At 30.3% G+C, this 57,671-nt stretch carries 45 protein-coding genes and 1 other RNA gene (2 of these 46 cut by a window edge); 21 read left to right on the top strand and 25 right to left on the bottom strand.

Annotated elements, in window-relative coordinates:
- From CW731_RS14635 to CW731_RS14625, 4 genes are all read left to right on the top strand, one after another.
- On the top strand, positions 1-2,235 hold the 3' portion of the coding sequence (locus tag CW731_RS14635; RefSeq protein ID WP_100947425.1) for a T9SS type A sorting domain-containing protein. 573 nt of this gene lie to the left of the window's left edge; only the last 2,235 of its 2,808 coding nucleotides appear in the window; its start codon lies off the left edge, out of view; the stop codon is at positions 2,233-2,235.
- 26 nt (positions 2,236-2,261) lie between these two features.
- Entirely contained in the window at positions 2,262-2,429 is a 168-nt protein-coding gene (locus CW731_RS15705) for a hypothetical protein (RefSeq protein ID WP_198519830.1), read from the top strand.
- Between the two features lie 87 nt (positions 2,430-2,516).
- On the top strand, positions 2,517-3,656 hold the full coding sequence (locus CW731_RS14630; RefSeq protein WP_100947424.1) for a hypothetical protein: 1,140 nt from the start codon (positions 2,517-2,519) through the stop codon (positions 3,654-3,656).
- On the top strand, positions 3,646-4,752 hold the full coding sequence (locus CW731_RS14625) for a nucleotidyltransferase family protein (protein ID WP_100947423.1): 1,107 nt from the start codon (positions 3,646-3,648) through the stop codon (positions 4,750-4,752). The genes CW731_RS14630 and CW731_RS14625 overlap by 11 nt, the downstream gene beginning before the upstream one ends.
- Here CW731_RS14625 and CW731_RS14620 read toward each other — a convergent pair.
- Positions 4,742-6,094: a UDP-N-acetylmuramate--L-alanine ligase gene (locus CW731_RS14620; RefSeq protein ID WP_100947422.1), complete on the bottom strand. Its 1,353-nt coding sequence runs from the start codon at positions 6,092-6,094 to the stop codon at positions 4,742-4,744. The genes CW731_RS14625 and CW731_RS14620 overlap by 11 nt on opposite strands.
- A gap of 171 nt (positions 6,095-6,265) precedes the next feature.
- Between CW731_RS14620 and CW731_RS14615 the strand changes: the two genes are divergently transcribed.
- A complete protein-coding gene (locus CW731_RS14615; RefSeq protein ID WP_100947421.1) occupies positions 6,266-12,382 on the top strand; it encodes an alpha-2-macroglobulin in 6,117 nt (2,038 codons plus the stop codon).
- Positions 12,383-12,489: 107 nt separating this feature from the next.
- The gene (locus tag CW731_RS14610; RefSeq protein ID WP_100947420.1) at positions 12,490-12,969 is read left to right on the top strand and encodes a hypothetical protein; all 480 of its coding nucleotides are present in this window, start codon (positions 12,490-12,492) and stop codon (positions 12,967-12,969) included.
- Between the two features lie 62 nt (positions 12,970-13,031).
- Here CW731_RS14610 and CW731_RS14605 read toward each other — a convergent pair whose 3' ends face one another.
- Positions 13,032-13,538, bottom strand: a complete 507-nt coding sequence (locus CW731_RS14605) for a DUF4136 domain-containing protein (RefSeq protein WP_100947419.1) — start codon at positions 13,536-13,538, stop codon at positions 13,032-13,034.
- Between the two features lie 5 nt (positions 13,539-13,543).
- A complete protein-coding gene (locus tag CW731_RS14600; RefSeq protein ID WP_100947418.1) occupies positions 13,544-14,551 on the bottom strand; it encodes a M20/M25/M40 family metallo-hydrolase in 1,008 nt (335 codons plus the stop codon).
- A gap of 68 nt (positions 14,552-14,619) precedes the next feature.
- On the opposite strand from CW731_RS14600, the gene kdsA reads away from it, so the two are divergent.
- Positions 14,620-15,438: a 3-deoxy-8-phosphooctulonate synthase gene (kdsA, locus tag CW731_RS14595; protein ID WP_100947417.1), complete on the top strand. Its 819-nt coding sequence runs from the start codon at positions 14,620-14,622 to the stop codon at positions 15,436-15,438.
- A 241-nt stretch (positions 15,439-15,679) separates the two neighbouring features.
- Here kdsA and CW731_RS14590 read toward each other — a convergent pair whose 3' ends face one another.
- Positions 15,680-16,051, bottom strand: coding sequence for a DUF1801 domain-containing protein (locus tag CW731_RS14590; RefSeq protein ID WP_100947416.1), 372 nt, complete (start codon positions 16,049-16,051; stop codon positions 15,680-15,682).
- A gap of 56 nt (positions 16,052-16,107) precedes the next feature.
- Between CW731_RS14590 and CW731_RS14585 the strand changes: the two genes are divergently transcribed.
- Positions 16,108-16,680 (top strand): hypothetical protein, encoded by a 573-nt coding sequence (locus CW731_RS14585; protein ID WP_100947415.1) that lies wholly within the window; start codon positions 16,108-16,110, stop codon positions 16,678-16,680.
- Positions 16,681-16,755: 75 nt separating this feature from the next.
- On the opposite strand, the gene CW731_RS15625 is transcribed toward CW731_RS14585, so the two are convergent.
- From CW731_RS15625 to CW731_RS14570, 4 genes are all read right to left on the bottom strand, one after another.
- Positions 16,756-16,962 (bottom strand): hypothetical protein, encoded by a 207-nt coding sequence (locus CW731_RS15625; RefSeq protein ID WP_157812238.1) that lies wholly within the window; start codon positions 16,960-16,962, stop codon positions 16,756-16,758.
- A 220-nt stretch (positions 16,963-17,182) separates the two neighbouring features.
- Positions 17,183-18,058, bottom strand: coding sequence for a mechanosensitive ion channel family protein (locus CW731_RS14580; protein ID WP_100947414.1), 876 nt, complete (start codon positions 18,056-18,058; stop codon positions 17,183-17,185).
- A gap of 77 nt (positions 18,059-18,135) precedes the next feature.
- A complete protein-coding gene (locus CW731_RS14575; RefSeq protein WP_100947413.1) occupies positions 18,136-18,360 on the bottom strand; it encodes a DUF3820 family protein in 225 nt (74 codons plus the stop codon).
- Positions 18,360-19,565, bottom strand: a complete 1,206-nt coding sequence (locus tag CW731_RS14570) for an NAD(P)-dependent oxidoreductase (protein ID WP_100947412.1) — start codon at positions 19,563-19,565, stop codon at positions 18,360-18,362. Before CW731_RS14570 ends, CW731_RS14575 begins: the two co-directional genes overlap by 1 nt.
- Before the next feature lie 152 nt (positions 19,566-19,717).
- Here CW731_RS14570 and ssrA point away from each other — a divergent pair.
- Positions 19,718-20,111, top strand: a transfer-messenger RNA (tmRNA) gene (gene ssrA / locus CW731_RS14565).
- 454 nt (positions 20,112-20,565) lie between these two features.
- Positions 20,566-21,651 carry a glycosyltransferase gene (locus tag CW731_RS14560; protein ID WP_100947411.1) on the top strand — a complete coding sequence of 362 codons (1,086 nt, stop codon included), beginning with the start codon at positions 20,566-20,568 and terminating at the stop codon, positions 21,649-21,651.
- Here the strand turns inward: CW731_RS14560 and CW731_RS14555 are convergent, their stop codons facing one another.
- From CW731_RS14555 to CW731_RS14545, 3 genes are read right to left on the bottom strand one after another with little or no spacing between them, the layout of a single operon-like run.
- Positions 21,652-22,470 carry a 2OG-Fe(II) oxygenase gene (locus CW731_RS14555; protein WP_100947410.1) on the bottom strand — a complete coding sequence of 273 codons (819 nt, stop codon included), beginning with the start codon at positions 22,468-22,470 and terminating at the stop codon, positions 21,652-21,654. It lies immediately after the preceding gene.
- A complete protein-coding gene (locus CW731_RS14550) occupies positions 22,457-23,347 on the bottom strand; it encodes a glycosyltransferase (RefSeq protein ID WP_100947409.1) in 891 nt (296 codons plus the stop codon). Before CW731_RS14550 ends, CW731_RS14555 begins: the two co-directional genes overlap by 14 nt.
- Positions 23,347-24,033, bottom strand: coding sequence for a cell division ATP-binding protein FtsE (locus CW731_RS14545; protein WP_100947408.1), 687 nt, complete (start codon positions 24,031-24,033; stop codon positions 23,347-23,349). The genes CW731_RS14550 and CW731_RS14545 overlap by 1 nt, the downstream gene beginning before the upstream one ends.
- A 160-nt stretch (positions 24,034-24,193) precedes the next feature.
- On the opposite strand from CW731_RS14545, the gene CW731_RS14540 reads away from it, so the two are divergent.
- The 6 genes from CW731_RS14540 to CW731_RS14515 all read left to right on the top strand — a co-directional run bounded on the left by CW731_RS14540 (position 24,194) and on the right by CW731_RS14515 (position 32,467).
- Positions 24,194-27,232, top strand: coding sequence for a tetratricopeptide repeat protein (locus CW731_RS14540; RefSeq protein WP_198519829.1), 3,039 nt, complete (start codon positions 24,194-24,196; stop codon positions 27,230-27,232).
- Positions 27,232-28,995, top strand: coding sequence for a TonB-dependent receptor (locus CW731_RS14535; protein ID WP_198519828.1), 1,764 nt, complete (start codon positions 27,232-27,234; stop codon positions 28,993-28,995). The genes CW731_RS14540 and CW731_RS14535 overlap by 1 nt, the downstream gene beginning before the upstream one ends.
- A 77-nt stretch (positions 28,996-29,072) precedes the next feature.
- Positions 29,073-29,792: a hypothetical protein gene (locus CW731_RS14530; protein ID WP_157812237.1), complete on the top strand. Its 720-nt coding sequence runs from the start codon at positions 29,073-29,075 to the stop codon at positions 29,790-29,792.
- A gap of 190 nt (positions 29,793-29,982) precedes the next feature.
- Positions 29,983-30,345 carry a MauE/DoxX family redox-associated membrane protein gene (locus tag CW731_RS14525; protein ID WP_100947406.1) on the top strand — a complete coding sequence of 121 codons (363 nt, stop codon included), beginning with the start codon at positions 29,983-29,985 and terminating at the stop codon, positions 30,343-30,345.
- A gap of 19 nt (positions 30,346-30,364) precedes the next feature.
- A complete protein-coding gene (locus CW731_RS14520) occupies positions 30,365-31,975 on the top strand; it encodes an amidohydrolase (RefSeq protein ID WP_100947405.1) in 1,611 nt (536 codons plus the stop codon).
- A gap of 42 nt (positions 31,976-32,017) precedes the next feature.
- Positions 32,018-32,467, top strand: a complete 450-nt coding sequence (locus tag CW731_RS14515; RefSeq protein WP_100947404.1) for an FKBP-type peptidyl-prolyl cis-trans isomerase — start codon at positions 32,018-32,020, stop codon at positions 32,465-32,467.
- 53 nt (positions 32,468-32,520) lie between these two features.
- Here the strand turns inward: CW731_RS14515 and trpA are convergent, their stop codons facing one another.
- The 9 genes from trpA to CW731_RS14475 all read right to left on the bottom strand — a co-directional run bounded on the left by trpA (position 32,521) and on the right by CW731_RS14475 (position 40,267).
- Entirely contained in the window at positions 32,521-33,288 is a 768-nt protein-coding gene (trpA, locus tag CW731_RS14510; RefSeq protein WP_100947403.1) for a tryptophan synthase subunit alpha, read from the bottom strand.
- A gap of 10 nt (positions 33,289-33,298) precedes the next feature.
- Complete coding sequence (locus tag CW731_RS14505; protein WP_100947402.1) at positions 33,299-34,075, bottom strand: DUF3050 domain-containing protein; 777 nt, start codon at positions 34,073-34,075, stop codon at positions 33,299-33,301.
- Positions 34,075-35,259 carry a tryptophan synthase subunit beta gene (trpB, locus tag CW731_RS14500; protein WP_100947401.1) on the bottom strand — a complete coding sequence of 395 codons (1,185 nt, stop codon included), beginning with the start codon at positions 35,257-35,259 and terminating at the stop codon, positions 34,075-34,077. The genes CW731_RS14505 and trpB overlap by 1 nt, the downstream gene beginning before the upstream one ends.
- Positions 35,260-35,315: 56 nt before the next feature.
- Positions 35,316-36,023, bottom strand: coding sequence for a phosphoribosylanthranilate isomerase (locus tag CW731_RS14495; protein WP_100947400.1), 708 nt, complete (start codon positions 36,021-36,023; stop codon positions 35,316-35,318).
- A 2-nt stretch (positions 36,024-36,025) separates the two neighbouring features.
- Positions 36,026-36,814, bottom strand: a complete 789-nt coding sequence (gene trpC / locus CW731_RS14490) for an indole-3-glycerol phosphate synthase TrpC (protein ID WP_100947399.1) — start codon at positions 36,812-36,814, stop codon at positions 36,026-36,028.
- A gap of 93 nt (positions 36,815-36,907) precedes the next feature.
- Positions 36,908-37,081, bottom strand: coding sequence for a hypothetical protein (locus CW731_RS15700; protein ID WP_198519827.1), 174 nt, complete (start codon positions 37,079-37,081; stop codon positions 36,908-36,910).
- A 1-nt stretch (position 37,082) separates the two neighbouring features.
- Positions 37,083-38,072, bottom strand: coding sequence for an anthranilate phosphoribosyltransferase (gene trpD, locus CW731_RS14485; RefSeq protein ID WP_100947398.1), 990 nt, complete (start codon positions 38,070-38,072; stop codon positions 37,083-37,085).
- Positions 38,073-38,111: 39 nt separating this feature from the next.
- Positions 38,112-38,687 carry an aminodeoxychorismate/anthranilate synthase component II gene (locus tag CW731_RS14480; RefSeq protein WP_100947397.1) on the bottom strand — a complete coding sequence of 192 codons (576 nt, stop codon included), beginning with the start codon at positions 38,685-38,687 and terminating at the stop codon, positions 38,112-38,114.
- A gap of 188 nt (positions 38,688-38,875) precedes the next feature.
- Complete coding sequence (locus tag CW731_RS14475) at positions 38,876-40,267, bottom strand: anthranilate synthase component I family protein (protein WP_100947396.1); 1,392 nt, start codon at positions 40,265-40,267, stop codon at positions 38,876-38,878.
- A gap of 455 nt (positions 40,268-40,722) precedes the next feature.
- Here CW731_RS14475 and CW731_RS14470 point away from each other — a divergent pair, with 455 nt between their 5' ends.
- On the top strand, positions 40,723-41,439 hold the full coding sequence (locus CW731_RS14470) for a hypothetical protein (RefSeq protein ID WP_100947395.1): 717 nt from the start codon (positions 40,723-40,725) through the stop codon (positions 41,437-41,439).
- Between the two features lie 333 nt (positions 41,440-41,772).
- Here the strand turns inward: CW731_RS14470 and gatB/aspS are convergent, their stop codons facing one another.
- From gatB/aspS to CW731_RS14445, 5 genes are all read right to left on the bottom strand, one after another.
- Positions 41,773-45,108 carry a bifunctional amidotransferase subunit GatB/aspartate--tRNA ligase AspS gene (gene gatB/aspS, locus CW731_RS14465; protein ID WP_100947394.1) on the bottom strand — a complete coding sequence of 1,112 codons (3,336 nt, stop codon included), beginning with the start codon at positions 45,106-45,108 and terminating at the stop codon, positions 41,773-41,775.
- Positions 45,108-46,499 carry an amidase family protein gene (locus tag CW731_RS14460; RefSeq protein WP_100947393.1) on the bottom strand — a complete coding sequence of 464 codons (1,392 nt, stop codon included), beginning with the start codon at positions 46,497-46,499 and terminating at the stop codon, positions 45,108-45,110. The genes gatB/aspS and CW731_RS14460 overlap by 1 nt, the downstream gene beginning before the upstream one ends.
- 1 nt (position 46,500) lies before the next feature.
- Positions 46,501-46,767, bottom strand: coding sequence for a hypothetical protein (locus tag CW731_RS14455; RefSeq protein WP_198519826.1), 267 nt, complete (start codon positions 46,765-46,767; stop codon positions 46,501-46,503).
- 346 nt (positions 46,768-47,113) lie between these two features.
- On the bottom strand, positions 47,114-48,877 hold the full coding sequence (locus CW731_RS15860) for a glycerophosphodiester phosphodiesterase family protein (protein ID WP_232734684.1): 1,764 nt from the start codon (positions 48,875-48,877) through the stop codon (positions 47,114-47,116).
- A gap of 63 nt (positions 48,878-48,940) precedes the next feature.
- The gene (locus CW731_RS14445; protein WP_232734683.1) at positions 48,941-51,451 is read right to left on the bottom strand and encodes a TonB-dependent receptor; all 2,511 of its coding nucleotides are present in this window, start codon (positions 51,449-51,451) and stop codon (positions 48,941-48,943) included.
- Between the two features lie 561 nt (positions 51,452-52,012).
- Here CW731_RS14445 and gyrB point away from each other — a divergent pair.
- The 4 genes from gyrB to recQ all read left to right on the top strand — a co-directional run.
- The gene (gene gyrB / locus CW731_RS14440; RefSeq protein ID WP_100947391.1) at positions 52,013-53,953 is read left to right on the top strand and encodes a DNA topoisomerase (ATP-hydrolyzing) subunit B; all 1,941 of its coding nucleotides are present in this window, start codon (positions 52,013-52,015) and stop codon (positions 53,951-53,953) included.
- A 177-nt stretch (positions 53,954-54,130) separates the two neighbouring features.
- Positions 54,131-55,138, top strand: coding sequence for a DUF6588 family protein (locus CW731_RS14435; RefSeq protein WP_100947390.1), 1,008 nt, complete (start codon positions 54,131-54,133; stop codon positions 55,136-55,138).
- Positions 55,139-55,270: 132 nt separating this feature from the next.
- Positions 55,271-56,197: a malate dehydrogenase gene (gene mdh / locus CW731_RS14430; RefSeq protein ID WP_100947389.1), complete on the top strand. Its 927-nt coding sequence runs from the start codon at positions 55,271-55,273 to the stop codon at positions 56,195-56,197.
- A 139-nt stretch (positions 56,198-56,336) separates the two neighbouring features.
- Positions 56,337-57,671, top strand: the 5' portion of a protein-coding gene (gene recQ, locus CW731_RS14425; protein WP_100947388.1) for a DNA helicase RecQ. The gene runs 777 nt beyond the window's last position; 1,335 of the gene's 2,112 nt are visible here — the first part of the coding sequence; the start codon lies at positions 56,337-56,339; the stop codon falls past the right edge of the window.

Here is a 57,671-nt window from a genome sequence, read left to right as displayed (position 1 = left end):
CCTATAACTGTTAGTAATTATTCTGGAACTCAAATTGATATAAATGTTAATGTTACTGGAGGAACAGCAGCAGCAGCAGATTTTATTTTCACATCACCAACAGCACTATCTTTTACTGCTGATGGTTCTCAAAATATAACTTTCGACATTAAAGATGATGCTGATACTGATACTGAAACAGTAATTTTTACAATAACAGAATCAAGTAGTGTTACTGGTTTAGTTATTTCTCAAAGTACACATACAGTTACAATTACAGATGATGAAGCTCCCGTTTTTATGGTTGAAGATTTCACGAACTCTGCTGCTACAGCTTCTTATGCAGATGGTAGTTTTTTAGGTAATAATGCTATTACTTGGTCTTATATACAATCTAGAAATGAAGATAGTGATGCTAACAGTGCAGGAATTATAGGAAAAGCACTAATGCTTAGAGATGCAAGTAATAGTAGTAAAGTTACTTCAAGCATTATTTCTGGTGGTATTGGTGATTTTTCCGTAAAATTATATAAAGGATTTACTGGAAGCGGTAACAGGCAAGTAGAATTATTTATTAATAATATTTCTAAAGGAACTTCTGTTATTTTTGATGATGCTGATGATAAAGATGCATATACATTTACAGTTGATAATATTAATATTACTGGAGACATAATTATTGAAATTAGAAACATTTTAACTAAACAAGTAATTGTTGATGATATTTCATGGACAGCTTTTTCATCTACTGTAACTTGGAATGGAAATGATAGTTCAGATTGGAATACAGCAGCCAATTGGGATACAAATACAATACCAACTGCTACAGATAATGTAGTTATTCCTGATGTAGCTACAGCTCCAATTATTGGAGCAACAACAGGTGCAGTAACCAACAACTTAACAATTACAGAAACGGATGGTTTAACAATAAACTCTGGTGGTTCATTAAAAGTTTCTGGTGCTTCTACTGGAAATGTAACTTATCAAGTATTAGCAAATGACACAAATTGGCATTTATTATCTAGTCCTGTTATTGGGGCAACTTATGATGGAACGTGGATTAGTAATAATGAGATTGATGTAACAAATGGAACAGGTACAAATATTGCTATCGGTACTTATACAAACACTATAGATATAGATGGTGATTGGGTATACGCAACAGATGCTGCGAACTCTGGGGCATTTACAGCTGGAAAAGGTTATTCTTTTAAAAGAGAAGGAACGACTAACGGTTATATTAGTTTTACAGGTACTGTTAAAACAGATAATTTAACAAGCTCTATAACTCAGGATTCTAATAATTGGAATTTAGTAGGAAACCCTTATTCTTCATATATTCTTGTTAGTGATTTAATTTCGGATAATGCAGCAAACTTAACTGATACACATGAAATGGTTTATATATGGAATGGAACAGCCTATACAGCTTTAACTGGAACTGACTATATTCACCCTGGGCAAGGTTTCTTTGTAAACGCAGCCAATTCAACTGCAGATAATTTTACAATTGATGCCTCTAAACTAAGTAATCAAACAGGTGTAACATTATACAAAGGTTCTTCAACAGCAACCATTACATTATCAATGAATGATGGTACTAGTATAAAAACAACAAAAGTTAATTATTCAGATAATAAAACAACAGGGTTAGATCCTCGTTTTGATGTAGGTACATTTACAGGTGAAGATACTGCTTTTAGTGTTTACACTCAATTAGTGTCTAATAATGAAGGGGTAGATTTTATGCGTCAATCTTTACCAAATTCAAATTTAGAATCAATGATAGTTCCTATTGGAGTAAATGCAACAATTGGAAAAGAAATTACTTTTTCTGCTGAAGCTTTAAACTTACCAACAGAATTAAAAGTATTTTTAGAAGATAGATTAACAAATACTTTTACACGTTTAGACGAAACGAATAGTAAATACAAAACAACACTAACAGAAGCTTTAAATGGTGTTGGCCGTTTTTATCTACACACAGCTCAAAAAACATTATCTACAGAAGATGTGATTTTGAATAGTGTAAGTATTTATAAAACGAATGCTTCTACTTTAAAAATAGCAGGATTACCACAAGGTAAAACTTCGATCTCTTTATTTAATATTCTAGGAAAAGAAATGATGAGTACTTCGTTTACATCTAATGGAAATAAAGAAATTTCGCTTTCTAAATTATCTTCTGGAATTTATTTAGCAAAAGTGAAAACAGAAAAAGGTGTAATTAGTAAAAAAATCATTTTAGAATAATACTAGATTTTAAAAAACAAGATATTATGAAAAAACAAATAAAGGAAAACCAAGAGATTACTCGTAAAGAAGCAATTAAAAAAATAGGAAACTATGGTAAATATGCAGCTTTAACAGCCCTTGGTACTTACCTAATATTAAGTCCGCAAAAAGCACAAGCTTCTTCACCAGAAGCTCCTGGAACTGGATTCTAATAAATCTTTTAATATTGTATATAAACGCCTCAATTTTGAGGCGTTTTTTATTTTATATAATTAATAAAACAACTACTTTTATTCTTTATGAAAAAACAAACAAATTTCTTATATAAAACAGCAGAAGACAAAACTATTGTTTGGTTTAAAAACAGCAATGAATATCTAATTTTAGAGAATACAACAGCAGCTATCTTAAAAAAAATAAGTAAAGGTATTTCGGCAGAAGAAATAGCTTCAGATTTGGCAAAAAAACTGTTAATTCCATTAGACAAAACAGTAGATTTTGTACTAGACCTAGAAAAAAAATTCTATCCTCCTAAATTAATAAACAACCACGAAATTATTAATGATTATAGGGATGTTAAAAAACCTAAAAAGTTTGAGTTTACAAAATATTATAAAGTAAATAATTTTATCTTTAAATTTGAATTCTCTTCAGAATATGAGTTGTATCTGGTACATCCTAAATTTGCTCATTTAGAAGTTGAAAATAAAAGCAAAAACTCCTTTACCTTCTCCGTTTTCTTAAAGAATAATTTTGTTTTTTTTTATGTTGATAAGAACTTTATTGGTGCTTGGGATAAAAAAGAAATCCATTTTTTTCAAGGAAAATTTTCTATGGAATTGATTCAGAAAATTCATCAAAAAGAAGAAAAAGAATGGATGGGTGTTTTTCATGCATCTGCAGTCTCAAATGGTAAAAAATCAATCTTATTTCTAGGAGATTCTGGTAATGGGAAAAGCACTTCTTTAGCGTTGTTACAAGGAAATGGTTTTACTTGCTTAGCAGATGATTTTGTACCCATAGATGCTACTAAAAAAGAAGTCTATAGTTTTCCAGCAGCTATTTCTATTAAAAAAAACAGTTTAGAAACCTTACTTCCACTTTACCCTGAACTAGAAAGCTCTGCAGAGTATCATTTTAAAAGGTTACATAAGATTGTAAGATATTTAAAACCTAATAATAAAGATTTCTTATCTCATTTACCTTGCAATGATTTGGTATTTATTAAATATGAAAAAGATGCTGATTTAAAATTCGATAAAATATCTAAAATTGATGCTTTTCAACAATTAGTACCAGATTCTTGGTTATCTCCTATAAAAGAAAATGCTCAAATATTCTTAGATTGGTTTCATTCTTTAAATTGTTACCAAATAACGTATTCAGAAAATAAAAAAATGATTGCAGCTGTCTCTAAAATATTTAATAATGACATATAAAGAAACCTTATTTTTTGTTGCCAAATGTTTAACTATTTCTCTAGAAGAAGAAAACAAAAGTGAAATTGAAAACCAATTAAAAACTACAGAAATAGATTGGGATGCTGTTGTAAAGTTAAGTACAGAACATTATGTTTTCCCTGCTTTATATTGCAATCTAAAAAGAGCCGACTTCCTTCATTTTTTACCGGAAGAATTGGTGAATTATATGGTTCATATTACAGGTCTAAATCGTGAAAGAAATGAACAAATTATTGCACAAGCCAAAGAAGTTAATCAACTTTTAGTTGACAATAACATTACCCCAATTTTCTTAAAAGGAACAGGTAATTTATTAGAAGGTTTGTATGACGATGTTGCAGAGAGAATGGTTGGTGATATCGATTTTATTGTTGCTATGAAAGACTATGAAAAATCGTTCCAATTGCTTCAAAATAACAATTATAACAAAGTAACAGAAGAAGGTTATAGTTTTCCTCAATTTAAACATCAACCAAGGTTAGTTCATAAAGAAAAAATTGCTGCTGTTGAAGTGCATAAAGAACTTCTATTAGAAAAATATGCTTTGGAATTCAACTATAATCTCATTAAAAATGACGCCCAAATAGTAAACGGAATGAAAGTGATGAGTTTTAGAAATCAACTATCGCTATCTATCATCGCGAAACAAATAAATGATGCCGGAATTCACTACAAAAATATAGCTTTAAGAAATGCCTATGATGTTTTTTTACTTTCTAAAAAAACACCTGCCATCAATGCTTTTGATCACTTTGAAACTTTAAAAGATCCTTTAAATTGTTTTGCCGCTTCATGTCACGTTGTTTTTGGAAACATTCAATCTTTAGAATACAAGAAAACTGAAAATACGGAAGCATATCTCTCTAAATTTTTAAATGACATAGAGCATCAAGAAAAAGCGAAGAGAGCATACTTAAAAATAAGCAGAAAACTATTTTTAAAAACCAGACTGAATATTATTAAGAAATCGCTTTTTAATAAAGAGTACAGACAATGGTTAATCAATCGAACTACAGACAAGAATTGGCAAAGAGAAAAATTAATTCAATTAGGAATTAAAAAAACTAAATCATAGTTTTCAATTCCTCAAAATCCAATCCGCCGTAATTACCAGAACTCATTAATAAAAGCGCTGTGTTTTCTAAATTCTGACAGTATAAAAAATCTTTAAACTCCTTTGGATTGGTATAAATAATCAAATCATCTCTTTCAAATGCTGCTGCAATTTGGTCTGCAGACACCGCATCTAATTGTTTAATTTTTACAGCATCAGGAGAATAAAACACCACAGCCTTATCTGCCGGATCTAAAGCACCTTTATATTCTGCTAAAAATTCAGCATTTAAGCTGGAATACGTATGCAGTTCTAAACACGCTAAAACAGTTCTATTAGTATACTGATTCTTAACTGCTCTTGTAGTTGCCGCAACTTTACTTGGGCTGTGTGCAAAGTCTTTAAAGATTACAGTAGAATTGTTTTCTGCAATCTTCTCTAAACGTTTGCTTGCGCCGCTAAAGCTTGCAATTGCTTCGTAAAAATCATCTTCATCAATTCCCATATGTTGACAAATCCATTTTGCACCTGCTAAGTTTTGAAGGTTATGGTTTCCAAAAACCTCTAAAGGTAAGTTTCCTTCAGCTGTTTCTAAATAGGTAATTCCGTTTTCTATAAAATGTTTCGGAGTTTGATAAGTATATTTCTTAATATGATTTTCAGAAGATTCTACAACGTCTTTAACAACTACATCTTCTTCGTTGTAAATCATACTACCACCATGTACCATAGAATTTGTAAAAATTCTAAATTGATCTGTGTAGTTTTCAAATGTTGGAAAAACATTGATATGATCCCAAGCAATACCACTTAACAATGCGATATTAGGTTTGTATAAATGAAATTTGGGACGCATATCTATTGGCGAACTCAAATATTCATCTCCTTCTAAAACAATAAAATCGTTTTCTTCTGTTAAATGAACCATAGTTTCAAAACCTTCTAATTGTGCGCCAACCATGTAATCTACTTCTTTCTCATGGTAATTTAACACATGTAAAATCATAGAAGTAATCGTTGTTTTCCCGTGAGAACCACCAATAACAACCCGTGTTTTATTTTTAGATTGCTCATATAAAAACTCTGGATAAGAATAAATTTTCAATCCTAATGCTTGTGCTTTCAGCAATTCTGGATTGTCTTTTTTGGCATGCATTCCTAAAATAATAGCATCTAAATCTGATACTATTTTTTCTGGAAACCATCCAAATTCTTTTGGTAATAATCCGTATTTTTCTAAACGAAATTTAGACGGATTGTGAATTGTGTCATCACTTCCAGAAACTTGGTATCCTTTTTGGTATAAAGCTATTGCAAGATTGTGCATTGCGCTTCCGCCAATGGCAATAAAATGAATGTTCATTTGAAAAATTTTAAAAAAGTAAAAATACAAAAGCTCTTTACAATATTGATTATATTTAGAACCAAACTCAATTAAATGTTGGTTTTACATCTAAAATCTATTTGTTTACTAATTTAAAGTTGATTTACAACTTTATTTTTACGTGCTTTGAAAACATTAAATCTATTGATTATGAAAAAGACAACAGTAACTATTTTAACAATGATCTTATTTTCTTTAACCATGAGTTCACAAAATAACTTTGATAAACTTTGGACAGAAGTAGAAAAGTTAGAGGTAGATAATTTACCAAAATCTGCTTTAGCATTTGTAGAAAAAATTTATGTGAAAGCTAATAAAGAAGAAAACGCTCCTCAAATTATTAAATCGCTTTTTTTTAAAAGTAAATTTTCTTTAATTTTGGAAGAAGACGCGCAGTTAAAAGTAATTCATCAATTTAAACACCATATTTCTAAAAGTGAATTTCCTACAAAAAATGTATTAGAGAATGTATTGGCAAATTTGTATTGGCAATATTTTACTCAGAACAGGTACAAGTTCTACAATAGAATATCGACAGAAAACAAAGTTGGCGCTAGTGATTTTAGAACTTGGGATTTGAACACGCTTTTTAAAGAAATTCATTATTATTTTAATGCCTCTTTAGCTAATGAAACAAAACTTCAAAAAATAAATATTGGTAATTTTGAAGAGATTCTTCAACTAGAAAAAGACAATAAAACTTACAGCCCAACTTTATATGATTTTTTAGCAAACAATGCTTTAGAATTCTACAAAACTTCAGAAAATGCTATTACAAGACCTTCTTATAAGTTTACAATAGACAATGTAGATTTTATAAATAATGCTGATCATTTTTCAACATTAAAAATCATTTCAAAAGACAGTATTTCTTTACAATTGAATGCTTTAAGAACATATCAAAAATTAATCGCTTTTCATATAAAGGAAGATAATAAAAATGCATTAGCAGCAATAGATATCGAAAGATTACATTTTGTAAAGAACAATGCAACCTTTAAGAATAAAGAAGATTTACTTCTAAAAACGTTAGAAAACGCTAGAAAGAAGAATATAAATCATGAATCTGGTGGTTTGTACACTTTTGAAATTGCTAAAATAGCACATCAAAAAGCAACTGAAACTCAAAATTCAAAAGAAAGTAAAGACCGTTTCAAAAATAAAGAAGCACTTGCACTTTCTAATGAAATTATTAAAAAATTCCCAGAGAGTTTCGCTGCAAAAAAATGCGCTATTTTAAAAGCTCAAATTTTAGATACTTCGCTCTCTATAAGAGCAGAAGAATTTATTCCTATCAATACAAATTCTAGAGTATTGGTTTCTTATAAAAACATAGATAACCTTTATTTTACTGCTTATAAGATATCAGAAATACAACAAGAAAAATTCAATAAAATATATAAAAGTGAAGAAAAAATTTCATTCTTAAAAAATCTCGAAAAAACTAAAAATTGGAATGCTACTTTAAGAAATGAGAACGATTATTTAAATCATACTACTGAAGTAATTGTTCCAAAACTAGAAGGCGGAATGTATTTAATTCTAGCTTCAGAAAAGAAGGAAATTACAGAAGATTCAATTTACGGAACTACAATAGTTCAAACGACTAATTTAACCTTGGTTGCAAATACTTTTGATGATAGTTATAATTATCAGATTGTTGATAGAAATAATGGAAAGCCAATTAAAAATGCAGAAATCCATATTAAAAACCATAATACAAATCATAGATATAGCGCTCCGATAGATAAAACCCTAAAAACAGACAAAAATGGTTTTGCCTCTTTTAAAAGTACAAATCGGTATTCTAATGTAAAAATTACAGTAACAACGAAGAATGATAAAGCTAGTTTCGGGAGTTCTTATATGTACAATCAGACCTCAAACAATAACAATAATATTGATAAAAAAACCACTATAAAACCTTTTATTTTTACGGATAGAAGCATTTATAGACCAGGACAAATTGTCTATTTTAAAGCGATTTTATTAAAAAAGGAAGGAGAAAAATCTGAAATATTCGCGAACGAATTTGTAAAAATCACTTTAAGAGATGTTAATAATCAGGAGGTGAAAACGCTTGATTTAAAACTGAATGAATTTGGTACTATTGCGGGAGAATTTATACTTCCAAATAACGGACTAACAGGAGAATATTCTATAAATATAGATGAAAGTTTAGAGGAAGATAGTCGTAATTATTTTGAGTTTAGCTATAATAATGCTACAATCTCTGTAGAGGAATACAAAAGACCCAAATTTAAAACTGAATTTAAACCAATTACAGAAAGTATAAAGGTAAATGATGCTGTTACTATACATGGTTTTGCTAAAGCTTTTTCTGGTGCGAATATTACAGACGCAACAGTGGTTTACAGAGTGTATAGAAAAGTGCAATACCCTAGTTGGTATTATTGGAGAAGACCCAATTTTAATTCTGAAGCGCAAGAAATAACAAGCGGAGAAACAGTATCTAACAGTGATGGTGCTTTTTCTATAAAATTTAAAGCAATTCCAGATGCTAGTGTTTCCAAAGAAAACAACCCTATTTTTTCTTATGAAATAACTGCAGATGTTACCGATGTTAATGGAGAAACAAGAAGTGCTACAACTATTGTAAGAGTTGGGTATCATTCTTTGTTGGCAACTATTTATATGAATGCAAACATCGATAAAAACCAGCAAGAATCAACTCTAAATATTGATACTAAAAACTTAAATGGTGAGTTTGTTGCAGCAAAAGGAACTGTAAAAATTTACAAATTACAAGCACCTAAACATCCTTTAAGAGATAGACCTTGGTCTGCACCCGATTATCAAGATATCTCTAAAAATGAATTCAGAAAATTATTTCCTAATGATCCGTATTCAGAAGAGGAAGAAAATGGAGGAAACTGGAAAAAAGGAGCGTTGGTCTTTTCAAAAGATTTTAATACAGAAGATGCTAAGGAGATTCAATTAGAAAATATGAAAAATTGGCTTTCTGGTAAATACATTGCTGTTTTAGAAAGTGAAGACACATTCGGACAAGCAGTTAGGGGTGAGCATAAATTTAGTCTTTTTTCAACCAAAGAAAAACAAGTTGCAGACAATAAGTTGTTTGTTATTCATACTAATAAAAATAAATATAAGGTTGATGATGTTGTAGAAATACAAATTGGTTCTGCTTCAAAAGACATTACGGTTATTGTTCAAATTGAAAAGAACCATAAAATTATTGAAACTTCTTTTATAAAATTAAACAACAAGACTAAAACGATTAAAATACCTGTAAATAAAGACGACATTGGTGGTTTTGCTGTAAAATATCACTTTGTAAATTACAACTATTTTAAAAGCGGAAGTTTACTAATTAATGTTTCTGAAGAACCAAAAAGTAGCATAATAATTGAAACGAATATTTTTAGGGACAAACTACAACCTGGTGCAGAAGAAACTTGGAGTTTTACCATTAAAGATGATAAAAATGACAAAGTTGCCGCAGAAATGTTAGCTTCTATGTACGATGCTTCTTTAGATGAGTTCAGGTCACATAATTGGGAATTTAATTCTATTTCAGAAAAAAGAAGCTATTACTCTTATGAAACGAGCAACGCGAACCAAAGTTTTGGAATTAATAATTTTCAAATAAAAAATGCTAATAGAAATTACACAAATTACCCATCTATAAACAATGCTACTTATAATTGGTTTGGTTTTAGGTTTGGGGTAAATAAGTCTTATCTGTTAAGAGGGCATCCAGGTCTTTCTAAAAAAGCATCAGGAATTCAAATAGTTGAAAATGCAATGGAGGTTGAAGAAACGCTTATGGAATCTGTAGAAAGTAATTTAGATGAAATTGTAACTGTTACTGAAGTATCAGAAGAAAATAAAGAAATTTCTTTTGATGGAATTCAAGTACGTAAAAACTTTAATGAGACGGCCTTCTTTTTTCCACAATTAAGAACAGATAAAAACGGTAAAGTAAGTTTTTCTTTTACAATGCCAGAAGCACTTACCAAATGGAAATTACAATTATTAGCTCACACCAAAGACTTAAAGTCGTCTATTAAAACATTGCAAACCGTTACTCAGAAAGAATTAATGGTGGTGCCAAACGCACCACGTTTTTTACGAGAAGGTGATAAAATTACATTGAGTGCAAAAATCACAAATTTAACGAGCAATCAATTATCTGGTGTTGCAAAATTAATTTTGACAGATGCAATTACAGGAAAAGAGATTAATGCTGATTTAGAAAACTTAAATTCAACCAAAAACTTCACTGTTGATTCAGATGGAAACACAAATGTTTCTTGGTATTTATCGATACCACAAACAGTGCAAGCAGTTCAGTACAAAATAGTTGCAAAAGCTGGTGATTTTTCTGACGGAGAACAAAACGTTTTACCTGTTTTATCTAACAGAATGTTGGTTACAGAAACCTTACCAATGTGGCTTCGTTCTAACCAAACCAAAACCTTTACCTTAGATAAATTAAAAAACAATACTTCTTCAACTTTAAAAAACCACAAATTAACGTTAGAGATGACCTCGAACCCTGTTTGGTACGCAATTCAGTCGTTGCCGTATTTAATGGAATATCCTTATGAATGTGCAGAACAAACCTTCTCTAAATACTATGCAAATACCTTGGCAAGTTTTGTGGCGAATTCAAATCCTAGAATTCAGGAAGTTTTTAATGCGTGGAAATCTTCAGATGCTTTATTGAGTAATTTAGAGAAAAATGAAGAATTAAAATCGTTGATTATTCAGGAGACTCCTTGGTTAAGAGATGCGCAATCTGAAACAGCACAAAAGAAAAGAATTGCGTTATTATTCAATTTGAATAAAATGAAGAATGAGCAAGAAAAAGCGTTGCACAAGTTACAAGATGTTCAGATGAGTTCTGGCGGGTTTCCTTGGTTTAAAGGCAGTCGCTACGAAAACACTTTTATTACACAACACATTGCTACTGGCTTCGGACATTTACAAAAATTAGGAGTTTCAACCTTTAATTCATCAACAACAGTAATGATTGAAAAGGCTGTAAAATATCTCGATGATGAAATCTTAGAACATTATGAAAAACTTCTAGACAGTGCTGCAAGAATCAAAAATGAAAAAGGAAATAAGAAATATGAAGAATTTTTAGCACAAAATCATTTGAGTTATTTTGCTATTCAGTATTTATACATGCGAAGTTTTTATAATGATATCTCTATGAATGAAAAAACTAAAAAAGCTGTTTCATACTATGGCAATCAATCAGAAAAATATTGGAATGATTATAATTTATACGCAAAAGGACAAATTGCTTTATCGCTTTTTAGAAATGATAAAAAAACGATAGCAAACAAGATTCTAAAATCATTAAAAGAGAATTCTATAACCTCAGATGAATTAGGAATGTATTGGAAAACGAATACAGTTGGGTTTAAATACTATCAAGCTCCTGTGGAAACTCAAGCTTTATTAATTGAAGTTTTCTCTGAGATAGAAAATGATACAAAAACAATTGATAATCTTAAAATTTGGTTGTTAAAAAATAAACAAACCAACAGCTGGAAAACTACAAAAGCAACTACAGAAGCAGTGTATGCTTTGTTACTAAATGGAAGTGATTGGGTTTCTATCACAGAAATGGTAGACATTAAAATTGGTAATGAGAAAATTGAGCCTGCAAAATTAGAAAACGTAAAGGTGGAAGCTGGAACTGGTTATTTTAAAACTTCTTGGAATGGTAGTGATATTAAAAAAGAAATGGCAACTGTTACTATTTCTAAAAAAGGAAACGGAATTGCTTGGGGAAGTTTGTATTGGCAATATTTTGAAGATTTAGATAAAATTACTTCTGCAGAAACACCTTTAAAATTGAATAAAAAGCTATTCTTAAAAGTAAATTCAGATACAGGAAAAGAACTGCGAGGAATTACTAATGAAACGGAACTAAAAGTAGGTGATTTGATTACAGTAAGGATAGAATTACGAAGTGACAGAGACATGGAGTTTATTCACATGAAAGACATGAGAGCTTCTGGTGTAGAACCAATTAATGTACTTTCTAAATACAAATGGCAAGACAATTTAGGCTATTATCAAAGCACAAGAGATGCTGCAACAAATTTCTTTTTTGATCATTTACCTAAAGGAGTTTATGTTTTCGAATATGACGTTAGAGTAAATAATGCTGGTGACTTTAGTAACGGAATTACTACAATACAGAGCATGTACGCTCCAGAATTTAGCAGTCACTCTAAAGGCATTCGTTTAAAAATAAGAAACTAAAATTTTAACAAATAAATATTTCATTTGAATCAACTTTTAACTTATTTGAGGTCATTTATATCGAAGATTAAGTCTAATTTTGCTCTTTAAACAAATTAATATAAATTATGAAAAAAACACTTTTAATTATTGGACTTATAGTAGCTGGTGCGTTTTCTGCAAATGCTCAGAGTATATCTGAAAATGCTATCGGATTGCGTTTGGGAGATAATGATGGTTTCGGTGCAGAGATTTCGTACCAAAGAGCATTAAGCAATAATAACAGGTTAGAAATTGATTTAGGCTTAAGAGATAACAAAAACTATGACGGTTTTAAAGCTACGGGTATTTACCAATGGGTTTGGAATATTGAAGAAGGCTTCAATTGGTATGCTGGTGTTGGTGGTGGTTTAGGAAACTACAGTGGTAAAGACAATAATGATTCTGAAACATTTGTATTTGCAGCTGGTGATATTGGAATTGAGTACAATTTTTCTGAAGCACCAATTTTACTTTCTTTAGATTTAAGACCAGAAATTGGTTTTGGTGACACTTATTATAATAAATATGGTAGCGATATCGCATTTAGTGTTAGATACCAATTCTAAATAGAATATTTTACAATAAAAAAAATCCTCTAAATTAATTTTTAGAGGATTTTTTATTATTTTTATTTTTTTGGCGGAAATTCTACTAAAATTTGCTGTACTACTTTTTCTAAATGTAATTTCCTTTTTTCTGGTATTCTATTTTCTTTAACAGCTGTATTTAAAGAACCTTCCCAAAACAACTCATTAGTTTTTGCTTCAATAAACTTAATAATCAATTTTTCATTGATTTTTTTACTGCCGATTGGTATCCCTCCAGAAACTCCAATACCACCGTTTCCAACACCAATACCAATAGTGTTCCTATTTAAATTTTCAACAGTTTTCGTATCAAAATAAATAAAAAAATCTGGTGTTACATGTTGTTCAAATCCAGTATTTTTAAGGTTTTGCAGAATACTATTGGTAATTCTCTTTACATCAAATTCATTTAAGTTCTCGCCATTATCCTCATAGAATTCAAAGGTTTTAAACTTAGAAAAATCTTCTTTTATATCATAGTCTGTAACAACTTTAGAAGATGAACATCCAATTAAAATGAATACGAAAAGAAATTTAATGTTTTTCATAAGACCTATTTCTTCTCTTTAATTACAACTCTTGTAGGCGTATCTTTTCCGTTAATAATACTTTCCGTCCCTTTTGCTACTGCTTGTATTGTTTGTGTAATTACAGTCATATTTAAGGTTTCTACTTCATCTGAAACTTGATGATAATCTTTATCAACATCTATTGGCGTAGTAGAAAACGTATGAGAAGGCACGCCTAATCTAGCTAAAGATGCATTGTCTGATCTAAAAAACAAATTGAATTTCTTATACGGATCTGGAAATAATTGATATCCTGTTCCTTCTAAATTCTTCTGAATAATGGTTCCAAAGTCTGAACGTTCAAAACCTGTTAACCAAGCCGTATTAGGTCCAAAACTTGGCGTTTTACCAATCATTTCTAAATTAATTCCCGCAACAAATTTGCTAGCATCAATTCCTTTACCGAAGTGAGTAGACCCAATTAACCCCATTTCTTCTGCAGTAAAAGCTGCAAATACAATGGTTCTTTCATGACCAACTTTCTTAAAATATGCCGCCAATGCTAAAACACCAGCTACACCAGAAGCATCGTCATTTGCACCATTGTAAATTAAATCTCCTTCCCCACTCTTTTTTATTCCTAAATGATCATAATGTGCAGAAATAATTACATATTCGTCTTTTTTACTTTTCCCTTCTAAAACACCCAAAATATTACTAGAAGTAATGTCTTCTTTGGTTCTTCCATTCTTAAAAGTGAATGTTTGTCTGTAATCTGTTAAATCTCCAAACGTAGATAATCCAATTTTTTTATATTCATTTTCTATGTAGGCTGCTGCTTTTTCAATTCCTGCAGTTCCAGATTTTCGTCCTTCCATATCATCATCCGCTAATGTGTATAAATGTTTTCTAACTGTGTTAGAATCTATTAGCATTGTGTTTTCTGAAGAAGTTGTTTCAGAAGAAACTCTTTTTGATGTTGTTGTTTTTTTAGCACTATCACAAGAAATGATACTTATTGACGCTAAAATTGCTACTACTATTTTTTTCATTCTATTTGAGTTTTAAAAGTATAAATATAGCTAATTTAATTTCGTATTTTTGTTGAAAATTTTAACAAATGATTTTATCTGAAATTCCGAATATAAAACACTTAGACGCGAACAACTTTTTTTTACTAGCAGGACCTTGTGCTATAGAAAGTGAAGAAATGGCACTTAGAATTGCTGAAAAAGTAATTTCTATAACAGACAAATTAGCCATTCCTTATATTTTTAAAGGAAGTTTTAAAAAAGCAAACAGAAGTAGAATTGATAGTTTTACAGGAATTGGAGATGAAAAAGCATTAAAAATTTTACGCAAAGTTTCTGAAACTTTTAATGTACCAACAGTTACAGATATTCATGAAGTTTCTGATGCTGCAAAGGCTGCAGAATATGTAGATGTTTTACAAATACCTGCGTTTTTAGTACGCCAGACAGATTTAGTAGTGGCTGCTGCAAGAACAGGAAAGGTTGTAAACTTAAAAAAAGGACAATTTATGAGTCCGTCTGCAATGAAACACGCAGTACAAAAAGTAAAAGATGCTGGCTCTAATAAAGCGTGGATTACAGATAGAGGAACCATGTTTGGCTACCAAGATATGATTGTAGATTTTAGAGGAATTCCTGAAATGCGCGAATTTGCACCTACAATTTTAGATGTTACACATTCTTTACAACAACCAAATCAAACTGCAGGAGTTACTGGTGGTAGACCAGAAATGATTGAAACAATTGCAAGAGCAGGAATTGTAAATAATGTAGATGGGTTGTTTATTGAAACACATTTTGATCCTGCAAACGCAAAATCTGATGGTGCTAATATGTTACATTTAGACAATCTAGAAGCGCTTTTAACAAATTTAGTTGCCATTAGAAAAACGATTAATAATTTATAAAATTATATTTCACATCTATTTAAACCATTCAGATTTAAAAGTTTGAATGGTTTTTTAATGTCAAAAAAAAATAGAGGCACAATAATTGTCTAATTACCGTTGTTTACCTTTTTAATATGATACAAAACCTATTATAAAAACTATAGGAAAAAGTACAATTATAACCATCTTTAATGCAAAAAAAATCTGAATTGTATGTTTATTTAATAGAAAAACCGCATTAGAGTTTAAAATAAAGTAGTTATTTCCTTTTATAAAAACCTTTATCTTTTAGCTGATGTGCTTCCTCTAAAACAGATAATAATATTTCTTCACTAATATCGTCAATATTAAAATAGCGTAACGATTTTACTACTTTTCTGTTTTCTGAAATTAAAAATTCATTGTATTTTGTTAGATGTGCAGAAACCCAGAAAACAACATCTACATATCCTTTATTTTTAGACGGATTTAAATAACAAAATGGCTTTTCATCTAAATAATAAAAAGGTATTTTCCACTTAAACTGCAAATCTACTTCAGGAAAAGTTGTCTCAATTAAGATTTGTAAATGCATTAAAATAGATTTAAATGGTTCTGGTTGATTTAAGATATATTCTTCTGCTGGCTTCATAATTTTGAATAACGCTACTTTTCATTTTTGTATCTTTACGAAAGTTAAAAAAACTTATGGTTAAAAACACACATTTGCACGATAATTTTGAAGTCAATTTTACTTTAAAAGGTTTTACAAGTATACTTATTGGAGTCTATTTTTTTCTTTTAGCCTATGCTTATAAATATATATTAGATAGTTTCTTAATTGAAGACCATGCCTTGGGTTTATTATCAGCACAAATAATTGAAATCATCTTTATTTCGCTTGCTGCTATTTTTGTTTTATTTTCTTCGTTCTCTTTATTTTTTAGCGGAAGAAGAAATGTAAAAAGATTTCAACAACAATTATGGAATGGTAAAACTAAAGCTGCTTTTCGAAAATACTTAATAGGAATACTTATTGTTTTTTCTGTTTTAATTTTCTTGATGAATAAAGGTTTAATTGATTTGATTACTCCTGTTTTTTTAATTCAATATTCAATATTTCTTTTTATTTTTAAAAATAAAACACGTAAAAACCTTCTTTTTTTAAGCGGTATCTCTTTACTTTTAGGCATTTACTGTCTTGTAATTCCTGGTTATTGGTACTCTTCTCTCACTATTCTAGGAATTGCTCACGCTACTTATGGTATTGTAGAAAGATAATTTTTATCAGTAAAAACTTTATGAGAGTTTCAATTATTTATTAAAAACACTCTTAAAACACTCTTAACATATCTTTTATGCACATTTTTCTGGAGGAACTTTTAAAACGTTATCATCTCTAAAGACGTTATAGTGTGAAGATAGTATTTCGATAACAGCATTGTGCAATTCGTTTTTAATACCTTCATGTAATAACGAGTAAATTACCGCACCTTTTTCTAGATTCTTAGTATGACAGTTAATTTCGTAATTAATATAAAAATTATCTAATATTTTAAGCAAGACAAAAGGTTCTAATATTTATAAAACCATATCCATATTTCTTGCTCCTTTAAATAAAGTTTGTAACACTTCTCTAATAGTTACATCATAAACAATTATTCCATAAATATGTAAAACTATAGGAATATCTTCGGTTGTTTTTTTCTGAAATTGCTAATCTAAAATATACGTACTACAAAATCATGACATCAATTAGTTAATTAATTGTTTATAATAAAAATTATTTTTTAGGAAAAGTAGTAATTTCAAAAGCAGCAGAACCTACTTCTATTTTTCCGTTAGATGCTTTTATTGCCGATAAAACCTTATCAAATAAAATAGCTTTTGTGCCTCTTCTAGATTTATAATCTACAACATATCTTAAGGTAAAAGTCATCCAATTTTCATCAAAAACCATAGAAACCATTGGTTTTACTCGTGCATTTTCAATGCTATACGTTCCTATCATCTTGTTCCAAGCAACTTGAGATGTTTCTGCAAAAGCACCAACTTCATCTTCTAATATTTTTTCAAAAGTTTCTTTTGCATATGTATAATCTCCTGCTGTTTTTATGGGTATCGTTATTTCATCCCAAAGGAAAGGGAAGTCTCCCGAATAATTATAAACGGGTTCTTTAAAAACAAAACTGTTCGCCACTCTAACCATTTTTCCGTTATACAAATCTCCATCTACCCAATCGCCAATTTCCATTAAAGTAGTTCTTAACAAACCAATATCTATAATATCTCCTTTAATGCCTCCTAACTTTACGCGATCGCCAACTTTATAAAAGTTACTTGTAAAAACGGTAATGTAACCAGCAACACTAACAATTACTTCTTGTAAAGCAAATGCAATACCTGCACCAGCAACACCTAAAGCAGTGCCTAAACCAGACAATTTAGTGTTAAAAAGGTATAAAATTCCTATAATAAATAGAACATAGCCTAAAAAATTAATCATTTTTTTAAACTTGTATTTAGAACTATTGTCTTTTGCTATTCTAAAAGTTGCTTTTTGTAAAACTTTTACAATTACATAGACAATTAAAAAAAGGAAAAATATAGATGCCGATTTAGTGAAAATCGGATTGTTTATTAGATCGTTAATGTTCATTATTTATTAAAAAAAACTATAGAAGTTAGATAGTATTTTCAGAACAAATATATTCTATTTTTAAGTTGAATAATTTTTTAACAAAAATCTCGCCTAATTTTTCTAACAATATCTTCTAAACCATTCAACTGAAGCTCGTAAACCAATTCCATTTGTTTCCCCAGTTTTCCGTTAGGGAAACCCTTGGTTTTATACCAGACAATATAATGCTCTGGTAAATCAATTAAATATTTACCTTTATATTTCCCGAAAGGCATTTTCATTTTTGCTAAATCAATAAGAAACTGTCTGTCTTCAATCATTATTCTTTTCCTTCAATATAATCTTGTAAATATGAAAAACGTTTGGTAAGCTTCCCGTTTTCTGTCATTTTAGCACGTTCTAGAACTCCATCTTTATCGTTGTTAAAAAAGGCAGGAATTACATTTTCTAAAAACATTTCGCCAAAACCTTCACTTGCATCTTTTGGTAATTCACAAGGTAAATTATCTACAGCCATAACAACAATAACATCTTTATCCTTATAACTCACTTCAGATTCGGTCTGTGGATTATACCCATATATTGGGTCTGCAATTGTAGATGCCCTTAGTGTTGAAGCAACAGGACCATCTACATCACAAGAAATATCTGCTACAAACTTGATGTTAAAATCTAGCGATTTCGCATTATCTCTGGTAAATAAATAGGGTGCTCCATTTCCGTAGAAATGACCAGCAATAAAGAAAGTAGTAACCTTTGCAAAACGCATAAAATCTGAGGTGTACATTTCAGGATTATTATAAAAATCAATATTATCAACGATTTTTCCGTCATTACGTTTGTTATAATCTAAAACATCAATTAAACAATATACCGGTTCATTAAAGTTTTTAGATAAATAATCTTCTACAGAAACTTTTTTAATACTCATAGCATCTAGCATCTCTTTAGCACCATAAGCTACTTTACCATTTCCAGTTAAAAGGATTTTAAAATTAGGTAAATCAATTTTATTCAATTCTTCTATTAATTCTTGCTGACTATCTAAAGTTTCTGCCTTTGGTAAATTAAACGATTCGTTTTTTAAACCAATTGACCTGAAACCATTATAGGCACCAACAATACCGGCATAACGACCGAAGCCAATTAAGCGAGCTCCGTTTTCTTGGATAATAGTTTCATGGTCATACAATTCTATATTCTTGTCTAGAACTGCATTTAATAACTTTCTATTATATGGCTGTTTTTTAATTGTATGACTAAAGAAAAAATACTTTTTATTTTTGATTAATGCTTCAATTGGTACTTCTTTCACACCAAATAATACGTCGCAATCAGACATGTCTTTTGTAATTTCTAATCCTGCATCTTTATATTGATCATCAGAAAAAACACGAATCTCTGAACTTTCTACAAGAACCTCTGCCTTTCTAAATTGATTTTTAAATTCTTGTAGTTTTTCTGGTGAAAAAACGACTCTTCTATCTGGTGGATTTTTACGCTCTTTTATAATGCCAAACTTCATGTTCTTCTATTTTTATATGACACTGAAACGAGTTCAACATCAATGGAATAATATTTGTTCGAAGATATTAGATTTTATAATGATAACCAACTGTATTTTTTATACTTTTGCAAACGGTATTTTTTTTTAAAGAAATATTTCTTTGACATTTTGGGGACGACTGGTTTTGACAGCAAGGTCAGTGAATTTGTAAGCATATCGAGTTATGAAATAACACTCGTTAAACCTAATTTCAACTTTTTAAACGGCGAAGATAACTACGCTTTAGCTGCATAATCCGAATTATAGTAGGATTGGCCTCGGCACACTAGGTGTGCAAGCTTTATGTCCACGAACAGCCCTGATTTACGGCGTTTCACTTTTGGATATCGTAAAAGTAAATATAGGAAACCTGGTGCTTTGACGGGTTTCTGAAACTAAAGAAGATAAGTTAAAGGTGGATTGTTCTTAATCAGCCTTTGATCGAAAATTAAGAAAGAACTAAATATGTAGAAAGCTTTTTGGCTGCTTGTTTGGACCCGAGTTCGATTCTCGGCGTCTCCACTTTAAAAAACCTCAACTAATTGTAAATAAATTAGTTGAGGTTTTATTTTAATTATTACTATTCCCTTTTTTTATAATTATTGATGAGAGTAAAAAAGGAATTTTTATATATTTAGCTTTACATTGATGGCATTTATAAATTTTGGTTTTAAGTATAGAACCTTTTGTAATTCTTTTCTTACAACCAGATTCACAAGAAGGGCATTTACTCATAAGTCTTATTTCGTTAGTTTAATTTATTAAAAAACTTCTCTTAATACCCCCTAGCATCTCTCTCAAATATAATTATATTTTTCTATAATTCATAATAAAATGACTCCTACTTTACAAAATAACATTCTAAAACATAGATTCTATATGACCTAAAAGCATATTGTTACTAATACATATCTTTTGATAAGCCAAAATTGTATTCGTTTCAATTTATTGTTTTTATATTGCACAAAAACTGATTAATTTGAAAAAAATTATAGTCACAGTTACAAATGATTTATCTACAGACCAAAGAGTAGCTAAGGTTTGCAATACTTTAATTAGTAATAATTTTGAAGTTTTATTACTAGGTAGAAAACTTAAAAACAGTAAAAATTTAAAACGAAATTACCAAACTAAAAGATTCCGTTTACTTTTTAATGCTGGTTTTCTTTTTTTTGCAGAATATAACTTTCGCCTTTTTTTCTATTTATTATTCACAAAAAAAGATATTCTATTATCTAATGACTTAGATACTTTATTACCAAATTATTTAGTTGGTAAGATTCAAAATAAAAAAATTGTTTTTGATAGTCATGAGCTTTTTCCGGAAATACCTGAACTTGTAAACAGACCTAAAGTTAAAAAAACTTGGCTTGCTTTAGAAAAATGGATGCTTCCAAGACTTCGAAATAACTATACTGTTTGCAATAGTATTGCTGGTTTTTATAAAAAAAAATACAATTGTTCTTTTGAAACGATCATGAATCTTCCAACTGAAAAAAAAGTTGAGCTTGGTGAATTTCCTTTTAAAATAAATGGTAAAAAAATTATTTTATATCAAGGAGCCATTAATGTAGGAAGAGGCTTAGAAAAGATAATAGAAACAATGAATTTTCTAGAAAATCATCTTTTGGTAATTATTGGCGAAGGAGACATCTATAAACTTCTAAAAGATAAAGTTTCCTCAGAAAACCTCAACAACAAAGTTGTTTTTTTAGGAAAAATCACTCCGAGTGAGTTACATAAATTAACACCACTTGCGCATTTAGGCATTAGCCTAGAAGAAGATTTAGGACTGAATTATAGATTTGCTTTGCCAAACAAAATATTCGACTATATACAGGCAGAAGTGCCTATTTTGGTTTCTAACTTACCAGAGATGAGTACAATTATTAAAAATTATAATGTAGGTGAAATTGTTAAAAACAGAGATGCAAAGAAACTTGCAAATCAAATTGAACAAATCTTAAAAAAAGATTTCTCTAAAGAATTAAAATTAGCCAAAGCAGAATTAATTTGGGAAAAACAAGAACAAAAATTACTTGCCATCTTCAATCATTTAAAATAATTACTTTTTGTACTGGTGTGGGTTTTTTCTAATCCCCTTTTTAAAAACTTTTCTTAAGCCAGAGCGTAATTTATTATCAACTTGAAGAATTATGTCTTTTACTTTTTCTGAAGATCTACCTCTAAAGGTTGTTACATGAAATTTATCTGACACTAATAAAGGTTCATTAGAAAAATAATAATTAGAAACACAACACCTTGTAGCATTTTTTTCCACTTTACTAACAGAATGCCAAGATTTTTGGTGAGTTGTCATTACAACCAATCTATTAAACTTACTTTGTATTGTTATTGGTTTGTTATCCAAACCATTTGGCCAAATTTCTAAATTGCCACCATTTTCAAACGCCCAATCGGGTGTTACGTAATATAGTAAGTTTAAAACACGCCACCTGTTCCTATCTTTGTCATGAGAATTGTCTAAATGTGGGTTTAGAAAATTATCTTTTTTCATTAGTGATAATCCTCCAGCGTATAAAAACTCATCACCATATATTTTTTCTAAATCACAAATTTCAGCAATGAATTGAATGATTTTTTCATCTTGAAACGCATAAATTACTTCTTCTAAAAGTGCATCATACCTATCCATTTGAAAAGCTGTAAATTTGAATTCTTTTAAACTTTTCCTTTTTACGGTTTCTTCTGTTGCAGGAAAATTAGCATGAATTTCTAAAGCTAATTTTTTAGGTAAAATATCATCAATATAAAAATAACCAATACTATTTTTAGTCTCTAAAAATTGTTTCTTTAGATTCTCTTTTTCTTTATACAGTTCCTGTAAAATTAATAAAGAGATTTCTTTTCTAGTCTTCCCCATACTTTTTCACCTCTTTTAAATAACATAAATAACTTAATTTAAATAAATCGTAAAAAACTAAATTAGAAGTCTTTACTGCCATTTTAATAAAAAAATTAACTTTATTTTTAAAAAAACCATCTAATTTTAAATCTTCTATTTTATGAAAATATTTTAAAAGTTTAATATCGTTTTCAGTAATTAATTTCTCATTTTCTAAAAAAAATAAATTCGTTAACCCTTGTTTTGTTTTGTTTATAAAAACAGTGTTATTCTCTATTTGTAAATGATAAACAGGGTTGTTAATATGTAAAATTTTGTAATCTTTATCTCGAATTGAATTTCCTAAAAGCACATCTTCATAGCCATAACCTTTTAAATCTTCATTGAATTTTATTTTATTAAAAACACTTTTTTTAAGTAAGATATTTGATGTAAATAAAAAACGATAAGGATTTTTATTTCTCAACACAACAGACAATTCTTCTCTATCTGTGCCAAATTTGACTCTTAAATTTTTTGATTCTTCTTTTTTATGAATCCTACCTCCAATAAAACCTACAAAATCTGTTTTTGAATGTATATAATCTACATATAATTGTATAAAATTATCGTTTTTAGGGAAACCATCAGCATCTAAAAAAAGCAACCAATCAAAAAAAGATTCTTTTATTAGAAGATTTCTAATAGCACTTCTACCAATATTTTTATCTAATGATCTAAAATGAGAATTCGATAATTTATTAATGCCATTATTCTCAATATTAAAGTCAGGTTTTGAACCATCATCTAAACAAATAATTTGAAATCTGATAGCAGCTTCAGTTAATTGATTGTGCAATTCTTGCACGAAAGGAAAGCAATTGTATTTATATGTAGGTATTAATACAGAAATCATTAAACAGTAGCTTGCTGCGCAACTTCAAACAACTCACCACCTTCACATTTTAATGTTTTTTGCTTGAACTTTACAATTAATTGATAATCATGCGTGGCCATTAAAATGGTTTTTCCACTTTTATGAATTTCATTTAAAAGCTCCATCACTTCCATAGATGTTTTTGGGTCTAAATTTCCTGTTGGTTCATCTGCCAAAATTAATTCTGGATCATTTAAAAGTGCTCTTGCAATAGCTACTCTTTGTTGTTCTCCTCCAGAAAGTTCAAACGTTTTTTTATAGTATTGAGATTTTAAACCAACCTTACCTAAAACTTCATGAATTTTATTTTTCATCAATTCTTTATCTTTCCAACCAGTTGCTTTTAGTACAAATTTTAAGTTATCGAAAACGTTTCTGTCGTTTAACAACTTAAAATCTTGAAAAACAATTCCAATTTTTCTTCTTAAAAACGGAATTTCCTTTTCTTTTAACTGTTTTAAATCGAAATCTACAATGCTTCCTGTTCCTTTTTGCAGACTTAAATCTCCATACAAAGTCTTCATTAAACTACTTTTACCGCTTCCTGTCTTTCCTATTAAATAATAGAAATCTCCTTTATTAATGGTTAAATTCACTTTAGAAAGAACTAAATTATCTCTTTGATAAATGTCTGCATTTTCTAATTGTAAAACAAGATTGCTCATAATATTAAGTAGTTTCTACAAACTTAAAAGTTTCTGATGATTTTTTTACTATGAATTGCTAACAATTCTTATTTTTGATTAAAATTGTGATATTATTTTGTTTCCCTATCAAACAAATTAAACAATTGTTCGTTATCCCTAAGAGAATAAAAATAATTCTATGAAATTTCTTTTTTTTAAAAAACTGATTCTTTCTTTATCTATTTATTTTGTTGCCATAAACTCTTTTTCGCAACAAACAATTGCAGATGCAACAGATTTAACTGCATACAATAATGGATTGAATTTGTACAATACAAAAGCCTATGCTGCTGCTCAAAAAACTTTTGAAAAAGTTAGTAAAGATGCTTCTATTGGTTCTAATCTAAAAGCAGATGCTTCTTATTATGAAGCAATGTGTGCTGTAAAACTAAATCAGCCAGATGCAGACAAAAAAGTACTTTCTTTTGTTGAAGAAAACCCTAATAGTAGTAAAAAAAATACTGCTTTTTTTACGGTAGCAAACTATTATTTTGCAAATAAAAAAGCGTCTTATGCTTTAAAATGGTTTCAAAAAGTAACTGTTGATGATCTTTCTATAGAAAACAAAAAAGAACTGAACTTTAAAATGGGTTATTGCTTTTTAGTAACCAAGAATTTAACTTTGGCAAAAGCACGCTTTCTGCCATTAATTAATGATCCTAAATATGGAAATGATTCTAGATATTATTTTGGTTTTATTTCGTACAAATTAGAAGATTACGATATTGCAGAATCTACTTTAAAAGAAATTGCAGATAACGAGTCTTACAGAGCAGAAATTTCTTATTATTTATTAGACATTAGTTTTAAAGCAGGTAAATTTAAACGGTCTATAAAAGTTGGTTTAGAGTTATTTCCAACAATGGATAGAAAATTAAAATCTGATGTTTCTAAAATTATTGGAGAGAGTTACTTCAACCTTAATCAATATAAAGAAGCGATACCTTACTTAAAAGGCTATAAAGGCATAAAAGGAAAATGGAACAACACAGATTTTTATCAGTTAGGTTATGCATATTATAAGCAAAATGATTTTGAAAATGCTGTAAATAACTTTAATAAAATTATTGATGAAAAGAATACCGTTTCTCAAAATGCATATTATCATTTAGGGGAATGTTATATGAAGTTAGACAAGAAGGCGGCGGCTTTAAATGCTTTTAAATCTGCTGCAGAAATGAGTTTTGATAGAAATATTAAAGAAGATGCTGCTTTAAATTATGCTAAATTAAGCTATGAAGAAGGAAATCCTTTTCAACCAGTTTCTGAAGTTTTGCAGAATTATTTAAAAACTTATCCAAAATCTAAAGCCTACAAAGAAATAAATAAATTGGTCGTTTCTTCATTCTTAAATCAGCAAGACTACGAGGGCGCCTTAAAGTTCTTATCAGAGAAAAAAAACGAAGAAAACATAGCATTAGGCTTAGAGGTTTCTTTCTATAGAGGTATTCAATTATTTAACGAAAATAAATATAAAGAAGCGCTACCTTATTTTACTCAAGGAAAAAAATCTAAGCTTATAGAAGTTAAACAAAAATCGCACTATTGGGAAGCTGAAACAATTTATAGATTAGAAGACTATAAAGATGCGCTGACAAAGTTTATTATTTTAAATAAGTTTTTAAAATCAAATAAAACAGCCAGTTTTGCGCTAGTTGATTATAATATTGGTTACAGTCACTTTAAACTAAAGGAATATGAAAAGGCTGGAGAGTCATTTTCAAGCTTCCTTCAAAATGATTCCATTTCAGATGCTTTAAAATATGATGCTTTAATTCGTTTAGGAGATAGTTATTTCGCTACAACTAATTACAAAAAAGCAATTATAGCCTATAAAAAAGTGACCGATAATTATGGTTTAGGAGCAGATTACGCAACATATCAAATAGCGATGAGTTATGGTTTTACAAATGAAAATGAAGAGAAAATAATTACACTAAAAAAAGTAATTAATAACTACCAAGTTTCTAACTTAAAAGATGACGCTTTATACCAACTTGGGAATACGTATTCCAAATTAAAAGATCATAAAAATGCACATATTGCCTATGACAGGCTGATTGAGAAACATCCTAAAAGTGTATTTATATCACGCTCTTTGTTAAGACAAGGTTTGTTGTATTTTAATGATAATGATAACATGCAATCTTTAATGAAGTACAAAGATGTGGCTGCTAAGTTCCCTAATTCTCCTGATGCATTAGAAGCGGTTGCAAACGCTAGAAATGTTTATATAGAAGAAGGAAACTTAGAAGACTATGTAGATTGGATTGGTACTTTAAAATTTGTAAATATTACCAATTCAGAATTAGACAACACTACTTTTGCTGTTGCAGAAAAAAAATATTTAGAGTCTAAAGTGGGTGAAGAAATAATTGCAAGTCTTCAAAAATATATTAGAGAGTTTCCCCAAGGAATACATAAAATAAAAGCAAACTATTATTTGGCAGATGTATTATTTAGAGTAAAAGAGTTTCAGAAATCAGTAATTTATTACGAGTTCATCATCAATGAAGCACAAACTGAATATACAGAAGAGTCTCTTAACAAGTTATCTCAAATTTACTTAGAACAAGGCAAGTTTGAGGAAGCACTCCCACTTCTAGACAGACTAGAACAAGTGGCATATATTTCAGAAAACATTCTTTTTGCTCAAAGTAATTTAATGAAAGGATATTATGAAACAGCAGCTTATGAACTTGCAATAGAGTATGCTAAAAAAATATTACAGAAAGATAAGACAGATACTACAATAGAAAATGATGCAAAAACAATTATTGCAAGGTCTTCTATTAAAAATGAAGATTTTATTACTGCTGAAGAATATTATACTGAAATAGAAAAAACAGCAAATGGTATATTAAAAGCAGAAGCTTTGTATTACAATGCATATTTTAAAAATCAACAAAAAGAATACGAAGCTTCTAATGAAATTGTTCAGAAATTAATTGCAAAATATGCTTCTTATAAATATTGGGCTGTTAAAAGTTATGTAATAATGGGTAAAAACTATTATGGCTTAGAAGATGTATACCAAGCTACTTTTGTCTTAGAAAATGTTATAAAAAACTTTAAAGAGTTTAAAGATATTATAAAAGATGCACAATTAGAGCTAGATAATATCAAAGAAACAGAAGCTAAAACAAACAATTCAGTAACTCCAGAAAAACAGCACTAATGAAAAAAGGCTTTCTTATATACACTATTTTAATCGGTATCTTTTCTGCTAATGCGCAAGAAAAGAAGAAAGATACTATTGTAAAAACAGAGATTGTAAATGTGGTTACAAAATACAACCCCAAAATTGCAGATGCTAAAAAAATAAAAAGTAATCCTACAATTCAATTGCTTAAAAAGAGCGACAAGAAAAAATTAGAATATACTATTTCCTCCGCACCTGTTGCTTCCACATTTATTCCTAAAACAGGTATTGTAAAAGGGATTAATGTTGGTGTAAAAGAAAGAGTTTATAATAACTACTTGGCCGCTGGATTTGGCAATTATGCAAGTCCATATGCAGAGTTATTCATCTATAAAAATACTCGGTTCGATAATGAATTTGGTTTGCATGCAAAATATAGTGCATCCGAAGAAAATGTTAGTAGTTCTGTTCTAAACAGTAATTTTTTAAATTTTAATGCTGCTACTTTTTTTAAACAAGAAGAGCGTTATTTTGATTGGAAAGTGAGTTTAGAGTCAGAAAGAAAGAACTACAATTGGTATGGTTTACCTCAAGACCGAGTTTTTACAGATGCAGTTGTAAATGCTATTGATGAAGAACAAAATTATAACTTTTTTAAATTAACGGGAGATTTTAAATTTCATGACTCTTATATAGAGTACGGTAGGGTTTCTGCTTCTTATTTTACAGATAAATTTGAAAGTTCTGAAATAGTTGCTAATCTCGATGCCAATTTAATTTTCCCTTTAGATTTTTTAAGTAATAATTTAAATGAAATTTCAATAAAAACAGGAATAGAACTCTTAAAAGGTTCTTTTAAAAACAGTTACAATAACACTGGCGCAATCGATTACAATCAAATTACCGCAAAATTAATTCCAGAATACAAACTTGAATATGCAGGCTTTTCAATGAAAGCAAGTTTAAGAACCTTTATTTCCCTAGATCCAGAGAATGATATTACTAATTTCTTCATGTTTCCAGATTTATTTTTACAAACGACTATTTTCAAGAAATACATAAATGGGTATGGTGGTTTTACAGGTAACTTAGAAACGAACACTTATAAAAAATTCACAGAAGAAAACCCGTATGTTTCACCAACTTTATTTATTACACAAACAGCAGAATCGTCAAACTTTTTTATTGGTTTCAAAGGAAATATTACAAGAGACATTAGTTACAATGTAAAAGTTAGTGTAAAAAAGGAAGAAGACAAGCCATTATTTTTAAGAAATAATTCTAAAACTGATGGAACTACAACTATTCCTAATGGCAAACCTTTAAAAGGGTACGAATACGGAAATTCTTATCGAATTTATTATGATGATGTAAACTCAACTTCATTTTTTACAGAAGTCGAATATATTTTCGATAGATATCTTACCTTTTCTACACAGATTCAATATGATAATTATACAACTACAAATGCTTTAGAAAGCTGGAATTTGCCAAGTTTACAGGGTGCCGTTATAGCAAAATACAAGGCAGATAAATGGTATGCGACTGCAAATATTTTTTATGTAGATGAACGTAAAGATGCTTTGTACAATGCAGAATTCCCTTCAAGTTTAAAAGCTATTCAAACTTTAAATTCATTTATCGATGTAAACCTAAACGGTGGTTATCATTTTAATGATAAATTTTCTGCTTTTCTAAGATTAAATAACATATTGAATACAGATTACCAACGTTTTGCAAATTTTGATACGCAAGGTTTTCAAGTTTTAGGAGGAATTACGTATAAGTTTGATTTTTAATTTTTTTATAACCTATCAAACATTTTTAATTCTCAATAAAAATAGCTTTTAAAATATCCTTTTAATTATATTTACAAATGCTTTATTATTACTTCATTATTGGCCTACAAGCCTATTGCATTTATCACGCATATAAAAACAAAAATAATTATTATTGGTTTTTCATCATCCTTTTCATTCCCCTACTTGGTTGTCTTGTTTACTTAATTACACAGGTTATCAATAAAAGAGATGTAAGTACTATTAGCAACGAAATTACAAATATTGTAAACCCGACTAAGAAGATTAAAGATTTACAAAAGGAATTGGCGTTTTCTAACACTTTTCAGAATAAAATTAATCTTGCAGATGCGTATTTACAAAACAAAGACTTTGAAAATGCAATTCTAAATTATGAAAAAGCATTACAAGGTAATTTTAAAGATGAACCCTACACATTAAACAAACTGATTACCTGTTATTTTGAAATTAAAAACTTCGACAAAGTTATTTCCTATTCAGAAAAAATAAATTTAGAAAGAGATTTTAAAGATACTTTCTATTTTTATGGATTGGCTTTAGAACAAAAGGGATTTGTAGAAAAAGCTGAAAATCAATTAATAAAAATTGATAAAAGATATTCTAACTATGAACAAAGAATAGAGTTCTCTAATTTCTATATTCGGAATAATAAGGAAGAAAAAGCAAAAGAAATCTTGCTAGAAATTATTGATGAGTTAAAATCGATGTCGAAAGAAAATTTCAGAAAACATAGCCTTTTATATACAGACGCTCAGAAAAAATTAAATGAAATATAAATAATATTCTTTCTCGTTTCCTTTTTGTAGTTTTATAGCAAACTAAATACCTTATTCATGAATACATTAATCCTTCTCTTTTCTTATAATACTAAAACAGATAAAAAACAGTAAAAGCCTCCCTTCCGAAGTAAAAATAAATACAACACATTCTAAGACTTTTGTTTTAATTTTATTAAATCGTAACTTCATGGAAACTACCTCACTTGTTTTAAGAATTATATTCGGAGTCCTTTTCTGTTTTGCAGGAATTATGCACGTTATAAGACCAAATATTTTCAAGCATTTTATCCCAGAATTTCTTCCAAAACTTGCAATCAATTATATTTTTGGATTCATCGAATTCTTTTTAGGTTTGGGTTTATTTTTCTCTGGAACCGTAAAAGATGCAGCTACAGGAATTTTTATACTAATGGTTATTTTTCTCCCTATTCATATCTGGGATGCAACTAAAATTAGACCCGCAATTGGTTCTAAAAAAATTGCTTTTCTTAGAATTCCTTTACAATTCCTACTAATGTATTGCGCTTATATTATGTACAAAAATTCATAAATTAAAGAATCAAAAAAAAATGAAGAAAATACTTTTAACCTTAGTTACACTCCTTTCACTTTTTTCTTGCAATAAAGAAAAAGTAGACTTAATAATTATCAATTCAAATACATATACCGTTAACAGTGGTTTTGAAAAAGTAGAAGCTTTTGCAGTAAAAGATGGTATTTTTGTAGCTGTTGGTAAAAATGCAGAAATTGAAGGTAAATACGAGTCTGATGTAATTGTAGACGCAAAAAAACAAGCGATTCTTCCTGGCTTAATTGATGCTCATTGTCATTTTTATGGAATGGGAATGCAACAACAAAAGGTAGATTTAAATGGTACTAATAGTTATGATGAAGTTTTAGAGAGACTTGTCGCTTTTCAAAAAGAAAAGAATGCAACTTTTATTACAGGTCGTGGTTGGGATCAAAATGATTGGGAAGTAAAAGAATTTCCTACTAAAGAAAAGTTAGATGCTTTATTTCCTACAATTCCTGTGGCTGTAAGAAGAGTTGATGGGCATGCGTATTTAGTAAATCAGGCAGCAATTGATTTAGCAGAAATAACCAAAGAAACAAAGGTTTCTGGTGGAGAAATCATTTTGAAGGATGGAGAAATGACAGGTGTTTTAATTGATGCTGCTATGGATTTTATTAAGATTCCTAATGCAACGAAGCAAGAAGCTATTCAAGGTTTATTAGACGCTCAAAAAACAGCTTTTTCTTACGGATTAACAACTGTTGATGATGCTGGTTTAGAGCAATCTACCATCGAGTTAATTGATAGCTTGCAGCAAGTAAAAGCTTTAAAAATGAGAGTATATGCAATGGTTTCAGCAACACAAAAAAACCTAGATTATTATATAAACAAAGGAATTATTAAAACCGATAGATTAAATGTACGTTCTTTTAAAGTTTATGGAGACGGTGCTTTGGGGTCTAGAGGAGCTGCAATGCGTACCTCATATTCAGATAGAGAAAATCATTTTGGTGCTTTAATTTATGCTCCGGAGAGGTATCAAGAAATAGCAAAACAAATTGCCGCTTCAGAATACCAAATGAATACGCATGCAATTGGAGATTCTGCGAATACTTGGATGCTAAAAACATATAAAGATGTTTTAGCAAATGCTAAAAATAGACGTTGGAGAATTGAACATGCACAAATAATTTTCGAAGAAGATTTTGATCTTTTTGATAATATTCTACCTTCTGTTCAACCAACACACGCAACTTCAGATATGTATTGGGCAGCAGAAAGAATTGGAAAAAAAAGAATGAAGGGTGCTTATGCTTTTAAAGATTTATTAAATAAGTACGGTAAAATTGCTTTAGGAACAGATTTTCCTGTAGAGCAAGTAAATCCTTTTTTAACATTTTATGCAGCAACTATTAGAAAAGATGTTGATAATTTTCCTGAAGGTGGATTTCAAATGGAAAATGCATTAACAAGAGAAGAAACCTTAAAAGGAATGACTATTTGGGCGGCATATTCAAACTTTGAAGAAAATGAAAAAGGTTCTATTGAAGTTGGGAAGTTTGCAGATTTTGTGATTTTAAATCAGGATATTATGAGTGTTGAAGGAAATAAAATTCACCTAATAAAAGCTGTCTCTACTTATTTAAATGGTGAAAAGGTTTATTAAACTAATACGAGTATATTTGCCCAATAATTTAAAACCCTATAAATGAAATCATACTTATTATCATTTTTCTTATTAATATTTTTTACCTCTTGCTCTAGTGACAATTCAAATTTCACTCCTCAAACTGAAGCTGATATTATTAAATACATAGAAGAAAATAACCTTAATGCGAACAGAAGTGACTCTGGTTTATATTATGTAATTGAGAATGAAGGTGAAGGAAAAAGACCTACTAGTAGCTCTAATGTAACGGTAGCCTACAAAGGATATTTTTTAGACGGAAACGTTTTTGATAAAAGCGATGCTAATGGAATCTCTTTTGGACTGAATCAAGTTATTAAAGGTTGGACAGAAGGAATCACTTATTTTAAAGAAGGCGGAAAAGGTATTTTATTAGTTCCGTCTAATTTAGGCTATGGCGCAAACGGACGTAGTTCTATTCCTGGAGGTGCCGTTTTAGTTTTTGATATTAAACTAATTAGTGTTAACTAAATAATTTTAAAACGTATAAAAAAAGCGAAACTTAATAAGTTTCGCTTTTTTTATTATGAAATTATTGGTTTGATAAAAGCATCTATTTTATCAATTCCATTTAGACCTAAATCCTTTATAAAAGCAGAACCTATAATTGTTCCGTTTGCATACTTACAAGCAGTATTAAATGTTTGCTTATCAGAAATACCAAAACCAATTATTAATTTACTTTGTAAATTCATTCCTTTAATTCTCTCGAAATAAGAAATTTGATTATTAGAAATATCTCCTTTAGCACCAGTTATAGAAGCAGAAGCAACAACATAAATAAATGCTTTAGAATAGGAGTCTATCTTTCTAATTCTTTCTTCTGAAGTATGAGGTGTTATTAAAAATACATTTGTAATTCCGTATTTATCAAATAAATCCTTGTAATGGTTTTCAAATTCAACCATTGGTAAATCTGGAAGAATAAGTGTGTCTATACCACAATCAACTACTTTTTGACAAAACTTATCTTCACCGTATTTAAGCATCTGATTTAGATATCCCATTAAAACTAAAGGTGTTTTATTAGTTTCTTTAATGGTTAATAATTGCTCAAAAATAACATCTAAATTAATTCCGTTTTCTAATGCTTTTTGGCTACTATCTTGTATTGTTGGGCCATCTGCTAAAGGATCTGAATATGGTAAACCAACCTCAATAAAGTCTACACCACTTTTTTCTAATGCTGCTATAACTTTTGTAGTATCCTCTAATTTTGGATAACCACAAGTAAAATAAATAGACAACAAGTTTTTATCTTTTTTCTGAAATACTTCTTGAATTGAATTCATGTCAATAATTTTAATTTCTATTCATTAATTGTTGCTCAATAGAACTCCACAAGTTAATTCTTAGTTGTAATGCTTTTTTTGCAGTATCTAAAACTTCCTTCCACTTTTGTGCATCATTACCACATAATTCTTCAATCATTTTTAATGATAAAGGTCCGTGCTCGTCTCCATCCAATTCAATATGTCTCTTTAAATAATATGTTAAACTATCGTACGATTCACTATTTTCTAAAGATGCTTTCTCAATAATATTTATAAACATATCTGGAATTACATCTTCTCTACCAAAAGTAAATGCAGACGCAATTAGGTGGTTTTCATTTGTCTTTATAGTATCAAATGTAAAGTTTACAAACTCTTTTACCTCAGTAGGAACTTCTACCGTTTCTAATGCCTTTTCAATCGAAACATTAGACTTTATCTTTGTAATGAAATCATTAATTGCATTGGTGTCAGCACTTACTTCAGACATTGCAGTCAAATACATTTCAAAATGACTTTTAATCACACCATTAGCGTCGTAATCACTCTCTTCCGCAATTGTAATTTCATTAATAAAACGAGCCAATTCTGTGTTTTTTACTGGAACCCAAGGAATTGAAACGCAAGTTAAATTAATCTGTAAAGCTTTTAAAAGCGACATAAAATCCCAAACGGCAAAAACATGAAGCTCCATAAAAAGTTGAATATCTTCTAGCGTGTGTAACTTTTTATATAATGAATGGTTTTTCAATTCATTTCTTAAACCAGATAATTCTTTTTCAATATGTACAATATTACTGTTCATTATTCTTCTAAATGTTTGATATACGTTTCTAAATCTTTGTCTCCTCTACCAGATAAATTAACCACTACAACTTGGTCTTTCTTAAACTTTATTTTTGATAAAACAGCCAACGCATGTGCTGTTTCTAAAGCTGGAATAATTCCTTCTATCTTAGTTAATTCATAAGCTGCGGCTAAAGCCTCTTTGTCTGTTGCATTCATAAACTTGGCACGCTTAGTTTCATATAAAAAAGCATGCAAAGGTCCAACTCCTGGGTAATCTAAACCTGCAGATATAGAATAAGGCTCTACTATTTGGCCATATTCATCTTGCATTAAAATGGTTTTACTTCCATGAATAATTCCAACTTCACCTAACTGAGAAGTTGCAGCACTTTCACCAGAATCAACTCCTAAACCTGCCGCTTCAACAGCAATTAATTCTACATTTTCATCATCTAAATAATGATAAAAAGCTCCTGCAGCATTACTTCCTCCACCAACACAAGCAATAATTGTATCCGGATTTTCTTTTCCTGTTTTCTCCTTTAATTGCCATTTCATTTCTTCCGAAATTATAGCCTGTAATCTTGCAACCATATCTGGGTGTGGTGCAGGACCAACAACAGAACCTATTAAATAAAAAGTTTCTGGGTGCTGAATCCAATATCTTATTGCTTCATTTGTAGCGTCTTTTAAGGTTTTAGAACCGCTTGTAGCAGGAACTACCTTTGCTCCTAACATTTTCATTCTAGCAACGTTTGGTGCCTGACGAACAATGTCTTTTTCGCCCATGAAAACCGTGCATTCTAACCCCATTAAAGCACAAACGGTTGCAGTGGCAACACCGTGTTGTCCTGCTCCTGTTTCAGCAATAATCTTTGTTTTACCTAACTTCTTTGCTATTAAAATCTGACCAACCGTGTTGTTTACCTTATGAGCTCCTGTATGGTTTAAATCTTCTCTTTTTAAATAAATAGTAGCTCCGTATTTTTCTGATAGTCTTTTGGCTAAATACAAAGGTGTTGGTCTACCAACATAATCTTTAAGTAGTGATTTATACTCTGTCTGAAATTCTTCAGATTCGATAATTTGAATATAATTATCCGCTAATTCTTGTACATTTGGATGTAACAATTCGGGAATGAATGCGCCTCCAAATTGTCCATAATATCCATTTTTGTCTGGGTGAAATTTTGATTTCATATTTATATAATTCTGTCATTGCGAAAAACGAAGCAATCTCTTAATAAATAAGCAGATTACTTCACGCTGTTCGTAATAACGTTATTTTTAAACTTCTTTAATTCTTGTATTTTCTTTTTTCCTGGTTCACTTTCAAACTTACTATTCACATCCAAAGCATAAATTGGCAAACCTGAATTCATTATTTTTTGTACTTCTTCAATAGCTGACAATCCGATTCCTCCACTTAAAAAGAAAGGTTTATCAAAAGGATATTTTTCTAAAACAGTCCAATCAAATTTTGTTCCGTTCCCTCCTCTTTCCTTTCCTTTTGTATCGAACAAAAAGAAATCTACATGCTCTAAATAAGCCTTTAAATCATTAAAATTGAATTCATCTTTAATTCCGAAAACTTTAATAATTTCAACTTCGTTGTCAGAAATATAATGCTGATTCTTTTTCTTCTGTATCTGCTTATTTTCTTCAATAAATAAAGCCCTTCTTTCTGCTAACTGATTTTTTAAATCTCTCACATAATCAACAGACTCGTCACCATGTAATTGAATTGCATCTAAACTGTATTCCTCTACTAAAGAAATTACAATCTCTGGATATTCATTTACAAAAACTCCCATTTTTTTGATAGCTTTTGAAAGCTCTGGAATAATTCCTTCAAAATTTCGTTTTGACTTTTCATAGAAAATAAAACCCAAATAATCTGGCTGCAATGCTGCAACTTCTTGAATATTTTCTACATATTTCATTCCGCAGACTTTCAGTTTCATATTTATCTAATTTGACTTATGAATTCTTGACAAGCTTCTCCCGGATTTTCTGTTTTCATAAAATTTTCTCCAATTAAAAAACCTTGAAAACCAAACTCTTTTAATCCTGTTATTATTTTCGGGTCAGAAATCCCGCTTTCAGAAACTTTTATACAAGTATCCGGTATTTGGCCAGACAATTTTATAGAATTCTCTAAATCAACTTCAAAAGTGTTTAAATTTCTATTATTAATTCCGATAATCTTATTATCTAAATTATTAATCTTATCTAAATCCTGTTGCGTATGTATCTCATACAAAACCTCTAAACCTAAATCTGCCGCCAAGTTTCCGTAGTTTTTTAATTCTTCGGAAGTTAAACAAGAAGCAATTAATAAAATGACATCTGCTCCGATTGCTTTTGCTTCTACAATTTGAAAACCATCAACAATAAAATCTTTTCTTAAAATTGGTTTTTGTTGGTTGATGATTCTTGCCTCCATCAAATCTGCCATCGAACCTCCAAAAAAAGAAGTGTCTGTTAAAATTGATTGTGCAGCAACATTTGCATCTAAATATCCATTTGTAACCTCTGCAATAGTAGCTTTGTCGTTAATGATACCTTTGGAAGGTGATTGACGCTTAAACTCTGCAATAATACCTGTAGAACCAACTTCTAGTAAAGATTTTTTTAGTGAAAAAACTTCTCTTCCAAAATTCGGACTTTCAACTAATTTTTTGATAGGAACTTCTGCCTTTATCTTTGCTATTTCCTTCTTTTTAAACGCGATTATTTTATCTAGTATTGTCATTTCTTCTATATTATGTCATTGCGAGGAACCAAGCAATCTGTTCTTTTAATTTAAATACTCCTTTAGTCGTTCCTTTTTCGGAATAACGCCTTTTTATTTATTATTTATTCTTTTATTTCTATAACTCAAAAAAAAGTAGATTATAATTCCAACGATTAATCCAACAATAGAATATTTAATAATATTTCCTACTTGAACACCAATTGCTGCACCCATTAATAAAAATGCAGGAATAATTGAGATTAAATTATTTTTCTTTTTTGTCATCTTAAATATTTACTAGTTTTTCTAAAATTTGTTTTGCTTTCAATCCAAAAAGCGAATCTTTTGCTTCATTAAATGCAGTTTCAAAAGGCTTTGCTTCATTAACAATAGTTAACGCAAAAGCAGCGTTTGTTAATACCACATTGTTTTGTGCTTCTGTTCCGTTTCCTTCTAAAATAGATTTAAAAATCTTCGCTGCATCTGCAACAGAATTTCCTCCAAAAATTTCTGATTGTTGAATTCTTTTCTGTCCTAAATCTTCTGGATTTATAATTTGCTCTCCGTTCTTTGTAAAGAATTTGAATCCGCTTGTTAAAGAGATTTCATCATACCCATCTATGGCGTGAATAATTCCGTAATTAATATCTTCTTCTTGCAAAATATAATTATACAAACGTGCAACTTCCAAGTTAAAAGTCCCTAACATGTGATTTTTAGGTGAACTCGGGTTTACCAAAGGACCTAACATATTAAAGAACGTTTTTAATGCCAATGCTTTTCTTGTTGAACTTACAGCTTTCATTGCTGGATGAAATTTAGGAGCGTGCAAAAAGCAGATATTCGCTTTCTCTAAATGTTCTCTTAAAATAGTTTCATCATTCGTAAAATTGTATCCAAAACTTTCTAACATATCTGAAGAACCAGACTGAGAAGACACTGAATAATTACCATGTTTTGCTACTTTTTGTCCGGTGCCTGCAACAATAAAAGAAGTTAAAGTAGAGATATTAAAGGTATCTTTTCCATCGCCACCAGTTCCTACAATATCGATGGTATTATAATCTGATAAATCTATTTTTATAGCCAATTCCATTAACGCATCTCTAAAACCAGCAAGTTCATCTGCAGTAATTGGACGCATCATAAAAACGGTCATAAACGATGCTAAATGTGCGTCATTGTATTTCTCTGCAGCAATATCTTTTAAGATTTGTTTTGCTTCAGATTTAGACAATCTTTCGTGGTTATATAATTTGTTTAAAATTGCTTTCATAATTCTTACTTGTCATTGCTTCGTACCTTGCAATGACGTTTATTTATTCGCATTAATAAAGTTCCTAACCAATTGCTCACCAACATCTGTTAAAATAGATTCTGGATGAAATTGAACTGCAGAAATTGGAAATAATTTATGTTCAATTGCTTGAATTAAACCATCTTCATCTCTTGCAGTTACTTGTATTTCTTCAGGAAAACCTTCGTCTGTTGCTGCCCAAGAATGGTAACGTGCTGCTAAAAATGTTTCTGGAACCTCTTTAAAAATAATTGCGTTTTTATCTGTTACTTGCATTTCTGTAGCAACACCATGAAAAACATCTTCTAAATTGATTATTTTTCCTCCGAAAACTTCTGTAATTGCTTGTAAACCTAAGCAAACTCCAAAAATTGGTTTTATTCCTGCGTACGTTTTAATTACCTCTTTTAAGATTCCTGCTTCATCAGGAATTCCTGGTCCTGGAGATAACATAATCATATCATAGTTTCCTACATCTGCAATACTGATTTCATCGTTTCTAAAAACTGCAGGAAAATTTCCTGTAATTTTTTCTACCATGTGCACCAAATTGTAGGTAAAAGAATCGTAATTATCTAAAATTAATATTTTCATATTTTTTTCTAATTGTCATTGCAAAGCAAATTTTTCATTTGCTGTGGCAATCTGTTTTTTAATTAAGAGATTACTTCGTCGGAAAACTCCTCGTAATGACTTAATACTCACTTTTGCGTTAGGGATTGAAACGGCATACTTTTTTCTTTTTCGGAAAAAAGATATAGTGGAAAGCCCGCTCGAACGCCCTAAATATTCTCTGCTAAAATTAACGCTTTATTTAACGCTGCTAACTTATTATTTACTTCTTGTAATTCTTTCTCTTCGTCGGAATGAATTACGATTCCTGCGCCTGCTTGCGAATACAAAACGTTGTTTTTACTCACAAAAGAACGAATGGCGATCGCCAAATTCACAGAACCATCTAAACCGATAATGCCGACTGCGCCACCATAAAATCCGCGTGTTTGATTTTCATACTTATTAATCAACTCCATTGCCTTGTATTTTGGTGCGCCACTCAGCGTTCCGGCAGGAAAAGTATCTCCAACAATTTCAATCGGATTTCCTTTAATTTTTCCTCTAACCGTAGAGACCAAATGAATAACGTGGCTAAAATATTGCACCTCTTTAAATACCTCTACCGTAACTTTATCGGCATGTTTGCTCAAATCATTTCGCGCCAAATCTACCAACATTACGTGTTCTGCCGTTTCCTTTTTATCTTCGGATAGTTTCTTACCTAATTTAATATCTTCTGCTGTATCACCCGTTCTACGAAATGTACCTGCAATCGGATTAATAGTCGCTTTTCCGCCTGATATTTTAATCTGTGCTTCTGGTGAAGAACCCATTAATTTGAAAGATCCGTAATCGAAATAAAACAAGTATGGCGACGGATTTATAGAACGCAATGCTCTATACACATTGAATTCGTCTCCTTTAAATTTCTGTTGAAATTGGCGTGATAATACCAACTGAAAAACGTCTCCTCTTTTACAATGCGTTTTTGCTTGTCTTACATATTCTTTAAATTCTTCTCCTGTAACATTTGAAGTTTCTTCTCCTACAGTTTCAAACTTTTGTGTATTGAATGCTTGTGCATCTATAATTGTTTGGATTTCATGTATGCGAGATTCCGTTCCTTCTTCAATATTTTCTATCAGTGTCATTTCATCATTAAAATGATTGATGGCAATAATAAATCTATAAAAACTGTATTGCATTTCTGGAATTGCAGAAGGTGCTTTCTTGTTTGTAAATTTGATGTTTTCGAAATATTGAACAGCATCAAATGTCGAATATCCATACAAACCATTGAATGATTTTAATTCCGCAGGACACTCTAAAGCAATAGAACTTGTAAATTTATCGAATAACTGATAAAAGTTTTTATTGATGGGTTGTGCCTCAGTTTCTGTACCTTTATGAGTAACCGAAAACTGATAATCGTCCACTTTCATGGTAACAATTGGCTCTATAGCAATAAAAGAAAAACTCTCTTCTTTACTGTGATAATCTGAGCTTTCTAGCAACAAAGTATTTGCATATTTATCTCTAAAACGCAAGTACAAACCTACTGGTGTAACTGTATCCGCGATCTTCGTTTTATGAATTGTCTTAAATTGTAATTTTTTCATTTTACTTTTTGTCTGGTCGAGCGCAGTCGAGACTTATTTTAGAACCTCTCGACTGCGCTCGAGGGGACATTTGTCTATTCTTTTTTTACTTATGATGACCCAAAAAATCATCATAAAAAAAAAGGCTTATCGTGAGATAAGCCTTTTTTGGTATATTATATACATATAGGTTTAGTTCTCACTTATAAATTAAGAGAGCTCCACCACCAAGATATGTTTTGTGTATTTTTCATTGAGTTACAAAAATAAGGTAGATTTTTAAATTGAGCAACCTTTAATTTGAATTTATTTACTGAAATAACTTTTTTTTTAGAATATTATAGATTATTAGATAGAAAGTGATTTGTGCCGTTTGAGTGAAAAGAGTAACTTTATGAGTTATAAACTATATGTAATATATCAACAATGATGATATACTTGCATTCTACGTAAGCTAGAAAAAACCAGAACAAACTATGAACAATATAGATATTGAATATGATTACAGGTTAGATAGTAAATGTGGTGACCCTGATACTGATAGTCAAAAATTATATGAAATCCATAGTCTTTTATGGAATAAAGAAATTTCTAATAATAGTACTTTAGATTTAAGAATTTCAAGTAAAAATTATGGAAGATTAATACTAAAAACTAATTTGACTGACAATTTATCGAGCGATAGAATGTGCCCACATTTTGTTGGAAAATATAACGGAAAATTGGATGGTTGGTTGAGTGAATCTCAAAAAGAGAAATTTCAACAAAAAGTCAGAACAATTGGAGGACACATAGTTTTTCCTGCACATAGAAAAGATGGGTTTACGATTAATCAAGCAAGAGGAGTTAATCGTAAGATAAGTGACAGATTTGACTTAACTTTGGAATGTTTCAGAAGATATTATGTAAATGAGGAAAGCCCTTTGACAAGTACATTAAAACGATACTCTGATTTTTTTAAATTATTCGAAGACTTTAAAGGTTATATAGATTTTTTTATGCTTCAAGATTTTATAGGAAATAATGGAGAAATCAAATTCTCTTTGCCCTTTGACAACTTCAAACGTTCTGCTCTACCAGAAAATAAAAATGATTATGAGAGTTATATGGAAAGTACAATTGAGCTTATAGATAAACGAAATGAAAGAATTACAAATAGAGTAAATAAAGCCTGTGTAAAACACCGTATATAACTTATTACTAGCTCTAGCCTACTTACGAAAGTCCTCGTGGACTTTCGTAGTTGGTAATTATTTTCTCTAAATTAGAAAACAAGATTTGAAAAATATTCTATAATTTAACAACTACAATTTCCAACACCATATAAACTTAATTGCTGATTTTTAGCTTATTCATGAAAGTCTAAAAACAAAACTTTTGTCGATTGTGATTTATTTGCTTAAAACACACAACAAACCATACATACCAACCTAAAACAAACACTTTTATTAAGACCTCTTTTTAACCAAAACAAAAAAAAATCTCGCTTTCGCGAGATTTTAATATTTTAAAAAATTATTAAAAATTTACTTCCTTATAATTCGAACATTCATTTCTTCAACCTTTTTATCAGATAAAATAGAAGGCGCATTAAATAATAAATCTTCCGATGAACCTGTTTTAGGAAACGCCATTACTTCTCTAATAGAAGCTTTCTTTTCTAAAATCATCATTAAACGATCTATTCCCCAAGCAATTCCTCCGTGAGGTGGTGCTCCATATTGAAAAGCTTTATACATGGTTCCAACACTTTTCATCATTTCCTCTTTATTGTACCCCATATTTTTATAGGTTGCTTCTAAAATTTCTGATTTATGTGCACGAACAGAACCTCCACCAATTTCATAACCGTTTAAGATTAAATCGTATTGTTGCGCAATAATGGTTCCTATTTCTTCATCTTCTCCAGTCATATGCTTATCTAAATCGTAAATTGCTGGCATTGAAAAAGGGTTGTGTGTAAATGTCCATCTTCCTTCATCTGTTTTTTCAAACATCGGGAAATCTACCACCCAAGCAGGTCTTAATTCCTTCGGATTTATCAGCTTTAAAATGCGTCCCATTTCTTGACGAACTGCATCTAACGCCTTATTTGCAGTTGCATAATCTGCCGCAGAGAAAAATACGATATCACCTACTTTAGCTTCCGTAAATTTTATAATATTTTCAGCAATTTCTTCACCTAAAAACTTAATTATTGGCGATTGTAAATCGTTTTCATTTACAATAATATACGCCAAACCACCTAAACCATTTTGTTGTGCTATAGCCGTTAAGTTTTCAATTTGCCCTTTAGACATTCTTTTGTTTCCTTGTTCTTTCGCAGAAACTTTAATACATTTTACAATTCCACCTTCTTCAATTGGTTTGCTAAAAACTTGGAAAGTGGTATCCTTTACAATGTCTGTAATGTCTTGCATCTGCAAACCATAACGTAAATCTGGTCGATCGCAACCATATTTATCCATCGCATTTTTGTAGGTAATTACTTCAAACGGATATAAAATCCATTTTTTACCGTAAATTTTACGAACCACTTCATTAAACATTTTTGTGTTTAAATCTATAATTTGCTGCATACTTGCATATGCCATTTCTATATCTAATTGCGTAAATTCTGGCTGTCTGTCTCCACGAGAATCTTCATCTCTAAAACAACGTGCAATTTGGAAATATTTTTCAAAACCACCCACCATTAACATTTGTTTAAACTGTTGTGGTGCTTGTGGTAATGTATAAAACAAACCAGATTGTTTTCTTGTAGGCACAATAAACTCTCTTGCTCCTTCGTCTGTCCCTGCAGTTAAAATAGGGGTTTCAATTTCTAAAAATTCTTCTTCGTCTAAAATATCGCGTAGTAATTTAATTACTTTATGTCTGTTTACAATTGCTTTACGAACCTCGTCATTTCTATGGTCTAAAAACTTGTATTCAAAACGGACTTTCTCATTACTTTTTATCGCTCTTTTAATTTCAAAAGGCAGTGTTTTAGAAAGGTTTAAAATTTCTAAATCAGATGTTTCTAATTCTAACTTCCCTGTTCTTAATCCTGCATTATAATCGTCTTCATTACGTTGAACCACAATTCCTGTTACAGAAATCACAGATTCTGGTTTCAACTTCACCAACTCGTCTAGATTAGAAAATGATTCTCTACTTAAACGAACCTGAAAAATTTGAGTACTTGAATCTCTTAAATCGATAAACATCAATTCACCATGATCTCTAACACTAGAAACCCAACCAGATAAAGTAACTTTCTCATTAATTGATGCTTCTGTTAATTCAGATATTTTATGCGTTCTATATTCTTCTTTTATGATAATTGGAGTTTTCGGCAAAACTTCTTCTTCCATATTCACCTTTCGCTCTTCATCTTTTGCCTCCACTTGCTCACCTCCTACTTCACTCTTCACAGTTGCAACATCACCAGAAAGTTGTTTCAAAATGCCTTCTCGAATTACTTTTCCTGAAGCACCTTTACCAATAATTGCAATTACTTTTCCTACAAGAATACCTGCTTTTCCTTGGTTTCCGTTTTTAATATCAGTTGCAATTGCTTCATTTTCTAAAATTACTTTTGCGATTGCAGCAGTAATTTTTTCTTCTGAAATGGTGTTCTCATCAAAATACTTTTTATAATCGAATTTAACATCTTTTAAATACGATGTGATTCCATTCTGAACTAAAACAGATGTAATCTTATCTGCTTTAAACAACTGAAAAATTTCAATTAAATCATCAACTTGATGAATGTTTTCATATGCATCTGCGCCAATATTATTTACCAATGTTTTTGCAACAAAAGACGGATCTTGAATTGCTTCATTCATCGTCATAAATATTTTAGAGCGAATGGCATCCGCAGTAAAAAACTTTGCATCTTGTGGTAAAACTCCACCTTTTATTAAAACAGTTTCCACCGCATAAGGTAAAGCACTTGCATCAATTTTAATACTTGCAACTACCTCTTTTATAGAAACAAATGGTAAATCTGGTTCAGAAATAAAACGATAATCTGCTTCAAATTCCTTTGTACGCATGGTTTTGGTCTGCTTTAAATCTGCATCCCATAAAACCGTAGTTTGATCTGGTCTAAAATCTTTATGTTCTGTAAAGTAATTTAATTGCTTTTCAATTTCTTCATTTAAAGCTTCCACCATAAACTTAAACGAATTCAAGTTTTTAATTTCTGTTCTTGGGTTTAAAATGGTACTTCCTTTTTTTCTTAAGGAAACAGAAACATCAGACTTAAACTCTCCTTTTTCTAAATTTGCTTCAGAAATACCTAAATTCTGAACAATACGCTGAATATATTGTGCATATATAGATGCATCTTCAATATTACGAATACAAGGATCTGTAACAATTTCTATTAACGGAACCCCTGCTTTGTTAAAATCTACTAAAGAAATTTTCTTTTCGTGCATTAATTTTGCAGCGTCTTCTTCGATATGTGTTTGTGTTAAACTTACTTTAAATTCAGATCCGTCATTTCTATAACAAGAAACGCTACCATCTGGAATTACAGGATTGTGAAACTGTGTAATTTGTATATTCTTCGGATTATCTGGATATTCATAATGTTTACGATCCCAAGAAGTAACCTCGTTTGAAAATGTAGAGTTTACTGCTTTTCCAAAATAAATAGCTTTTGTAATAGCTTCTTTATTTATGGCTGGTAAAACCCCCATTTGCCCTGTGCAAACAGAACAAATATTTGTATTAGGAGCTTCTGTTTCTTCATTTGGGCAAGAACAAAATAATTTGGATTTAGTATTTAAACGAACATGCGTTTCTAAACCGATAATCAATTCTAAATCGTGAGCTTTTAAAGCTTCATTTAATTGCGCTTGTTCCATTATAAAATATCGTTTAAGAAGTTAGCAAATTGTAAAACTTCCGCATCTTTTTTCTTGTCTGCTGTAATTTGTAATCCTGTATTAGTTCCTTTAGGAATGGTTAACGTAGGTAACTCACCTAAACTAAAACCAACCGTGTAAGCATCTGATAAATACATAGCTAAAGGATCATTTAAGCTCTCGCCAATTTTTGGCGGATTTGCAGGCGTTACTGGAGATAAAACTATATCTACGGTTTCAAAATCTTCACTAAATCTTGCAGAAATCTGATTTCTTAAATTTTGTGCTTTTAAATAAATTTCATCAGAAAAACCTTGAGATAACACTTGGTTTCCACCAACAATCCTTCTTTTTGTTTCTTCGGAAAATTTTTCTGATCGTGTAATAGCATACGTATCTTTTAAATTCGCTCCTTCTACTCTATCACCATAATTTGTACCGTCTAAACGCGATAAATTAGAAGCAGTTTCTGCCATTGCCAAGGTGTAATACGTAGAAACTAATACATCAGCATTAAAGAAATCTAATGCTTTCACTTTAATTCCTTTGGCTTTTATTTTTTCTAAAGTTGATAAGAAATCGGCTTTAATTTCTTTGCTTATTGCATCGCTTTCAATAAAATTGGTATAATATCCAACCGTTTTAATTGTTGAATTTAAATCTTCAGAAATAACATCAGAAGCATAACTAGTTTGGTCTCTTACATCTTTTCCGCTCATCACATTTAAAACAATTCTTATGTCTTCAATAGATTTTGCAATAGGCCCAACACAATCTGTAGAAGATGCGTACGCCATTAATCCGTATCTAGAAATTCTACCATACGTTGGTTTAAATCCGTATACTTTATTGTAACCTGCGGGTTGGCGAATAGAACCTCCTGTATCTCCACCAATTGAAAAAACGGTAAAGTCTTTTGCAACATTTACTGCAGAACCTCCACTAGAACCTCCACCAACTAAAGTTGGATCAATCGCATTTTTAACGGCTCCAAATATGGTGTTTTCAGAAGAAGAACCATGTCCGAAAGCATCACAATTTTCTTTTACTAGAGGAATTGCACCTGCATCTAACAATTTCTGAATAGAAGTTGCTGTATATGCAGCTTTGTATTTCTTTAACAAGTCTGAACTTGCTGTTGTGTAGGTTCCTTGCAACATATACACATCTTTAATTCCGAAAGGAACACCTTCTAACAAACCTATTTCTTCGCCATTTTTTATTTTAGCATCTACTTTTTTAGCCAATGCTAAAGCAGTTTCTTCTAATAAAGAATTTACAGTATTATGCGTATTTTGTTTTAATAAGTCCAACTTTTCTTGCACCAAACTTGTGCAAGTAATTTCTTTAGACATCAATTGTTGATGTATTTTTTTTATCTGCGACTCCATATTAATCTTCTATCACTTTAGCAACCACTAAAAATCCGTTTTTTTCTCTTGGAAAGTTTTCTCTAATAATTTCTTTTTCTAAGGAAGCACTTTCAATAACTACATCTTCTCTTAAATCACTTAAAAACACTACATTATTATGAACCGTATGTGTAGCATTATTATTCTGATTTGCATTTTTAATTACATCAAATAATTTATTCACCGATTCCGATGGTTTTGCTCCTTTAATACTAGACAAAATGTCTACCGTCATTATTTTACTCATGTCTTTAATTTTAGATTCAAAAAAAAGCCTTCCAAATTTTTGGAAGGCTTTATATATTTTTAAACAACAACCTTCCGTTCTATAAATTAGAATTATTGAAATTACGATTGTTATTATTAATTGTCATATTATTTTCTATACGCACAAATATATGCAGAAAATATGGTACAAAAACCTCTTTTTTATAATTTTATAGTGCTGTTGAAGTATCTCTAAAATATTGATATTTAATTAGTGATATTGTAAAATATACAAGTCTATTTATAAAAAAACTACTTATTAACTTTTAAGTCTAAATAAATACAAAGATAAAATTAGGGTATTTTACTACTTTTATTTAAAACACTTATTTTCTTAAAGGAATTGCAATATTGGGATAATCTGTAATAATTCCATCAACACCCATTTTTAATAAATTAACCATGTCTTCTTTTTTATTTACCGTCCACGGAATAACTTTCATATTTTTATCTTGAATCGTTTTCACCTCTTCTTTATTCAATAAAATAAAGTACGGACTGTAAATTTTTGGTACAAAACTTAACATTTTTAGATTCGTTTCAAAATCATTTTGATACGTTAAAAATGCCAAAGTAAACTCTGGATCTGTTTTATGAATATATTCTAAAACTCTAGGATCGAAACTTTGCACTGTTATTCTTTCTAAAGGTAATTTTGATTCTTTTAACTGCTCAATTACAAGATTAGAGAATTCAGCGACGGAAGGTTGATATCCTTTTTCTTCATCTGTTGGTGTACTTTTAATTTCTACATTATACCGAATTTCACTATTTTTAGCTTCAGCAAAAGTAATTACTTCAGATAATAATGGTTTGTAAGCAACTTCTTTTTTCTGCTCTAAAAACTTAGGGTTTCCAATAGAACCAACATCGTAACTTTTTATTTTTTTGTATTTATTTTTATACATATTAAAAGCCAAAGCAGTTTCTTTAGTAATCTTCTTTCCTACGGCATCTAAAGTAACCTCTTCATTTAACCAAGGTTCATGAGAAACTACCACCTTGTTATCTTTACTAATTACAACATCTAATTCTAGTGTATTTACACCTAAATCTAACGCCTTCTTAAAAGCTTGAATTGTATTTTCTGGTGATAAACCTCTTGCTCCTCTATGACCTTGTAAATCAAAATCGAACTTTTGTTCTTTCTCTAAAATAATAGCATCAATAAAAGTTACAGTTTCATCATATACACTTTTCCAATCATTAGATCTTAAATCGCACCCAATTACATGGTTTCCTGCTTCTGGAAATGCCTTTTTAGTTTTTTTATCAATAGAAGTTCCTAAACCATTGTACATTTTTAAAATAGCAGAAACAGAAACTACTTGATCTTGTTCTTTTTCATTCTTATAATAGTAACCTACAAAAACCGGAATCTTAACTTTCGAAAAAGTTTCCGAAGTCATGTTACTTATTAACATTTTAACTAAAGCTTCATAGCCGTTAATATGATAAGAAGTTGACCAGTATTTCGCTTCCTCTTCTGGTCTATTCTGTTTCATAATTTCACTACCATTACTTTTTATAAATCTGGCTTTACCTTCTGGTGTTAGAATTGCTGCAAATGCAGGGTTTTTAAGTCCTATAAATGGCGAATACATAATTAAACCTGCAATAGTAGTATCTTCTGAAGCTAACTTTAAACTTAAAGTTCCGCCTGTAGAAGTACTTACTAAAATTACTTTCTCTCCAATAGTTTTTCCTATTTCTAAAGCTTCTTTTGCAGAGGCAATATAATTTTCTGGTGTCAAATTCACGAAGTTGTCATCTCTATCTAAACCATGTTCTTTTAAACGAGACATATAAACATTGGCATTGTATTTTTCTGAAAGTAGACTCATTACTGGTTCACCTTCTCTACTGCTTGCGCCAAAACCATGCAAGTATACAAATGCAATTGGAGCTTTTTTTTCCTTGTATTCTTTAGACCAAATTATTTTGGCTTCATTTCCTAATTTCATTCCCGCTACATTAATTTCTTTCTTATGAATACTATTTTTAATTGTAGCTAAACTTACAACTTCTTGCCCTTTTACAATAGTAATAAATAGCATTAATAAAAGAAATGTAATACTCAATTTTTTCATTGTTTTTCTATTTAAAAAAGAATACTATCTATTTTTTTTTAGATAGTATTCCTATTATAATTATTAGATATAAAATTTCACTTTTAATTGCGCTCCAAAAAACCTTGGTGCTCCAGCTATAAATGTCGGAATTCCAAAAGCCCCACCTGTATTACCAGCATCTATAATATATTGCTTGTTTAAAGCATTATTCATATAAAACCCAAGTTCATACGTTTTGTTTATAGTAAGACCTACTCTATAATTTAAAATACCATAACCATCTTGTGAAATGTTAGGTAAATTTGTTTCTTCAAAAAATACTTTAGACTTATGGGTGTATGTTGGTCTAAAAAAGAACTCTAAATTTTCGTTTATTTTTGGGTTGATGTTAAACCCGATAGAAAATGAATGCTTAGGAGTCAATCTAAATGTATTTCCCGCTAGTACTTGCTCATTTCCATTAGAATCTTTATCATCAAAAGAAGCGTCGATGTACCCATAATTTGCGAAAAAACTACTGCTTTTTGTAAAAGCATATTGCGCAGCTGCTTCAAAACCAAATGAACTTGCGTTTCCGCTATCTTCTGGCGTAGACACTAATTTTCCATTTTCAAACTTAGTAATTGTTGTTTGAAAATTAGAATACGCATACATATAAGCATTCATATCAAACTGTAATCTATTGTTTAAAAACAGCGATTTTGCTCCGATTTCGTAAGACAATACCGTTTCGTCTGACAAGATGTTCGTTTCTGTTGCTGTAACACTAATAACGTTTGGTCTTCTTCCTCTAGCTGCTGTACCGAATAAAGTAATATTATTATTTATATCATAATTTACTGCAAAACGCCCCACTGCTGATAAGAAACTTTCACTCGCTTCTATTTTTTCTCCGTTTGTAGTCGCAAATAATATATTGGGATAATTGCCTGTTAAATACCCTAAATTCGAGGGAGTTGCAGCATCTTCTACTTGATAGGCTGCATTAATATCTTCCCAAGTAGCTCTTAAACCTACCGTAAATGATAATTTATCTGTAACATCATAAGAAGCGTCAGCAAAAATATCTCCAGAATAATTTTTACCAAAATTAGTATTCCTTTCTTTATTATAAGAACTTAAAGGAGCGCCTGCTATTGCACCAAAAGCAGCAGGATCATTAGGTATATTTGGCAATAAAGTTGGTATTCCATTTAAAACGAAAGCAGCAGGATTTAAGATTAACATTGCAAAACTTCTTTCATCCAATTCCCAGGGCACTTCTTGCGAACCATCTTCATAGAAGAAATTGGCTCCGAAAAAACCTCTAAATTTATCATCAGTATCAAAATTAAATCTAACTTCTTGGCTAAATTGTTTTCCTTTTGATATTTCATGAAAAAATAAAGCCGGAGCAACCGTTCCATCTGCATCAAAAGCCTCATCAGAATTAAATTTTCTATACGCAGTTGTAGAAGTTACGTCCCAAATATCATTTAACTCATGTTTTAAAATACCAGTAACACCCCAAACAGTTCTATCTAAACCTAATTCTTCTCCTCTTTCTAGATCTGCAAAAGTATTCGGGTTTGTATCTCCTCCTAAAGGAGCATACGTTCCACTTTTAAAAGAGGTTCCTGGAGGTGTATCTTTTTGCCAGTTTGCAATAAGATCTAAAGTTGTATCATCATTTATTAAATATTTAAAAGAAGTTCTAAACGCAGCAGTTTCTTTTCCGTTTAAATCTCCTCCAGAAAGATTTTTTATAAAACCATCTCTTTTATTATAGATCGCAGCCGCTCTAAAAAATAATTTATCTTCTACTACAGGAGCATTAAAGTAACCGGTAGTTAAAATCTGATTGTAATTACCATAACCAACTTTTACAGCACCAGATGTTTCGTTTTTTGCTTTATTTTGAATGATGTGCATCGCACCAATTTGTGCTCCTCTACCAAATAATGTTCCTTGTGGTCCTTTTAAAACTTCTATACGTTCTATGTCGTACAGTTCTACTACAGAACCTCTCGACTTACTTATAGAAACACCATCTTGAAAAATTGACACTCTTGGTTCTACCCTAGAATCTCCACTATCACTTGTAATCCCTCTAATAACAATACCAGGATTATTTACACTTTGAATTTGCACTTGAAAACCAGGTACGTATTCTGACAAAGCATCATATTCAAAAGTTCCTTGGTTTTCGATAAACTCGGTTCCGTAAGATGTGATTGCAATAGGAACATCTTTATTCTTTTGCTCTCTTTTTTGAGATGTTATAACAACACCTTCTAGCATATATGAACTTTCTTTTAATATGAAATTCTGAATCGTTTCTGAATTATTTACAACTACTTTTTTAGAAACTGTATTGTACCCTAAATATGATACTTCTACTGTGTAAGAATTATTTGCTATTTTTTTTAATATAAATTCTCCCTTCTCATTAGAAGTTGTTCCAATAGATAAACTTTTTATATGAACATTTGCACCCATTATAGGTTGGCCTTGTTCTGTTATTATTACCCCTTTCAATACGCCTGTATTTTGACTATTAACTGTGGTAATACTAAATAATGTTAAAAAAGTAAGTAAAAATTTAAAATACATTTTTTTCAGTTTATGATTAAATTCGAACACAAATTTATCCTTGTATTACTAAACTTCAGTTAACTTAAAATCATACAAAAGTTACCTTTCTAATACTAAAAAACGTTATTTTACATATAATTTACGAAACAATAACACCACAGCTTTATCAACTAATTTTTATCTATTTTAAATATTCAAACATTGTAGCTACTTATTTTTGGCCACATTTTTCAATTTAACTTATTTATTACTATACAATCTCTTTACAACTTAAAAAATGCCTTAACAACACCTTAAAAGGACAAATTATTATATTTTAGAATTTGAAAATAAAAGTTTTAAGCTACTTTTAATTATCTCTAAGCTCTATCTGAAATAAAAAACATTAAAATTAATTTTAAAAGTATTTTTAAGACTTTTAAGACACTTTTACAAAATCATTAAATATTTATATTTTCAAGCTAAAATCATTAAAAAGCTTTTAAATGGTCTTAAAAAAACGTAAATTTGAGTTTATTAAATTTGTTTTTTTTATAGACGAATTTTATCAACCTAAAAACTAATAATTCACTTTATATAATGAGCGAAGAAAAAAAAACATACAGTTATGATGCTTCCAGTATTCAAGCACTGGAAGGAATGGAGCACGTTAGAATGCGTCCTTCAATGTACATTGGAGACGTTGGTGTACGTGGTTTACATCATTTAGTATATGAAGTTGTCGATAACTCTATTGATGAAGCAATGGGTGGTTATTGTGATACAATAGATGTTACAATAAATGAAGACAACTCTGTTACTACTAAAGATAACGGACGTGGAATTCCTGTAGGAATACACGAAAAAGAAGGCGTTTCTGCTTTACAAGTAGTAATGACTAAGATTGGTGCTGGTGGTAAATTTGATAAAGATTCTTATAAAGTTTCTGGTGGTTTACACGGTGTTGGTGTAAGTTGTGTAAACGCACTTTCAGACCTTTTAGTAGCAACCGTTCACAAAGAAGGAAAAGTTTGGCAACAAGAATACTCTAAAGGAAAAGCATTATATCCAGTAAAAACAATTGGAGAAAGCGATTTTACAGGTACAATTGTAACTTTTTTACCAGACAAAACAATATTTAAGCAAACTACAGAATTCAATTACGATACCTTGGCAACTCGTATGCGTGAATTGTCTTTTTTGAATAAAGGAATTACAATTACTTTAACAGACAAACGTAGCACTGATGATGAAGGAAATTTTATTTCTGAAGTTTTTCATAGTGATGAAGGTTTACCAGAATTTATTAAATACCTAGATTCTACTCGCGAGCAATTAACGTCGCAAGTAATTTCTATGGAAGGTGAAAAAAACGGAATTCCTGTTGAAGTTGCCATGGTGTATAATACTTCGTATGCAGAAAACTTACATTCGTATGTAAACAACATTAACACACACGAAGGAGGAACACATTTATCTGGTTTTAGAAGAGGTTTAACACATACCTTAAAAAAATATGCAGATGAATCTGGATTGCTGAAAAATGTAAAATTCGAAATTGCTGGTGATGATTTCCGTGAAGGATTAACAGCCATTATTTCTGTAAAAGTACAAGAACCACAATTTGAAGGGCAAACCAAAACAAAGTTAGGAAACAGAGAGGTTTCTGCTGCAGTATCGCAAGCAGTATCAGAAATGTTAACAGACTATTTAGAAGAAAACCCTAACGATGCTAAAATAATTGTTCAAAAAGTAATTTTAGCCGCAACCGCAAGACACGCTGCACGTAAAGCCAGAGAAATGGTGCAACGTAAAACAGTAATGTCTATTGGTGGTTTGCCTGGGAAATTATCAGATTGTTCAGAAACTGATCCAGCACAATGTGAAATTTTCTTAGTTGAGGGAGATTCGGCAGGTGGAACAGCAAAACAAGGTAGAGATCGTAACTTTCAAGCAATTCTTCCACTACGTGGTAAAATATTGAATGTTGAAAAAGCAATGCAACATAAAGTTTTTGAAAACGAAGAGATCAAAAACATGTTTACAGCTTTAGGTGTTTCTATCGGTACAGAAGAAGACCCAAGAGCCTTAAACTTATCTAAAGTAAGATATCATAAAGTAGTTATTATGTGTGATGCCGATGTAGATGGATCGCATATTGCTACCTTAATATTAACCTTCTTTTTTAGATACATGAAAGAAATGGTAGAGCAAGGTTATATTTACATTGCAACACCACCTTTATATTTAGTAAAAAAAGGACAAAAAAGAGAATATGCTTGGGATGATGACCAACGTGATGTTATTGCAAAAAACATGGGAGGCTCTGTAACTATTCAACGTTATAAAGGTCTTGGTGAGATGAACGCAGAACAACTTTGGGACACTACAATGAATCCTGAATTTAGAACTTTACGTAAAGTTGTAATCGATAGTCCTGCAGAAGCAGATAGAGTTTTTTCTATGCTAATGGGAGACGAAGTACCACCACGTAGAGAGTTTATAGAAAAGAATGCGAAATATGCAAAAATTGATGTTTAGATTTTAAACACAAAAAAATAGTAATAAAAACCCTAGCTCTAAGTTAGGGTTTTTTAATACCTAGAGGTAGGTATTTTTCTCTTTTATTAAGGAAAAACAGATTCCTTTAACAGGTATTTTAACATAATTTTATATATTGCCACCATAATAGCTAACCACTAATTAAATTTCTCTAAAATGAAAAAATCAATTATATTTTTTTTAGGTGTTTTCGCCTTAACATTCAACACAAAAGCACAAGATGGTTTTGAAGGATACCTATTAGCAAACGATAACGATCGAGGTAAATTAATTAATGCCTATATTAGTCCTGCCATGAAAGGTTTAATTTATGGTATGAATAACGGTTGGTATCACACAGCAAAAGTTCATAAACCTTTTGGGTTCGATATTTCAATTGGTTTAAATGCATCATTAGTGCCAGAGGAAGATGAAATGTTTACATTATCTGGTTTATCCTCCATAAATACAGGAAGTATCACAGCGGCAACTGTTGCAGGTTCTGAAGATATAACTCCATCTACAGTGGTTAATTATAATGATCCAGATAATCCTCTTATAAACTATAACACAACTTTTGATGCTCCTGGAGGAGTCAAAGAAAGCTTGCCACTAAGTGCAGTTCCAACCCCAGCAGTTCAATTAAATGTAGGTTTACCTGCCAAGTTTGAAGTAAGCTTAAGATTCGTGCCAAAAGTTGGTTCTGATGATGTAAAAGGGGATTTATTTGGTATTGGATTAAAAAAAGAAATTACAGATTGGTTTGGTCCAATAGGAAAAACACCATTACACGTATCTTTACTTGCAGCCTATACAACGATGAATGTTGATTATAACATTACAGACAATGGAGATGTAGATGTTACCAATGGTCTTGCGGAATTTAAATTAAACTCATATACGGTTCAAGCAATTGCTTCTTTAAACTTTCCTATCATCAATTTATATGGAGGTGTAGGATACGGTTCTGGAAATTCAACTCTTAAAATGTTAGGGAAGTATGAATTAAATTATGCTGGTCAAAAAAGAGAGGTAAACGACCCGATAAACTCAAAGTTTGATGCTAGCGGATTTAGATCTACTATTGGTGCAAGACTAAGTTTAGGGTTTTTCAAAATTTTTGGAAGCTACACTTTACAAGAATATAATACTGCTAATTTAGGTATAGCAATTAGTATTAGATAATACTATTTAAAATACAACAAAAAAAAGACATCTCGTTTAGATGTCTTTTTTTTGCTTTAAATTAACGAATACCTTGTCTAAAAATTCGTATTTTAGCGAAGAATATATTCAACATAATTAAAAAATAAAAATATGAAAGTTACAGTTGTTGGTGCAGGTGCAGTAGGTGCTAGTTGTGCAGAATACATTGCTATTAAAGATTTTGCTTCTGAAGTTGTTATTTTAGACATTAAAGAAGGTTTTGCAGAAGGGAAAGCAATGGACTTAATGCAAACTGCTTCTTTAAATGGTTTTGATACTAAAATCACTGGAAGTACAAACGATTATTCTAAAACTGCAAATTCTGACATTTGTGTAATTACATCTGGAATTCCTAGAAAACCAGGAATGACTCGTGAAGAATTAATTGGAATTAATGCTGGAATTGTAAAAATGGTATCTGCTAGTTTAATCGAGCATTCTCCTAATACAATTATCATTGTGGTTTCTAATCCTATGGATACAATGACCTATTTAGTTCATAAAACTACAGGAATTCCAAAAAATAGAATTATAGGAATGGGTGGAGCTTTAGATTCTGCACGTTTTAAATATAGATTAGCAGAAGCTTTAGGTGCGCCTATTTCTGATGTTGACGGAATGGTAATTGGTGGGCATTCAGATAAAGGAATGGTTCCTTTAACAAGATTAGCAACAAGAAACTCTATTCCTGTTTCAGAATTTATTTCTGAAGAAAGATTAGCGCAGGTAATGCAAGACACTAAAGTTGGTGGTGCAACCTTAACTGGTTTATTAGGTACTTCTGCTTGGTATGCTCCTGGAGCTGCAGTTTCTGGTATGGTACAAGCAATTGCTTGTGATACTAAAAAAATATTCCCTTGTTCTACTTTATTAGAAGGTGAATATGGTTTGAACGATTTATGTATTGGAGTTCCTGTTGTTTTAGGTAAAAACGGAATTGAGAAAATTGTAGAAATTAATTTAAGTGATGCTGAAAAAGCACATTTACAAGAATCTGCTGAAGGCGTTACTAAAACAAACGGTTTATTAGAATTATAGAAAAAGTATTTAGTTTTTAAATATTAGTACATCATAAAATCCAACTCTTTTGAGTTGGATTTTTTTTGTTAAACATTTTCAAACATACCTAAGCAATTCTAGGACTCAATACGTATTTTTGCTACTTAATTGCTAAAAATTGAAGAAACAAACACACACCCTTTTAAAAAATATTTTTGGTTACGAAAACTTTCGTCCGTTACAAGAAGAAATCATCAACCGAACAATAGACGGAAAAGATAGTTTTGTACTGATGCCAACTGGTGGTGGGAAATCGATGTGTTTCCAAATTCCTGCATTGGTTTTTGATGGAATTACACTTGTAGTTTCTCCGCTTATTTCATTAATGAAAGACCAAGTACAAGCTTTAAAATCAAACGGAATAAAAGCAGCTTTTTTTAACAGCTCTATATCTCCTCAAGAAGAAAACGAAGTAATTAATAGCGCTATTAATGGCGACTTACAATTATTGTATTTATCGCCAGAAAAATTGATATCGGTTCGTAACACTTGGTTAAAAGCACTAAATATAAAATTAGTTGCTATTGACGAAGCACATTGTGTAAGTATGTGGGGGCATGATTTTAGACCTGAATATACCCAATTAAAAGTATTTAGAAATTCGCTTCCAAATGTGCCTTTTATGGCATTAACTGCAACTGCAGACAAATCTGCTAGAAAAGATATTGAGCAACAATTAGGTTTAACAAACTCAAAATTATTTATTTCTTCTTTTGACCGAAAAAACCTAAGCATAGAAGTACGAGGGCAAGTCCAAAAAAAGAAAAAGCTACAAGAAATTGTCTCTTTTATAAAACGAAGAAAAAACGAAAGCGGTATTATTTATTGTTTGAGTAGAAAAAACACAGAAGAAGTAGCCAGTTATCTTAAAGAAGATGGGCATTCCGTAGCATTTTATCACGCCGGAATGAATCACGAAGAAAGAGAAAGAACTCAGACCGATTTTATAAATGACGATACCAAAATAATTGTTGCCACCATTGCTTTCGGAATGGGGATTGATAAATCGAATGTGCGTTTTGTAATTCATTATAACTTACCTAAAAACCTCGAAGGCTATTACCAAGAAATAGGAAGAGCAGGAAGAGATGGATTACCATCAGAAACCATGTTGTACTACAATATGAGAGATTTTGTGCTGTATAGTCAATTTGCAGATAATGGTGCCAATACAGGGATGCAAAAGGAGAAGTTAAACAGAATGCTTCAATTTGCAGAAGCTAAATCTTGTAGGAGAAAAATATTATTATCTTATTTTGGAGAACATCTTACAGAGAACTGTGGCAATTGTGATGTTTGCGAAAATCCGCCAAAAGATTTTGAAGGCACTATTCTAACTCAAAAAGCACTTTCTGGAATTGTAAGAATGGGCGAAAAAGATGGAATAACAATGCTTATAAATGTCTTAAGAGGAAGCAATAACGCAGACATTCATACAAAACAGTATTTCACT

Origin of the sequence: Polaribacter sp. ALD11 (assembly GCF_002831685.1) — a bacterium.
Classification (GTDB): Bacteria; Bacteroidota; Bacteroidia; order Flavobacteriales; family Flavobacteriaceae; genus Polaribacter.
Note: the sequence above shows the minus strand (reverse complement) of the source record. Positions and strands in the feature narration are given on the sequence as shown.

What these genes read in the sequence shown, in the direction of transcription:
- CW731_RS15705 (WP_198519830.1), top strand. Translation starts at nt 2,262, where the DNA reads ATGAAAAAACAAATAAAGGAAAACCAAGAGATTACTCGTAAAGAAGCA.
- CW731_RS14630 (WP_100947424.1), top strand. Translation starts at nt 2,517, where the DNA reads ATGAAAAAACAAACAAATTTCTTATATAAAACAGCAGAAGACAAAACT.
- CW731_RS14625 (WP_100947423.1), top strand. Translation starts at nt 3,646, where the DNA reads ATGACATATAAAGAAACCTTATTTTTTGTTGCCAAATGTTTAACTATT.
- CW731_RS14620 (WP_100947422.1), bottom strand. Translation starts at nt 6,094, where the DNA reads ATGAACATTCATTTTATTGCCATTGGCGGAAGCGCAATGCACAATCTT.
- CW731_RS14615 (WP_100947421.1), top strand. Translation starts at nt 6,266, where the DNA reads ATGAAAAAGACAACAGTAACTATTTTAACAATGATCTTATTTTCTTTA.
- CW731_RS14610 (WP_100947420.1), top strand. Translation starts at nt 12,490, where the DNA reads ATGAAAAAAACACTTTTAATTATTGGACTTATAGTAGCTGGTGCGTTT.
- CW731_RS14605 (WP_100947419.1), bottom strand. Translation starts at nt 13,538, where the DNA reads ATGAAAAACATTAAATTTCTTTTCGTATTCATTTTAATTGGATGTTCA.
- CW731_RS14600 (WP_100947418.1), bottom strand. Translation starts at nt 14,551, where the DNA reads ATGAAAAAAATAGTAGTAGCAATTTTAGCGTCAATAAGTATCATTTCT.
- kdsA (WP_100947417.1), top strand. Translation starts at nt 14,620, where the DNA reads ATGATTTTATCTGAAATTCCGAATATAAAACACTTAGACGCGAACAAC.
- CW731_RS14590 (WP_100947416.1), bottom strand. Translation starts at nt 16,051, where the DNA reads ATGAAGCCAGCAGAAGAATATATCTTAAATCAACCAGAACCATTTAAA.
- CW731_RS14585 (WP_100947415.1), top strand. Translation starts at nt 16,108, where the DNA reads ATGGTTAAAAACACACATTTGCACGATAATTTTGAAGTCAATTTTACT.
- CW731_RS14580 (WP_100947414.1), bottom strand. Translation starts at nt 18,058, where the DNA reads ATGAACATTAACGATCTAATAAACAATCCGATTTTCACTAAATCGGCA.
- CW731_RS14575 (WP_100947413.1), bottom strand. Translation starts at nt 18,360, where the DNA reads ATGATTGAAGACAGACAGTTTCTTATTGATTTAGCAAAAATGAAAATG.
- CW731_RS14570 (WP_100947412.1), bottom strand. Translation starts at nt 19,565, where the DNA reads ATGAAGTTTGGCATTATAAAAGAGCGTAAAAATCCACCAGATAGAAGA.
- CW731_RS14555 (WP_100947410.1), bottom strand. Translation starts at nt 22,470, where the DNA reads ATGGGGAAGACTAGAAAAGAAATCTCTTTATTAATTTTACAGGAACTG.
- CW731_RS14550 (WP_100947409.1), bottom strand. Translation starts at nt 23,347, where the DNA reads ATGATTTCTGTATTAATACCTACATATAAATACAATTGCTTTCCTTTC.
- CW731_RS14545 (WP_100947408.1), bottom strand. Translation starts at nt 24,033, where the DNA reads ATGAGCAATCTTGTTTTACAATTAGAAAATGCAGACATTTATCAAAGA.
- CW731_RS14540 (WP_198519829.1), top strand. Translation starts at nt 24,194, where the DNA reads ATGAAATTTCTTTTTTTTAAAAAACTGATTCTTTCTTTATCTATTTAT.
- CW731_RS14535 (WP_198519828.1), top strand. Translation starts at nt 27,232, where the DNA reads ATGAAAAAAGGCTTTCTTATATACACTATTTTAATCGGTATCTTTTCT.
- CW731_RS14530 (WP_157812237.1), top strand. Translation starts at nt 29,073, where the DNA reads ATGCTTTATTATTACTTCATTATTGGCCTACAAGCCTATTGCATTTAT.
- CW731_RS14525 (WP_100947406.1), top strand. Translation starts at nt 29,983, where the DNA reads ATGGAAACTACCTCACTTGTTTTAAGAATTATATTCGGAGTCCTTTTC.
- CW731_RS14520 (WP_100947405.1), top strand. Translation starts at nt 30,365, where the DNA reads ATGAAGAAAATACTTTTAACCTTAGTTACACTCCTTTCACTTTTTTCT.
- CW731_RS14515 (WP_100947404.1), top strand. Translation starts at nt 32,018, where the DNA reads ATGAAATCATACTTATTATCATTTTTCTTATTAATATTTTTTACCTCT.
- trpA (WP_100947403.1), bottom strand. Translation starts at nt 33,288, where the DNA reads ATGAATTCAATTCAAGAAGTATTTCAGAAAAAAGATAAAAACTTGTTG.
- CW731_RS14505 (WP_100947402.1), bottom strand. Translation starts at nt 34,075, where the DNA reads ATGAACAGTAATATTGTACATATTGAAAAAGAATTATCTGGTTTAAGA.
- trpB (WP_100947401.1), bottom strand. Translation starts at nt 35,259, where the DNA reads ATGAAATCAAAATTTCACCCAGACAAAAATGGATATTATGGACAATTT.
- CW731_RS14495 (WP_100947400.1), bottom strand. Translation starts at nt 36,023, where the DNA reads ATGAAACTGAAAGTCTGCGGAATGAAATATGTAGAAAATATTCAAGAA.
- trpC (WP_100947399.1), bottom strand. Translation starts at nt 36,814, where the DNA reads ATGACAATACTAGATAAAATAATCGCGTTTAAAAAGAAGGAAATAGCA.
- CW731_RS15700 (WP_198519827.1), bottom strand. Translation starts at nt 37,081, where the DNA reads ATGACAAAAAAGAAAAATAATTTAATCTCAATTATTCCTGCATTTTTA.
- trpD (WP_100947398.1), bottom strand. Translation starts at nt 38,072, where the DNA reads ATGAAAGCAATTTTAAACAAATTATATAACCACGAAAGATTGTCTAAA.
- CW731_RS14480 (WP_100947397.1), bottom strand. Translation starts at nt 38,687, where the DNA reads ATGAAAATATTAATTTTAGATAATTACGATTCTTTTACCTACAATTTG.
- CW731_RS14475 (WP_100947396.1), bottom strand. Translation starts at nt 40,267, where the DNA reads ATGAAAAAATTACAATTTAAGACAATTCATAAAACGAAGATCGCGGAT.
- CW731_RS14470 (WP_100947395.1), top strand. Translation starts at nt 40,723, where the DNA reads ATGAACAATATAGATATTGAATATGATTACAGGTTAGATAGTAAATGT.
- gatB/aspS (WP_100947394.1), bottom strand. Translation starts at nt 45,108, where the DNA reads ATGGAACAAGCGCAATTAAATGAAGCTTTAAAAGCTCACGATTTAGAA.
- CW731_RS14460 (WP_100947393.1), bottom strand. Translation starts at nt 46,499, where the DNA reads ATGGAGTCGCAGATAAAAAAAATACATCAACAATTGATGTCTAAAGAA.
- CW731_RS14455 (WP_198519826.1), bottom strand. Translation starts at nt 46,767, where the DNA reads ATGAGTAAAATAATGACGGTAGACATTTTGTCTAGTATTAAAGGAGCA.
- CW731_RS15860 (WP_232734684.1), bottom strand. Translation starts at nt 48,877, where the DNA reads ATGAAAAAATTGAGTATTACATTTCTTTTATTAATGCTATTTATTACT.
- CW731_RS14445 (WP_232734683.1), bottom strand. Translation starts at nt 51,451, where the DNA reads ATGTATTTTAAATTTTTACTTACTTTTTTAACATTATTTAGTATTACC.
- gyrB (WP_100947391.1), top strand. Translation starts at nt 52,013, where the DNA reads ATGAGCGAAGAAAAAAAAACATACAGTTATGATGCTTCCAGTATTCAA.
- CW731_RS14435 (WP_100947390.1), top strand. Translation starts at nt 54,131, where the DNA reads ATGAAAAAATCAATTATATTTTTTTTAGGTGTTTTCGCCTTAACATTC.
- mdh (WP_100947389.1), top strand. Translation starts at nt 55,271, where the DNA reads ATGAAAGTTACAGTTGTTGGTGCAGGTGCAGTAGGTGCTAGTTGTGCA.